The following is a 57,671-nucleotide window of genomic DNA, read 5'->3' as shown; positions in this document are numbered from 1 at the left end:
GCAGGTCAGCGGGCGGGCGGTAGGTCGGCCCCGGATCGGTGCCCCGTTCAGGGCCTCCCGCCTCGACGCCACGCAGGACCCGTACCGCGGCCGTCCGCCGCCCTCCCCTGCGGGATCCGCACGCCGGGGGAGGCGATGGCACGGGCCTGCCACGAGGCTGCAGCCAAGCCTTGCGGCGCAGGGTGGGCATGACAGAGGATCAGATCCACCCGCCATGATCGACTTCTGCTCGGTCACGGCGTCCAGACGATTCTCTTCCGACCGGGGGTACCGATGACCACGCACGCAGACAGCCGGCACGACGGCGGCGCCGAGGAGGCCGGGCGCCGGCCCGGCCGCCGGGCGCTGCTCGCCGGCATGACCGGGGCGGGAGCCCTCGCGGGCAGCATCGCCCTCGGTACCCGCACGGCCTCGGCGGCGCCCGCGGCGGTCACCGCCGGCCCGGCCGACTACGTGGTCGACGTCATCGCCAAGGGAGCCGACGCGACCGGCCGCACGCCCAGCGACGACGCGTTCCGCAGCGCAGCCCTGGAACTGCTCGGGGGCGCCCCCAAGACCGGCTACTCGCCCAAGAAGGTGCTGCTCGTCCCGCCGGGCACGTACCTGCTGACCCGGCCCGACTCGCTGCTGCCGATCACCCACGGCACCGACAACCCGGGCGTGATCGACGGCATCTCCATCAGCGGGTACGGCAAGCGGCTCTCGCGCATCGTCTACGCGCCGACCACCCCGAACACGGTCTTCTGGACCAACGACGACCGCTACAAGAACATCCGCTTCAGTGGTCTGACCTTCGAGGGCCGCGACGCCACCGCCACCTTCAACCTCGCGCTCTCCTCCAAGGGCAAGGGCGTTCAGGACACCTGGTACACCGACGTCGAGTGGCACGGCACCTGGAAGGCCGGCATCGTCCTGGACGGGCCGGCCGGCACCTCCAACCTCAACAGCGAGATGGGCTGGGACCACTGTCAGATCAGCGGCTCCTACGCCGACGCCTTCCTGGTGATGGGCGGCAAGCCGGCCGAGGGCCAGCAGGACCAGTTCCTCAACTACTGGTTCCGTGACTGCAAGGTCGAGTTCCAGTCCGGCATCTTCGTGCGCAACGAGCGCGGCGGGTCGATGAACTTCATCGGCGGCTCGTACATCCTCGTGGACGAGAACTCGACCGGCACCTTCTTCAAGCTCAACGCCAACAACCCGCGCAGCGACTCGGTGATGCGGCTGTACGCGCAGGGCATCCGCTTCGAGGTGCGCGGCAAGGACCACAAGGTGATCGACTCGGCCTGGTACAAGGGCACCATCACCTTCGTCTCCTGCGACGACACCGCGAACTCCTTCAAGCCCTTCGCCGACGAGGCCACCCCGCACGTCTACCGCTTCAACGCGGTCAACCCCTCGCGCGGGCCAATGATCCGCTACCAGGACTGCGCCCTGCTCGGCTCCCACCACGTGACGACGGGCACCGTCACCACGGCCGGCAAGGTGCTCTACGACGGCTGCCGCTTCGCCGACATGACCACCGCGGCCACCGCCCTGCGCTGGACCGGCCCCACCCCCTGGTACGAGTTCCGCGACTGCCTCGGCGAGGGCGTCCGCATCCCCGACGTCAAGGCCTCGTAACCGCTCGTCCCGGCCCCGCCGCCGCCGCCGCGCCCGGCTCCAGGACGTCCCGCTCGGTCGACGTCCTGGGGCCCTCCGTCGGCGCCGGTCACCGCCTCGTCCGGGCGGGCTGCCGCGAGTTCCGCCAACATGGGTGGCAGTGAGCGGGATCGCCGCGGGCGGGACGGTCGGCGGGTGCGTGGAGGTGGCGATGAGAGTCGTGTTCGTGCACGGGGCGTGCGTGCGGGACGGTTCGTGGTGGTGGCACCGCACCGCCGGGCTGCTGCAGGAGCGGGGGGTCGCGAGCGCGACCCCGGCGCTGCCGAGCTGCGGCGAGGCGGGCCCGCCCGGCGGCGTCGACGGTCCGGGGCTGCCCGAGGACGTCGCCGCGGTGCGGCAGGTACTGGAGGCGGGCGACGAGCCGACCGTCGTGGTCGCCCACAGCTACGGCGGCATCGTCACCGCGGAGGCCGCCGCGGGAATCGGCTCGGTGCGCCACCTGCTGCTGGTCTCCAGCTACCTGCCCGAGATCGGGCAGAGCTTGTCGGACTTCGGCGACGGCAGCCCCGCCCCGTTCCTCGACGTCGACCCCGGCGCCGGCACGTTCGGTGTCCGCCCGGAGCTGCTCGTGGACACGTTCCTCCAGGACTGCGACCCCGAGGTCCAGGCCCGGGCGGCGGACCACCTCGCCCGGCAGAGCCTTCAGGTGACCGGTCAGCCGGCCCGGGCGGCCGCATGGCGGCAGGTGCCCTCGACGTACCTCGTCTGCGCCCAGGACCGGGGCACCCCGCCGCGGCTTCAGCGCGAGTTCGCCCGCCGGGCCGGCAGCGTCGTCGAGCTCGACGCCGGCCATCACCCGTTCCTCTCCCGGCCGACGGCGGTCCGGAACCTGGTGCTGAGCCTGTGACGACGCGAAGGTGCGGGCGGCGATGCGTCCGGACAGGCTCTCCGACACGCCCTCCGCGAGGCTGACGACCGACACAGGCCGAACGGACGGATATGCATCAGTCGGCTACCGGACGAGCCCGCGATGAATTGACGCACTACTCACACGAACCTTCATGTCCCGAGTCGCCGCGCACGCCCTTTCGAGAGCCGGCCACCCGGGACAAGGCCGGCCCCGCGCGCGTCAGGCCTCCTCAATGGCACCCGCCGCACTCCCGGCGGTCAGGACCAGCCAGCCGAGGACGGGGACGCCCAGGGTGACGAGGAGCGACCACTGCGCCGACATGAGGAAGAGGGCGACGAAGAACGCGGAGAAGACGACGAAGACGGCGATGCTGAAGGGGAGCGCCTGCAGGCCGGAACGCCGCCAGGCCGCGCCCTGGGCGGTGAGGGCCGATCCCAGGCCGGCCAGCAGGGCCACCTTGAAGGCGGTCAGCCAGGGAGTGATCGTGTTCTGGGCGCGGTGCCCCTGGTAGGAGAGTTCGGACACGCGCCCCCGGAAGACCGACAGCTCCACGTCCGCGCCGATCTCCACGTCGTCGTAGAAGGCCTTGCCGACCGCGTAGCTGTGCTTGGGGGCCGTCTCGCGCGCCACGGTCAGCTCGTAGCTCGTGTCGTCGTCGCCGCGGTAGACGAACCGATCCGTCACCTTGCCGGTCTCGCGCAGGAGGCAGTCCGTGCCGGGTGTGGCCGCCGCCGTGCCGCACACCGGGGCGTGGTGGTAGGCGCCCACCGCGTCGTAGCCCTCGACGAACCAGGTGAAGCCGAGCACGGTGGTGGCCAGCCCGGCCACCAGGAGCAGGGCCTGGGTCAGCACGCGGGCAGCCGGTCCGGCGATCCGTCGGAATCCGCCGGGTGGCCTCGCGTCCTTGATCAGCGTGGTCATCGCAACCCCCCTCGATCACACCCCCCGGGCACCTCCCCGATGCCCGGCAACGATGCTTTCAGGGACATCGCCGTCAAGGGGAGGGGGCCGACGCTCTTGTGACGAACTTGTGGAAGTCCGATCGGCGGAGAGGAGACCGGCACAGATCTCGGTACGGTCTGCGCCGAAAATCCGACTGATACGTTGACCGCATGACAGTGGCATTGATCGACTCCGGTTTCGGCCTCCTCTCGACCGCCGGCTGGCTTCGGCATCTTGCTCCCGAAGTCGATCTGCTTCTGCTCCTGGATCCCGAGGGCGCACCTTGGGGTCCGAAGACGGCCTCCTTCGTCACGGACCGCCTGCTCGCTGCCGCCCACCTGGCCGTTCAGCGCGGCGCCAAGGCCATCGTGGTCCCCTGCAACACCGCCACCGTCACTGCGATCGACGTCCTGCGCGAGACCTTCGAGCCGCGCATTCCCGTGATCGGAACCGTCCCGGCCATCAAGCCGGCCGCGGCAACCGGTCAGAACCTCGCCGTGTGGGCGACCGAACGGACCACCGCAAGTGCGTACCAGGAGCGTCTGATCGCGGACTTCGCGAACGGTATGCCGGTCGCGCAGATCGCGTGCCCGGGCCTGGCCGAGGCGATCGACCACGGTGACACGGCTGCCGCAGCGGAGGCGATCGCCGATGCAGCCGAACGGACCCCCCGGAATTGCGACGCCGTGGTGCTCGGATGCACGCACTACCCCCTCGTGGCTCCGGAGATTCTGCAGAGCCTGCCCGCCGGAACCGCTTTGTACGACAGCGCGGAAGCGGTTGCCCGCCAGGTCCTGCGGCGAACGAACCGTGACGGGGAGACGGGGAGCCGCCTCGGCTCCATCGACGTGGTGCTGAGCGGCCGCCCCGGCCACCTCCCGGCTGGCGCGCACGCCTATCCGGTGGGCCGCGCCCTGGCCACCGGGGCGCGCGTACCGCGCGAAGCTCTCCTCTCCGCCACCACCCGGGCCCCGGCGACCGCTCCGGCGATCTGAGCGGAGCCCCTCCCCGGGCCTGACGTGTCGCCGAATGCGGTTGCCTTCACGCCGGTTGGAAGAACCCGAGCATCCTGCGGCCGGCGTCCGGCGACGACAGGATCCCCTGGACGTAGGCGGACTGCCGGCCGGCAGCACTGGTGCGTTCGAACATCTCGCGTTCGTATTCCCGGACGGCGGCGAGATGGTCCTGCGGGTGCGCGGCGAGCGCCAGACCGAGCAGGGCGCCGTCCAGCAGCGCCATGTTGGCGCCCTGCCCCACCGGCGGCATCAGGTGCGCGGCATCGCCGAGCAGCGTGACGCCCGGCGTCGACTGCCAGGTCAGGCCGACCGGGAGCGTGGTGATCGACCGCGGCACGATCGTGTCGCCGCCGGCTGCGATCAGTGCGGTGACCCGCGAGTCCCAGCCGTCGAACAGGTCGAGCAGCCGCTCCCGGGCCGCGGCCGGATCGTCGAACGGGATCCCGCTCGTGGCGAACCAGTCCTCGGCGGTGTTGTGGAAGCTGAGGTAGATGCGCACGCAGCCGTCGCCGTTGCGCTGCGCCGACAGGGACTGTCCGTTGCCGAGCACCCAGAAGTTGCCGCGCCCGACCATCGCCGCGAGGTCGGGGTGGGTGCGGTCGATGTCCGGAATGCCGAGCTCGACGACGTTCTGGCCGGTGTGCACCGGCCGGGCGTCGGTGAGCAGCGCGCGGACGCGGGAGTTCGCGCCGTCGGCGCCGACCAGCAGGTCATAGGTCCCACTGCTGCCGTCGGCGAAGTGCAGCAGGCCGTTGTCGGCGGATTCGAACGCGCTTCCCCAGCGCACCGTGCCTTGAGGAAGCGAGTCCAGCAGCAGGTTGCGCAGATCGGCGCGGTCGACCTCGGGCCGGTCGAGCGGGGCGTCGTCGGGCGTGTCCTCCTGCAGCAGCAGGGTGCCGTCCGGCTCCAGAAGGCGCAGGTCCTGGCCCGCACGACGGGCGATCGCGTGGAACTCGTCGATCAGGCCGGCCGTGCGCATCGCCTGCTGCCCGGTCCCGGAGTGCAGGTCGAGCATGCCGCCCTGGCTGCGTGCGCCGCGGGACGATTCACGTTCGTGGACGACGGCGTCGATGCCGTTCATGTGCAGCACGCGGGCGAGAGCCAGGCCGCCCAGTCCGGCTCCGACGATGGCGATGGTCATGAGTTCCCCCGATTCACCGTATCGATCGATACACTGTATTCCCCGATGGCACCGTATCACTGACGATGTATTGTCGGCGGCATGTTGGTGTGGGAGCGGCCGGAGCCGCTGGATCGACCGTCGCCGGCCCCGCTGAGCCGCGAGCGGATCGTACGGGAGTCGATCCGGCTGGCCGACGCGGACGGCCTGGAGGCGGTGTCACTGCGCAAGGTCGCCGCCGCGCTGAACGCCGGGCCGATGCGGCTGTACGGCTACATCGCCACCAAGGACGAGTTGCTCGACCTGATGGTCGATGCGGTCCACGCCGAGATCCGGCCGACCGGGGACGGCTGGCGAGAGGTGCTGCACTCTCTTGCCGAAGCCACCCGGCAGGCCGCTCACCGGCACGAATGGTTCGCCGACCTGATCGGCGGGCGACCGCAGCTCGGGCCGAACACGCTGGCGAGCGGGGAAGCCGTGGTGGCCGCGATGGGCGGCGTCGACCTGGACACCGCCGTGCCGGCGATCTCCGCGGTCAACGCGTACGTGATCGGCGCGGTACGCCGGGAGATCACCGAGCGGCGCGCCGAGCGGGCCACCGGGATGGACAAGAAGCAGTGGCAGGCCGCCTTCGGGCCCTACCTGGAGCGGACCTTCGCGACGGGCCGGTTCCCCGCGCTGGCCACGGTCGTCCGCGACGGCCCCCACCTGGACGCCGACCAGACCTTCCGGGCCGGCCTCGACTTCCTCCTCGACGGCATCGAAGCCCGCGTCTCACTCTGACGCGTGGTGCCGGCCCGGCCATGGGGAGGCCGGCGAGAGACGGCAGCCCTCTAGCGGCAAACTGTCGGCTGTGGTAGGCCGGACAGTGGACGAACAAGCGGGCCGCTGCCTCCTGTCCGAAGCCAGGTGACCACCATGGCAGCCATTGAGTTAGTGGCATCGAAGATCGCGGGGGCCGTGCTGAGCGCGGGGGTGAGGTCCGTTCTCGGAGCGACGGTCCCGGGCCCGGGTGCCGGCTTGGTCTCCAACCCTCGACGGCCACGTCTGCGCCTGACCAAGCCCAAGAAGATCGAAGCCGAAGATGTCAACTGGCTGGCGAAGTCGCTGGAAGGCCCTCTCACCGAGCTTGCTCAACGGGAATTCGTCAGTCTGTCGGACAACGAGAGGGAACGCGCCCAGGAAGCCGCGTGCGAGGCGTTCGTATCGACGAAGGTCGACATCTGGGAGGTCGACCTCGATCCGGAGTCGTACCGACAGCAGGTCCAGCAGTCCGCCGAACCCGTCCTACGCCAGGCTGACCTGTCGCACGTGGGAACCGACTACTACGAGCTCATCATCCGCCAGCTGAGCCTGCACATCGTCCAGTTCGTCACGACGTGGCCCACGTTCGCCGCGCGCATCGAACTGGAGCAGCTCAAACGCATTCGCGGCGTCGCCGAGGCCGTGGCACACGTCTACACACTGCTGGAGACCGGGACCGCAGTCGCCGATCTGGACTTCGAGGCCAGGTATCTCGGACTCGTGGCGGACCGACTGGACAGTCTGGAGATCTTCGGCGTGGACCTGGCGGATCCAAGCAAACGCACCTACGACCTGACGACCGCCTACATCACGCTCAGTCTGGCCGCGGCCGAGGCGGATCAGCCTGTCCAGCGTTCACGTTCCGCCGCAGCCGTCTCCGGGCTGCGCGCGGAGACAGCGATCTGCAACTTCAAACGCGTATTGATCCGAGGGGACGCCGGCTCCGGAAAGACGACGTTGATGCAATGGCTTTCGGTCAGTGCGGCCAGACACCATCTCGACGAGGAACTGTCCGAATGGAACACACTCGTGCCGTTCGTCCTTCCGCTCCGGAGGTTCGCCAATGGAACGCTCCCTCAGGCGAACGAGTTCTTTCCCGAAGTCGGAACCATCCTTGCCGGCGAGATGCCCCGGGGATGGGTCAACCGGATCCTCGATGCCGGCCGGGGGCTGGTGCTGATCGACGGCGTGGACGAGATTCCCGCGAAACAGCGAGTAGAGGTCCGGGAGTGGCTCCAGGATCTCGTCGACACCTATGACAAGTCGTTCTACCTGATCACCTCTCGCCCAGCTGCGGCAGAGAGCGACTGGCTGAGCGAGCTCGGCTTCAGCGCACTCGACATGCTCCCCATGAGCAAGGCCGACGTGGAGGCCTTCATCCGGCACTGGCACCAGGCTGCCAGCAGAGCGGAGCCAGACCAGACGGAGTCCGAAGCCCTGCACATGCTGGAGCGCGACTTGCTGGGGCGGATAAGAGCGGAAAGACAACTCGCACGCCTGGCCTCCAACCCGTTGATGTGCGCGCTGCTCTGCACGTTGAACCGAGACCGTAATGCCCGGCTGCCCCAGAATCGCATGGAGGTGTACAGCGCCGCACTGAACATGCTCCTGCTGCGCCGCGACCGTGAGCGCAGGCTCGACTATCCGGAGATTCCCCACCTGGGCGACTCGCAGAAGAAGTCGATCCTGGGAGACTTCGCGTACTGGCTGATGCGCAACGGCGCCTCGGATTCCTCCGAGGACGAGGCCGTCGAGCAGGTCAAGATCTCGCTGAAGTCGATGCCCAGAGTGCGAGCCGCCCCGCGCGAAGTGCACGAATACCTGCTGACGCGAAGCGGCTGCCTACGCAGGCCCGCGGCCCATCGTGTCGACTTCGTGCACCGGACCTTCCAGGAGTACCTGGCGGCCGGACGCATCGTCGAGCGGAACGATCTCGGCCTTCTGGTCGCCAATGCCCACCTCGACCAATGGCACCAAGTCGTGGTCATGGCGGCGGGCCACGCCAGGCCCGAGGAGAGGTCCAAACTCCTCGGTGACCTCCTCGACCGAGGGGACGCAAACCCATCGACTCGAAGCACGTTGCACCTCCTGGCTGCGGCATGCCTCGATACTGCGGGTGAGCTCGATCCGGATGTCTACGAGCGCGTCAGGGCGGCCACGAAGGAACTGCTGCCTCCCCGTCGCATGTCCGACGCGAAGGCTCTGGCTGCAGCGGGCGAAATGGTCATCCCCCTCCTACCGAGGTCCAAGATGACTGCAGCCGAGGCCGCCGCCACGATCCGGACGGCAACCACCGTGGGCGGCGACGCCGCACTACAGCTGATCGCCGCCTTCGCCCGCGACAGCCGCCTGACGGTTCAGCGCGAGCTGGCCCGTTCCTGGGATTCGTTCGACGCAGAGGAGTACGGCCGGACTGTCGTCGCCGCGAATCCGACGGCCTGGCGCGAGATCAGCGTGGGTTCTGAAGATCTGCTCCCTGCGCTGAGGTACGCCACGGAGCTCAGGAAATTGTCCGTCCTTTGCCTGATATCGAACTCCGGCTGGCTGTCACAAAACCCTGGGCTGGTCGACCTGGATATCTCATACGCTAACGGAGCATTCACCTTTGCGGCCCTGCAAGGATGCCCGGGACTACGCCAAGTTGCTATTCGCTATGAGCTCGACAAGGCCGATGTCGGAAGTCTCGCAGGAATGCGACTCAACCAACTCAGACTAGAGTGCCAATCATATTCTGGAGACTGGCCCGGATTCCCTCGGATGCCAGATCTGCAAACGCTCAAGATTCTCGGCTACACAAACGCCGACCTCATATCCGCCCCCTTCAACCTGCCGAATCTGAGAGATCTGGAGGTGACCGTCTCAGGGTCCATCGAGAACATTGCGGAAATCGCTCGAATGCCGCAGCTGACACGCCTAGGGCTTCAGGTGGTACCACCATTCCAATGGCTCGGGCTCGTCGCCCGCCATGATGCAAAGGGCAGCGGAATACGGGATATTGGAGCACTTGCAAACTCGCCAAACCTAAGACGTATCGACATCATCGACCCATTGGCCGAACGCTTCGATTTGAGACCGTTCCTGAGTCGACAAGAACTTGAGATGTCCATCCACCTGCCTGCCACGGCGGAGATCATCGGAGCCGACGACAAGCGGGTATCCCGCAGGCGCAGCGTCTCTCTCTGGGCCTCCATCGACGAATGCCGCATAGTGATCAACTCCGGGCTGTCCTGTAATTGATCTCCGACCGGGCTGCCCTGATTCTGCCGACGGCCGGCCAGGACGGCGGAGGGTAGCTCTCGTGGGGGATCGTGATCGTGCGTGTGGCTGACGCACTGTCGTTGGGGTTCGGCAACGGTGGGGTCATGCCGATCACACGTCTCGCCCTTCCGCTCGGCGACACCGAGCGTCCCGTCCCCGTTTGGGCCCTGAGGCTGGCCAAGGCTCTCCCGTTCATCGTGCTGCCGCACTGCCTGTGGCGGCTCCCGTTCGCCGTCGGCTTCACGATGGGCACGGTCGAGCCGCGCCGCCCGCAGCTGCCTTGGTGGGCGCCGGCCTACGTCGTCGGGCTCAGTGTGCTCACCGAGGCGCTGTGTCTGCTGACCACTGGGCTGGTGGCCGGCTGGGGAGAGCTGTTCCCGCGCTGGATCCCGTTGGTCGGCGGCCGTCGGGTGCCCCCTCCCGCCGCCCTGATCCCGGCGGTCCTGGGCGGCCTGGCCCTGGTGGCGATGTTCGGCCTCATGCCGCTCGCCTGGGCGGGCATCGTCCCCGAGGTGGGGTTCAGCAACGGATGGTGGATGGCCCTGGCCCGGGTGTGCATCAGCCCGGCGCTGCTGTGGGGTCCGATCGTCCTGGCTCTTGCCTGGGCCTACTACCGGCGCCGCCGGCCTGCCTGATGGGCCTGGAAGATCCTGCGAGACTGCCGCCGCAAGGGCGACGGCGTCCACCACGCCATGCTCGAAATCGCCCGCCTGCACGACCTCCTCCAGGCCGCGTTTACCAAGCGCCGGCAGCCGGCGAACTGTCTCTCGACCGCCCCGAAGATCAATTACGGGACAGGCCTTCGCCCGAGACGGTGTTCTCGGCCGGCACCCGCGGATTCCGGGGCACCCCGCGTCCGGCCGGTCTCGCCACTCACCCGCCCACGACGCGGAGGCGGGCGGCCGTCAGGTAGCCGCGGTGGGGTGGGAGTTCGAGCCAGAGGCCCGGAGGGAGATCGCGGCCCAGGGCGTCCTGGACGTCGGTGGCGGGGTGGCCGAACAGGTCGATGCCGTCGAGGACGACCGGGGTGGCGCCCAGCCCGCAGGAGGCTGGCCGGGTGCGGCTCAGCACGACGGTGCGTAGCAGCAGTTCGGTGGGCTCGGAGGCCTCGAAGTCGATCTCGTTCGAGCAGGCTGTCAGTTCGACGTCGCCGTGGCGGGCCCAGGTGGCGTCCAGCATCGGGACCGCTCGGGCGTCGTCCAGCGTGGCCAGGGCACGGCCGGTGGCCCGCTCGTCCAGGCCGAAGCGCAGCACGCCCGCGCGGCCGGGCAGGACGACCCCGGCGCCGGGGAGCAGTTCGAACACCGGCTGATCCTGTCGCGCGGGCCTCGGCGGACGCAAACCCGCCGCCGCGGAGGCCGGAGGCCGGCCGGCGCGTCGGTCGGCGCAGCAGCGCGTGCGGGGCGGCGCGTGGGCGGCGAGGCTGGCGGTGCGGGGGCCGCCGGGCGGCGCCGCCGCGCCGCGGCCCGTCCGGCGCCCGGCCTGACGCGGAAGCGAGACGATGGCCAGCACTCCCGACCTCGACCGGATCGCGGACGAGCTCTACACCCTCGCCCCCGGTGACTTCACAGCCGCCCGCAACGGCCATGCCGACCGGCTCAAGAAGGCCGCCCCCCAGCTCGCGAAGCAGGTCCGGGCGCTGCGCCGGCCGACCCTGGCGGCGTGGGCAGCCAACCTCCTCGTCCACCACCACGGCGGCCTGGTGGAGCAGTTGCTGGAGCTGGGGCAGGCGCTGCGGGACGCCCAGGAACACCTCGCCGGCGAGCAGCTGCGCGCCCTCACCGACCAGCGCCGGCGGCTGGTACGGGCGCTGACCGAGCAGGCCCGGCGAGACGCGGCGCAGGCCGGGCACCCACTGGGGGCCGACGCTGTCACCGACCTGGAGCGGACGCTGAGCGCCGCGCTCGTGGACCTGAACGCCGCACAGGCGCTGGCGCGGGGCCGGCTGACCGCTCCCCTGGAGCCGGTGCTCTGGCCCGGGGCCGCGCCCGGCGCGCCGGGGGGCGCGGGTACGGAGGGCCCCGCCCGAGGGACAGCTGCCGGGAGGAGGGCGGACAGGCCGGCGAAGCAGTCGGCGGCCGGGCAGAAGCGGCGGCGCGAGGAGGCCCGGGCGCGCGAGCGCGCGCTGGAGCGGGCCCGCCAGGACGTGGCCGGGACGGAGCGGGAAGCACGCGAGGCGGCCGGCCGCCGTGATGCGGCCGGACGCGCGCTGGGTGCCGCCGAAGCGGTCCGGCAACGGGCCCAGGGCGAGGTCGACCGGGCGCGGGCGGCGCTCACCGACGCGCAGCGACGCGACACGCGTGCAGGAGAAGACCTCGCCCGGGCCGAGGAACACGTCCGGACCACCCGGGCGGAGACCCGTACAGCCGACGACGAGGCGGCCCGAGCACGGGAGGCCGCCCTGCACGCGGCCGAGCGGCTGCGGGAGCTGGAGGCCGGCGAGCACGCGGGCGAGCGAGACTGAGCTGCGGCGGCCCGGACCCCTGACTCCGGATCCGCGGCATTCGCCAGCCGCCGCGCCGGTCGGTCCTTCTGATGAGGGAATCCCCGCCCCGGGGGCTGAGACGGCCGCCGCCCGGCCCAGGGGGTGTCTGCGAGCGGCTCCACCCGCGACAGCGCCGCCGCGCTGCAACAGGCGCACGGCGCGGCCGGCCGTGGCCGCCCGTCGACGGCCGGGAAGCAGTGGGCGGTGGCCGGGAATCGAAAACCGACCCTTCGGCCGAGGCTCGCCCGGAACCGCCCGGGTTGAACGGCCCGATCGAACAGGGGCAGGATGCAGCGCCATGGATGACCCCTGGAGCATCATCAACTCCCTTGCAGATAAGCTGAGTTCACTATCCAGCGCGCCTCGCGAGCAGGCGCTCCTGGGACAGGCCCTCAAGGCCGCCGAGGAGTCCGGAGAGCTCGCCGAGGCCGTCCTCGGGGCGCTCGGGATGAACCCGCGCAAGGGCTTCTCGCACACCTGGGAGGACGCCCGGGCGGAGGCGTGCGACCTCGCCGTCACCGCCCTGATCTTCGTCGCCCGCACCGGCGCCGACCCCCGGGCGCTCTTCGAGGAGCACCTGCAGCGCCTGGCCGAGCGGTCACTCACCGGGGAGGCCGCCGCTTGAACGCCACCGCCGCAACAGCCGACGGCACAGACCGCACAGACGGCACCGACGACTCCGCGATGATGGAGTGGCAGCCCCCGGGCAGCGACGCCGAGATCATCGACGGCAGCAAGACCACCCTGCGGGCCACCGCCCGCGCCCTCCCCAGGCTGCTCGTCCTGGCACTGCGTCTCGGGCGGCAGGCCGACCGGCGCGCCCTGGTCGTGCTCCTCGGCTGCGCGGTGGCGTCGGCCGCGGCCCAGGCGTTCGGCCTGTTGGCCACCACCGGCATGATCACCCAGCTGGTGGCCGGCAACGGCTCCGTCGCCGACCGCCTGACCCGCTCGATCCCGTCCGTGGCGTTCCTCGCCGCGATGGCCGGGACCGCCGCCCTGCTGCGCATCGCGAGCGAGTGGGCCGCCGAGCGGATCGGTCCGAAGATCGCGCGGGCCGCCGAACTGGAGCTGATCGACGCCGCCACCCGCGCCGAGGTCGTCGCCTACGACAACCCGAGGTTCCAGGCCGCCTGGGACGCGGGCGACCGCGGCGCCGGTGCCACCCGGGACCTGCTCTCGCAGACCCGCGACGTCATCGGCTACACCGCCAACCTGGCGGCGGCCGGCGTCGTGATCGCCACGATCCACCCCGTGCTGCTCCCGCTGCTCGTGGTCGCGGTGATCCCGCAGGCCCTCGCACGGACGGCGGCGGCCAACGCCTTCTACCGGGCGATGATGGCGACCTTCGGCGCGACCCGCGCGGCGAACGTCCTGCGCTGGTACCTGTGCGACCGCCGCTCGGCGGCCGAGATCCGCTCCAACACGCTCGCGCCGTTCCTGCTGAGGATCTACCGGCGGGCCGCCGCCAAGGTCACCGACGCCACGGACACCGCGGCGCAGCGCAGCGCGGTGCTCGGTCTCTACGGTGCGGTCGCGTCCGGCGCCGGGGCGTTCCTGGTCTGGGGTGGCCTGGCCTGGCTCCTCGCCAACGGCCACGTCACGTTCGCCTCGGCCGGTACGGCGGTCATCGCACTGCGCTCGGCCGCCGCCGATCTGCACGCGGCTGCGAACTACTCGGCGGCCGTCCACCGCACCGGGCTGTACGTCGGGGACTGGCAGAAGTTCACCGGGATGGCCCGCGCGCAGCGACTCGACCGGGGCGTCGCCGCTCCGCCGCCGGCCACGTCGGTGATCGAGGCGAAGGACGTCACCTTCGCGTACCCGAACTCGGACCGGGTCGCCCTGCGCGGGGTGGACTTCCGCGTCCGCCGGGGCGAGATCGTCGCGGTGGTCGGGGTCAACGGGGCGGCGAAGTCCACGCTGATGAAGCTGCTGTGCGGCCTCACCCTGCCCGACGGCGGGGACGTGACCTGGGACGGCGTCTCCACCCGCGTGATGGACCCGGACCTGCTGTGGCGGCAGACGGCGCTGGTGCAGCAGGACTTCTCGCATTGGCCGCTGACCGTGCGGCAGAACATCACCCTGGGACAGCCCTGCGAGGACGGTGACGAGGCCGTGCTGCAGGCCGCGGCCGCCACCGGCGCCGACGAGGTGATCGCCGAGCTGGACGGCGGCCTGGGCACCCTGCTGGCCAAGGAGTTCTGGGGCGGCGCCGAGATCAGCGAGGGCCAGTGGCAGCGGGTGGTCACCGCCGCCGCGTTCCACCGGGCGCGCAGCGGGACGCTGCTGATCCTGGACGAGCCGACCAGCGCGATGGACCCGCGCGCCGAGCACCGGATCTTCACCGGGCTCGCCGAGATCGCCAGGAACTGCGCCACCGTGCTGGTCACCCACAACCTGGAGAACACCCGGGTCGCGCACCGGATCGTGGTGCTCGACCACGGCCGGGTGATCCAGGAGGGCAGCTTCGACGAGCTGGCCGCAGCGCCGGGGATGTTCGCCGACCTCCGCGCACTGCAGCACGACCGGGGCCGGTCCGTCCCCGGGCAACGTTCCGCGGACGGCGGCTGACCGGGGGCCCGTCCGCGGGCCCTCCCGGAGCCGGCACCGGGAGGGCCTGCGGCCGGGCCGTGAAGCGGCCCGGCCGGTTCGCCGGTGGGCCGGTGCGCCGGTGGGCCGGTGCGCCGGTCCACCGGTCCCGGCGTCCTGCCGATCGGGCACCAGGGCCGGGGCGACGGGCGGTTCGTCGGGGTCGGCGTTCGCCGCCGGGCGGGGCAGGGGCCGATTATGCTGGGACGATGACGTCGAGAGCCGCGCAGGTGCCCGTCCTGAGGGCGGATGCCGCACGCAACCGCGCCCGGGTGCTGCAGGTCGCCCGCGAGCAGCTGGCCGCCGGCGACGACTCGCTCCAGCTGAACGCCATCGCCAAGCTCGCCGGTGTGGGCGTGGGAACCGTGTACCGGCACTTCCCCAACCGCCTCGCGCTGATGGAGGCGCTGTCGGCCGAGCGGTTCCGGGAGCTGGTGGCCGAGGCCCGGGCCGCGGCCGACGACGAGGACGCCCTGGCCGGCCTGCACCGACTGTTGCGGTACACCCTCGCCCGCGCACTGGAGGACACCGGTTTCGCCTCCGTGCTGGAGTCCGCCAGTGACACCGAACCGGAGACGGCGGCCCTGAAGGCCGAGCTGGACCGGGCCGTGGCGCAGCTGCTCGACCGCGCCCTCCTGACCGGCGCCGTCCGGCGCGACCTCGGGCCCGGCGACGTACGCCGGCTGCTCTGCGGCATCGAGCACGCGCTGCGCTCCGGCGACTGCGACGAAGCCCGCCGGGAGCTCTACCTCGACATCCTGCTGGAGGGGCTGCGCCCGCCGCGCTGACGGCAGGCGGCCGTTCGAGCACGGCGGCCGCCGGCCGGCCGCCGAGCCGCATCGCGGCGTACCGGACGAGCAGGAGGAGCAGCAGGGCCGCACCGGCCACCAGGGCCCACCGGACGACGGCCTGGTGGTGGTCGGAGATCCACCGGACCGGGTCCACGCCGGTCACGCCGCCAGCTCCCGTCGCAGGGCCCGCAGGGCGTAGTGCGTACGGGACTTGACGGTGCCGCGCGGGACCCCGATCTCCTGTGCGGCCTCGTCGCCGGACCGGTCGCCGAGGTGGACCAGGGCGATGACCTCCCGGTGCTCCTCCGACAGCCGGGTGAGCGCGGTGCGGACCGCCTGGCGGTTCACCACCTGGTCGGCCAGGTCGCCGTCCGTCGAACGGTCGAGCAGCTGAAGCGGTTGGACGCCCACCGGCACCGCGCGGTCCCGGCGGTACATGTCGACGGACAGGTTGCGGGCCACCGTGTAGAGCCAGGCCAGCAGCCGTTCGTCGTCTCCCGGGTCGGTGTCCGGCGGCCGCCGCCAGGCGCGCAGCAGGGTCTCCTGGACGATGTCCTCCGCCCGGTGGAAGTCCCCGTTGGTCAGCCGGCCTGCGTACCGCATCAGCAGTGCACGATGGCGCTCGGCGGTCGGTACGGACGAGGCGACGGGCCCGAACGAGGCGACGGGTACCGACGAGGCGGCGGGTACCGACGAGGCGGCGCCGGAAGTGTCCTGCTGACTCGTCACGTCTCCGTCGGCCCTCGTCACACGCTCGCCCATCGGTCCGCGAGCCGCCGGCTGAGCTGGAGGACGTCGGAGACGATCTTCGGGTCGGTCGCGCCGCGGAAGGCCGGGACGGGCCGGCCCTCCGGACCGATGAGCAGGCCGGTCCGCCCGTAGAGCGCGGGGTCGGTGGCCGCCGCGACGGAGGACCGCGCGGCCTCCGAGGCGGGGCCGGCGGTGGAACGCTCGAACCTCCGGCGCACCAGCGGCCACAGCAGACGCAGGGGCGGGGAGACGATCTTGGGCGAGGTCATGGTGCCGTTGGTCATGTCGGTCGCGGCGCCGCCCGGATCGGCCGCGAAGACGCTGACGCCGCTGTCGCGCAGCCGCTCGGCCAGGTCGAGGGTGTAGGCGAGGTTGGCGAGCTTGGCCCGGCCGTACCAGTGGAAGCCGTAGTAGCCGCCGGGCGGCTCGACGGCCTCGAAGGTCCGCTTGGCGAGGGCGCTGGCACCGGAGCTGACGTTCACGATCCGGCTCGGCCCGCCGGCCCGGAGCCGGTCCAGCAGGAGTTCGGTCAGCAGGTACGGCGACAGGTGGTTGACGGCGAAAGTCGCCTCGATCCCGTCCACGGTCCGCCGCTGCTCCGCGAACATCGCGCCGACGTTGTTGACCAGCACCTTCAGCGGCCCCTCCGCCGCCAGCCGGACGGCGAGCGCCCGCACCTCGCCGAGCGACGCCAGATCGGCCGCCACGAACCGGGGTTCGCCCCCGGTGGACACCGCCGCGATCCGCTCGACCGCACGTGCGCCACGCCACGCGTCACGGCCCACCACCGTCACGGCGAACCCGCGCGCCGCCAGGCCCAGCGCGGTCTCCAACCCGATGCCGCCGGTTCCCGCCGTCACCACTGCCCGCTGCTCCACAGCCTCGACCTCCCGCTACGTGCCGACCAAATCGGATACCTATCCGCCTTGGTGAGCACACTAGCACTACCGGATAGGAATCCGGTTAGTTGAGCGGGCCACGTAAGACACCCGTAAGAACCCTGGTGGCCTGCGACTTGAGACTCCGACAGCCCACCGGCGACTCCCCGGCAGGCACCGACCCGAGCACAGATCGGGCCGTCGGCGACGGCGCGCAAGCGGGCGGCGCAGCACCTTCGGCAGCAGCCGCGGCAGGCCACTCCACAACCGGGTGCGATGTGCACGCAACATTTCGGCCCACCCAGAGCATCTATCCAGTACCAGGGTCACGGGACGGGAGGGGCGCCGGGCGCGAAGGCACGCACACGCAGGTACGGAGCAGGCGTCGCCACGCACACGCCGACGGGAAAGGGAATTCCGCCGGCGGCGACTTCAATCGAGCACGCTCCATCGACGGGGGTTTTCCGGTCAGCCAACCATTCGGCCATTCATGAAGATTGAGTATGTATACGCTCGACCGAGCAAGGCCAAGCCTCTGAACCTGTTACAGGGTCGCTACATTGGCGGGCGTCAATTCGTTCGATGCGCCAGATGTGGGGGCTAGCATTCGAACATGGCCTCAATTCCTCCTCCGACAGCGCATTCCACCGACGACACCGATGAAACGGCCGCCCCTCCGGCCCGCACATCGCCGCTCCGGCTGGCCCGCCACGGTGCGACCTTCCTGGGCGTCAGCGTGGTCTCCGGTGCGCTGCTGGCAGGCATCGCCCTGCCGGCGGCCGGTGCACTCGGCCTGACCGCCATGGACACGGCGGAGGGTTTCGACAACATCCCGAACGACTTCAAGACGCCACCGCTCACCCAGGCCACCCAGATCTTCGACGCCAAGGGCGCGCTGATCGCCAAGGTCTACGAACGCGACCGCACCGTCCTCGCGGCCGACCAGATGTCGCCCTACATGCGCAAGGCACAGGTGGACATTGAGGACGCCCGCTTCTACGAGCACGGCGCCATCGACCTCAAGGGCATCCTGCGCGCCCTCGGCAAGAACGCGGAGAGCGGCACCGCCTCTCAGGGTGCCTCGACGCTGACCCAGCAGTACGTGAAGAACGTCAACGTCGAGAAGGCCGGCGACGACCCGGAGGCCGTCCGCGAGGCCCAGCGCAAGACCCTGGGCCGCAAGATCCAGGAGCTCAAGGTCGCGATCAAGCTGGAGGAGGAGCTGAGCAAGGAGCAGATCCTCACCAACTACCTGAACATCACCTTCTACGGCAACGGCGCGTACGGCGTGGAGGCGGCCTCCCAGCGGTACTTCAGCAAGAGCAACAAGGACCTGACCGTCGCCGAGGCCGCCACCCTCGCCGGCCTGGTGCAGAACCCCACGGCCTACGACCCGAAGCAGCATCCGCAGGCCGCGCAGACGCGCCGCAACGTGGTGATCGACAAGATGCTCGAAGCCGGGCACATCACCGCGGACCAGGCCAAGGAGGCCAAGGAGGCGCCGCTCGGCCTGCAGTACAAGGCGCCGCAGAACGGCTGCATCACCGCCAACGCCGGCATGGGCTTCTTCTGCGACTACGTGCGCCAGGTGGTCAAGCAGGACCCGGTCTTCGGCAAGACCGCCGCCGAGCGGAAGGCGTTCTGGGACCAGGGCGGCCTGAACATCCACACCACGCTCGACCCGGACAAGCAGTCCGCCGCGCAGAACGCGGTGACCGGCAACGTCCGGGTCACCGACCCGGTCTCGGCCGCCGCGACCATGATGGAGCCCGGCACCGGCAAGATCCTGGCGATGGCCCAGACCCGCCCGTACGGCGTGGAGCGGGAGAAGAACCAGACCATGGTCAACCTCAACGTCGACAAGGCGATGGGCGGCGGCAACGGCTTCCAGCCCGGCTCGACGTTCAAGCCGATCGTCGCGGCCGCGGCGCTGGAGGCGGGCCTGCCGGCGACCCAGGAGTACTCGTCGCCGAACCGGCTCGAATACCCGACGATGAAGACCTGCGAAGGAACCTGGAAGAACGACGCCCGGCCAAAGACCGTGGTGCCCAACGAATCCGCGAACGAGAAGGGCCCCTACCAGCTCAAGAAGGCAATGGCCCTCTCGGTCAACACCTACTTCGTGCAGATGGAGCAGGAGATCGGCCTCTGCGCCGTCAAGCAGATGGCCAACAAGCTCGGCATCAATGCCAAGGCCAGCGGCAAGCCCCTGGAGGAGGTCCCCGCGATGGCCCTCGGCGTCGAGGAGTTGAGCCCGCTGACCATGGCCGACGTCTACGCGACGTTCGCCGCGCGCGGCAAGTACTGCGCCCCGATCGCCATCAACAGGATCACCACGGTGGACGGCAAGGACGTCCCCGTCCCGGCCGGCCACTGCCAGCAGGCGTTCTCCGACTCCACCGCCCAGGCGATCAACACCATCCTGAACGGCGTGACCGCCGAGAACGGCACCGGCTCGGCGCTCAACCTGGAGGGCGACCGCCAGATCGCCGGCAAGACCGGCACCTCCGACCACAAGAAGGCCGCCTGGTTCAGCGGCTACACGCCGCAGCTCGCCACCGCCGTCTGGCTCGGCGGCCCCGACGGCGGCGTCGAGATGCGCAACATCACCATCAACGGGAAGCGCCGCACCGAGGTGTTCGGCGCCGACGGCCCCGGGCCGATCTGGCGCGACGCCATGAACCAGGCGCTGCGCGGCGCGCCCAAGCAGCCCCTGCCGATGGCCTTCATCCCCGACCCGGCGCCGCCGAAGCCGGAGCCGGGCAACCCCACCGAGACGGCCACGGCCCCGCCGGCCACCACCCCGCCCGGCCAGCAGCGCTGACGGCCGGCACCGTCGCCTGCGGGCGGATCGCGTACGACGCGGGGCACTGGATTTCCTGAACACGCGGGGCCGGTCCCCGGAAGCGGCCCGCAGTGGTGGCTGCCGGGGACCGGCGTCGGCGTGGTTCTCGGAACCCGCTTCGATCATTCGGCCGCGCTGCGCGGCCCCGTCCTCGGCACCGCGGTCACGAGCCCGGGGCTGCGTCGAGCTGCTGCTCCAGGGTCGCCAGCGTCCGGTAGCAGGACATCACCTGGGCGATGGAGGAATTCGGCTCCCGGCCCTCTCGGACGGCGGCGACGAACTCGCGGTCCTGCAGTTCGATGCCGTCCGTCGAGACGTCGACCCCCCGCACGTCGATCGGCTCGTCCCGGCCGGTGAACAGGTCGTCGTAGCGGGCGAGGTAGGTGCCGCTGTCCCCGATGTAGCGGAAGAACGTGCCGAGCGGCCCGTCGTTGTTGAACGAGAGCGACAGGGTGCAGATGGCCCCGTTCTCCGCGCGCAGCTGGATCGACATGTCCATCGCGATGCCGAGTTCGGGGTGGACCGGCCCCTGTATCGCGTTGGCCTGCACGATCGGCGAGCCCGTCTGGTGGGCGAACAGGTCGACGGTGTGCGCGGCGTGGTGCCACAGCAGGTGGTCGGTCCAGGAGCGCTGCTGCCCGAGGGCGTTGAGGTTGGTGCGGCGGAAGAAGTGGGTCTGCACGTCCATCTGCTGGATCCGGAACTGCCCCGCCCGGATCCGCTGCCGCACCCACTGGTGGCTGGGGTTGAAGCGCCGGGTGTGCCCCACCATCGCGACGAGCCCGGTGCGCTGCTGCACGCTCAGGCACGCCTCGGCGTCGGCCAGTGAGGTGGCCAACGGGATCTCGACCTGGACGTGCTTGCCCGCCTGCAGGCAGGCCATCGTCTGCGCGGCGTGCATCGGTGTGGGCGTGGCGAGGATGACGGCGTCGACATCGTCCGCCGCCAGCACCTCCTCCAGCGTTGCGACGCCTCGGCCCACGCCCTGCTCCTGGGCGAACTTCCGGGCGCTTTCGAGGGAGCTGCTCACGACAGCGGTCACCTCGACGCCCTTGATCCGCCTGAGCGCGGCCGCGTGTTTGGCGCCGAAGGCGCCGCCTCCGGCGAGGGCGATCCGGACGGTCCGGTCGTCGGTCATGTCACTCCTTCACGGCGGGCCGCTCGGCCCGCGGGTGGTTCTCCAGGATCAGGTGTCCGACGGCCGTGTTGGACGCCGGGACGTGGTAGAAGCGGTGCTTGACCTCGATCTCGCCGCTTCCGTCGATGTCGCTCATCGCGCCGCGGGCGATCAGCCACATGACCAGCTCGATGCCCTCCGAGCCCGCCTCCTCGACGTACTCCAGGTGCGGTACCTGCGACAGGCCGGCCGGGTCCTCGACCAGCCGGTCCAGGAACGCGTTGTCCCACTCGCGATTGATGAGGCCGGCCCGGGGTCCCTGCAGCTGGTGGCTCATGCCCCCGGTTCCCCACACCTGGACCTTCAGCGGCCTGTCGTAGGACTCGACGGCCCTGCGCAGCGCCCCGCCGAGCCGGAAGCACCTGGCGCCCGAAGGCACGGGGTACTGCACCACGTTGACGAGGAGCGGGATCACCTTGCACGGCCACGTCTCGACGTCCCCGAACATCAGTGACAGCGGCACGGTCAGGCCGTGGTCGACGCTCATCTCGTTGACGAGGGTGAGGTCGAAGTCGTCCCTGATGAGCGAGTGCGCGACGTGCGCGGCGAGGTCGGGGTGGCCCTCGATGCCCGGGACCGGCCGGGGACCGTAGCCCTCGTCGGCGGTGGGGTAGACCGCGCCGGTGCCGAGCACGAAGGTCGGGATCACCGACTGGTCGAAGGCGGTGGCGTGGTCGTTGTAGACCAGGATCACCACGTCGGGGAGGTTCTCCTGCACCCATCGCCTGGAGAACTCGTAGCCCCCGAAGACCGGCTGCCAGTAGGGCTCGTCGGTCTTTCGGTGGTCCATCGCCGCGCCGATCGCCGGCACGTGCGAGGTGAAGACGGCGCCGGTGACGGTGGCGTGGCGGGCCGGCGGCGTGCGGTCGGCGTGGGCCGCTTCGAGGACCGCGTGGTCGATCCGGTTGCCCTCGACGGATCGGCCGCCGCGGAGCATCAGGTCGCGGTACTCCTGCTCGGTCATGCCGGTCATCGATCCGGCCATCTGCTGGAAGGAGAGTCCCAGCGTGGCGCCCCACTTGGCGAGGAAGTAGATGTTGCCGCCCTCGCGCATCGCGGCGTTGAGGTCGCGGTCGAGCAGCGCCTGCTTCTGCTCCTCCCGCAGCGGCCACGCGTCCAGGTAGCGCCGCTCGTCGGCGAGGTACTGTTCGCGGTTCTCCGCCGTCATCAGCGACATGCAGAACTGGTTGAGGTGGTAGCCCCTGGCGGACTGCTCGGCGTCGAAGACGGTCGTCCCCGGGACCAGTCGGTAGGTCTTGTCCAGCGCCACGGCGGCACTCCGATCAGGTCGTGGGTCGGTCGGCGTCGGGCCAGTACAGACGCATCGGGTTGTCGACGAGGAGCTTGTGCCGCAGCTCCGGCGTCGGCGCGATGTGCGGGACGAAGTCGACGAGCAGGCCGTCGTCGGGCATGTGGCCGGTGAGGTTCGGGTGCGGCCAGTCGGTGCCCCACAGCACCCGGTCGGGGAACTCCGCGACCACGCGCCGGGCGAACGGGACGACGTCGCGGTAGGCCGTCCGCTCCCCGCCGAGGGCCGGCGGGCCGCTCACCGACAGCCGCTCCGGGCAGGTCACCTTGCACCAGATGTCGGGCCTGGCCCGCATGAAGTCCAGGAACGCCTCGAACTCCGGTCCGTGCGGATCCCCGGCGACATCGGGCCGGCCCATGTGGTCGACGACCAGCGGCACCGGGATCGAGAGGAGGAACTCGCGCAGACCGGCGAGGTCGGCCGCCTCGAAGTAGACGACGACGTGCCAACCGTACGGTCTGATCCGCTCGACGACCTCCCGGAGGTCCCGCTGCGGCGTCGCGTCGACGAGCCGCTTGACGAAGTTGAACCGCACGCCGCGCACGCCGGCCTCGTGCAGCTCCCGCACCTGTTCGTCCCCGGTTCCGGGGCGCAGCGTCGCGACACCGCGGGCCAGGCCCCCCGACGCTCGCAGGGCGTCGACCATGGCGCCGTTGTCGGCGCCGTGGCAGGTCGCCTGGACCACGACGGTGCGGGCGAAGCCCAGGTGGTCGCGCAGTTCGAAGAGCTGGTCCTTGGACGCATCACAGGGGGTGTACTTGCGCTCCGGGGCGAACGGGAACTCCGCGCCCGGCCCGAAGACGTGGCAGTGGGCGTCGACGGCGCCCGCGGGCAGCCGGAACTCCGGACGGCTGGGTCCGGCGTACCAGTCCAGCCAGCCGGGGGTCTTCTCGAAGGTCGTCATGCCTCAGTCCTCGTACCGCAGCCCGAGCGCGGCCAGCGGACCGCGCATGCCGTAGACGTCCAGGCCGAGTTCGCCCGCGCGGAACCTCTCGCGCTTGCCCGCCTCGGCCGCCTCGCGCCCGGCCGCCGCCTCGGCGACCTCGGCGGCCCGCTCACGCGGCACCACGACGACGCCGTCGCCGTCCGCGACGACGACGTCGCCGGGCCGGACCAGGGCGTTGGCGCAGACCACCGGCACGTTGACGGAGCCGAGGGTGGCCTTGACCGTGCCCCTGGCGTTGATCGCCCGTGCGAAGACCGGGAATTCCATCGCCGCCAGGTCGGCCGCGTCGCGCACTCCGCCGTCGATGACCAGGCCCCGGCATCCCCGGGCGCGGAGGGACGTGGCGAGCAGCTCGCCGAAGAACCCGTCCTCGCTCTCGGTCGTGCAGGCCGCGACCACGACATCGCCCTCCCGGACCTGTTCGGCGGCGACGTGCAGCATCCAGTTGTCGCCGGGTTGCAGCAGGACGGTCACCGCCGTGCCGCACAGCCTGGCCCCGGGGTAGACCGGGCGCAGGTAGGGGCGTGTCAGTCCGACCCGGCCCATGGCCTCGTGGATCGTCGCCACGCCGAACCGCGACAGCGCGGCGACCGCCCCGGGGGCGGCGCGGGTGATCGACGTGTGGACGACGCCGATTTCGGTGTGCTCCATGCGTTCCTTCTCCTGGGTTCAGCGGCCGGCCGCGGCGAGCCGGGCGGCCAGGCGGGGGTAGACGCGCAGGGCGTTGCCCGAGTAGACGGCGTCGCGCTCCTCGTCGGACAGGTTCGGCGTGGCGTCGACGTACCGCTTCGTGTCGTCGAAGTGGTGACCGGTGCGCGGGTCGGTGTCGCGGACCGCCCCGATCATCTCGCTGGCGAAGAGGACGGACCGGCTGGGGATCACCCGGGTCAGCAGGTCGACGCCGGGCTGGTGGTAGACGCAGGTGTCGAAGAGGACGTTGTCCAGCAGCGTCTCGGGATCCGGCTTTCCGAGCGCCATCGCCAGGCCGCGGAACCGCCCCCAGTGGTAGGGCACCGCGCCGCCGCCGTGCGGGATCACGAACCGCAGCGTCGGGAAGTCGGCGAACAGGTCGCCCTGGACCAGCTGCATGAACGCCGTGGTGTCGGCGTTGAGGTAGTGGGCACCGGTGGTGTGGAAGGCCGGGTTGCACGACGTGCTGACGTGGATCATGGCCGGGACGTCGTACTCGGCCATCGCCTCGTAGACCGGGTACCAGCTGCGGTCGGTCAGCGGCGGCGCGGTCCACCGGCCGCCCGACGAGTCGGGATTGAGGTTGATCGTCACCGCACCGAGCTCCTCCACCGCGCGGCGCAGCTCGGGCAGGCAGGTGGCGGGGGCCGCGCCGGGCGACTGCGGGAGCATCGCGCCCATCGCGAACCGGTCGGGGTAGAGCGTGCTCACCCGGTGGACGAGGTCGTTGCAGATCCGTGCCCAGACCGAGGAGACCTCGAAGTCGCCGATGTGGTGGGCCATGAAGCTGGCCCGCGGGGAGAAGATCGTCAGGTCGCTGCCGCGCTCGTCCATGAGCCGCAGCTGGTTGCCCTCGATCGCCCGGCGCAGGTCGTCGTCGGTGATGCTGAGGGTGTCGGGGTCGGGTGCGTCGCCGGCGGAGCCGGCCGCCGCCACCTGCCGGTCCCGCCATTGCGCCAACTGCGGCGGTGCGGTGGTGAAGTGACCGTGACAGTCGATGATCACGTGTGCTCTCCTGGAGGGTGTCCGGGTCAGTCGTGGGCGCCGGCGGGCCAGCCGGTGTACTGCTCGGCGAGGAAGGTGCGGCCGGCCCGGGTGCCCACCGCGTTGTCGAGTTCGCCGAGCCGGCGCCGCAGGTCGAACGGCGTGTCGCCGGGCGCGGTGTGCAGCAGCCGGGTCATCCAGTACGAGAAGTTCTGTGCCCGCCAGACCCGTTGGAGGGCGCGTGGCTGGTAGTCGGCGAGCGCGGCGGCACCCTCGCTGCCGAGCGCCCGCAGCAGGACACCTGCGAGTACCTTCGCGTCGTGCAGCGCCAGGTTCAGCCCGCGGGCGCCGGTCGGCGGCACGGTGTGCGCGGCGTCGCCCGCCAGCGTCATCGAGCCCCAGCGCATCGGCTCCTGCACGAACGAGCGGAACCGCAGCACCGTCTTCTCGATGATCGGTCCCTCCTTGAGCCGGAAGCCGTCCTCGCCGGCGACCCGGGCCTGGAGCGTCTCCCAGATGCGGTCGTCCGGCCAGGCGTCCACGGGCTCGTCGGGGGCGCACTGGAAGTACATCCGCTGCACCGTCTCGGTGCGCCGGCTGATCAGCGCGAACCCGTGCTCCGAGTGGGCGTAGACCAGTTCGGGTGCGCTCATCGGCGCCTCGGCCATGACGCCGAACCAGGCGTAGGGGTACTCCTTGCCGTAGCGCACCCGCCGGCCCTCGGGCACCAGATCGCGGCACATGCTGCGCGACCCGTCCGCACCGACCACGTACCGCGCCCTGGCTTCGTGGCGGGTCCCGTCGGACGCGGTCCAGCGGACCCGGGGAGCGTCGGTCGTGATGTCGAGGACCTCGGTGTCGCTGACGCCGAAGTGGACCGTGCCGCCGTCGCGTTCCCGGGCTTCGGCCAGGTCGATGAACACGTCGGTCTGCGGGTACAACCACACCGACGCGCCGACCAGCTTCTTGAAGTCGATGCGGTACGGCCGCCCGCCGAACCGAAGCTCGACGCCCTCGTGCTCGTGACCGTCCAGCAGGATCCGGTCGGAGACGCCGGTCTCGACCAGGCCCCGGGCCGCGTCGGCTTCGAGGATCCCGGCCCGGTGCGTCGTCTCGATCTCGTGCCGGGTGCGGGTGTCGAGCACGATCGTCTCGACCCCGGCGCGTCCGAGCAGATGCGCCAGCATCAGTCCGGCCGGGCCGGCACCGACGACAGCGACGGGGACCGGGGTCACGGTGTCGACGACGGCATCGGCCATGGCATCTCCTGAGCGGGGCGCGGGGTTGGGAACACCCGAAGGCTGGCATCCGGTTCCTCGGCCGGTCGCCACCCTTTCCGTCAGGCGGAAGTCTCCCCGGGTTTCAGGGCGTCGTCCGGGCCCGCCGGCCGAGCTCCTCGGAGATCCCCTGCACAGCCCTCAGCAGCGGCTCGCGCAGCCCGCGCGCCCGGCTCGCGCCCCGCGCCGCGATGACGATCCCCAGGGCGGCGCTCACCGGGCCGGCCCGGCCGATGCGCACCGGCGCGGCCACCGCGACCGAGCGCTCCGAGAGCTGCCGGTCGCTGACGAAGACCTGCTCGCGGCGGATCCGGTCCAGCTGCGCCCGCAGCGCCTTCGGTTCGGTGACGGTGTGCGGGGTCCACGCCCGGAGCGGTGATCCGAGCACCTCCTCCTGGATCTCCCGGGGTGCGTGTGCCAGCAGCACCCGGCCCATCCCGGTGGAGCCGATGGGGAACCGCGACCCGACCATCGTGACCACCTCGACCGACCCGTGCCCCGCGATCCGTTCCACGAAGACCAGCTCCGTGCCTTCGCGCACCGCGAGCTGCACGTTCTCATGGGTCGCCTCGTAGAGGTCCTGCATGAACGGCAGTGCGGCATCACGCAGGATCTGGGTCCGGGGACACCCCGAGGCGATCTCCCACAGGCGCAGTCCGATGTGCCAGGACCCGTCCTCCGCGCGCTCGAGCGCTCCCCATCCCGCCAGCTCCGTGACCACGCGGTGCGCGGTGCTCAGGGCCAGGCCCGTACGCTGGGCGATCTCCGACAGTGTCTGCGACGGGTGTTCACGGTCGAAGGCTGCGAGGACCTCCAGGACCTTTCCGGCTGCCGTGCTCCGGGGTGTGATCATCCGGCCAGTCTCGCAGACCGGCGTCCAGCCGCCGTGGCGCGCGTCGTACCGTCTGCCGGATCCAAGGAGGCAATGTGAACCAGGTGATCTCCGGGCTGTCCTCGATGGCGACACGGTCGGTCCTGACCGACCTCTCCGAACTCGTCCGGCGCACCCACGGCATCCCCGTGCGCTTCGAATCCGCCGGTGGGGTCGACGTCGCACGGCGGGTGCGCGCGGGCGCCGGGGCCGATCTGCTCGTCCTCGCCGAGGGAGCACTGGCCGAACTGGAGGCGGAGGGGCACCTCTTGAGGGGCACGGTGCGCCCGCTGTGGGTCTCCCAGGTCGTCGCCGCCGTACCGGACGGAACGCCGCTGCCGGCACTCGACTCGGAACGCGACCTGCGAGGCGCTCTCCTGTCCGCGAGGAGGATCGCGTACTCCACCGGCCCCAGCGGGACGGCCCTGCTCGGACTCATCACCCGGCTGGGGCTCACCGGCACGCTCTCGGACCGGCTCGTCCGGGCGCCGGCGGGGGTGCCCGCCGGCAGCCTGCTCGCGTCCGGCCGGGCCGACCTGGCCTTCCAGCAGCGCAGCGAGCTGATGGACCTACCGGGTGTCGCCGTGGTCGGCCCGCTGCCGGGCGACACCGCGATCAACTCGGTCTTCGGCGGGGGTGTCCTGGCTTCGTCCGTCCGACCGGGCCGCGCCCGCGAGGTCCTCGACCTCCTCGGTTCCGACACGGCGTCGGGGATCGCCCGCGCCGGGGGCATGCAGGCGCTCGGGTACCGGGGCCGACCCGGCGCCCGCCGGCCCGTATGACGCAGGCCCTGCCGGATCGGCGGCCCCGGACCGATCCGCAGGACTGTGCTCAGCCGAGTGCTTCGCGGGCGCGGTTGAGGTAGGTGCGGAAGGCGGTGCGCTCCCGGGCCGTGAAGCCGGTGAGCATCTCGTCCTCCAGGCGCTGGACCGCCGGGGCGTAGTGGGCCAGCAGGGTGCGGCCGTCGTCGGTGAGGCTGATGACGTGGCGGCGCCGGCTCGCCGGGTCCGGGGACCGGGTGATGAGGTTCCGCCGCTCCAACGCGCCGACCAGGTCGGACATGGACTGCGGCGTGACGAAGGAGTTGCGGGCGAGCTCGGCCGAGGACATGCCGTCCCGGCGTTCGAGCACGGTCAGCGCGGTGTACTGGAGGGCGGTGACGCCCGAGGGCTTGAGCAGTTCGTCGAGCCGGGCCCGGGTGGCCAGCTCGACCTGCTTCACCGAGTACAGCAACGACGGCGGAGCGACGCCGGTCACAAGCCCTCCTCCATCATCAGGAAACCTGTCAAAAATTCTAGCCCACCCCCCTTGCCTGCCGGTGGCACACCCTTCGATACTCAGGATTCCTGATGATTGAGGAGCCCTCCTTGAGCACGCTTTCCATCGACCGCCGCGACGGAGTGGCGGTCCTGACACTGTGCCGCCCCGCCAAGCGCAACGCCCTCGACGACGCTACCGTGCTGGGCATCGAGAAGTTCTTCCGGCAGCCGGGCACCGACGTACGAGCCGTCGTCCTGGACGCCGAAGGTGACCACTTCTCGGCCGGGCTCGACCTCGGCGAGCTGACCGAACGCTCCACCGAGGAGGCTCTGGAGCACTCACTCATGTGGCACCGGGTCTTCGACACCATCGAGGGCGGGCGCGTCCCCGTGGTGGCCGCGCTGAAAGGCGCGGTGATCGGCGGCGGCCTGGAGCTGGCGGCCTCCGCGCACATCCGCGTGGCCGAGCCGTCCACGTTCTACGCGCTGCCCGAGGGGCAGCGCGGACTCTTCGTCGGCGGCGGCGGCTCGGTGCGGATCCCCCGGCTGATCGGCGCGCACCGGATGGCGGACATGATGCTCACCGGTCGTGTCCTCGACGCCTTCGAGGGCCAGGCCGCCGGCCTGTCGCAGTACCTGACCGAGGAGGGCGGGGCGCGCGCCAGGGCGCTGGAACTCGCGGAGCGGATCGCGGCCAACGCGCCGCTGACCAACTTCGCCGTCCTGCGGGCGCTCCCCCGGATCGCCGAGGCCTCGCCCGCCGGCGGCCTCCTGCTCGAATCCCTCATGTCGGCCGTCGCGGCCGGCAGCCGCGACGCCCAGGAGCGGATGCGGGCGTTCCTGGACGGCCGGGCCGCGAAGGTCGCCACCGGACAGGACCCCCGCGGAAGGGACGCACGATGAGCGAAATCCTCAGCACTCCCGGACCCGCCGTCAGGGACGAGTCGGAGATCGGGCGCTACCTCCGCTGGCTGGAGTCGGAGCGGCAGCTGAGCTTCCCGGACTACGACAGCCTGTGGCGGTGGTCCGTCACCGACCTCGCCGGCTTCTGGTCGTCGGTCTGGGAGTTCTTCGACGTCCGCGCGCACACTCCGCCCACGGCCCCCCTGGGCCGCAGGTCCATGCCGGACACCGAGTGGTTCCCCGGCGCGACCCTCAACTACGCCGAACACGCGCTCGGCCGCGAGGAGGACCTCGACGCCGTGGCGCTGGTCGCCCGCTCCCAGACCAGAGAGCCGGTCGAGCTGACCTTCGGCGAGCTCCGCGACCAGGTCGCGAGGGCCCGCGCCGGGCTGCTGCGCCTCGGCGTCCGCAAGGGCGACCGGGTCGTCGCCTACCTGCCGAACATCCCGGAGGCGCTGGTGGCCTTCCTCGCCACCGCAAGCCTCGGCGCGGTCTGGGCGGCCTGCGCACCGGAGTTCGGCCCGCGCAGCGTGGTCGACCGGTTCGCGCAGCTCGAACCGAAGGTGCTGCTGACCGTCGCCGGCTACCGCTACGGGGAGCGGGACGTCGACCGCCGCACCGAGGTGGCGGAGATCGCCTCCCGGCTGCCCACCGTGGAGCGGGTCGTCCACGTCCCGTACGGACCGAACGCCCTCCCCGACGCGCTCGGCTGGACGGAGCTGCTGGCCGAGCCGGCCGAACCGGCCTTCGAGCCCGTGCCGTTCGACCATCCACTGTTCGTGCTCTTCTCCTCCGGCACCACCGGCATCCCCAAGGCGATCGTCCACCGGCACGGCGGGATCCTCCTGGAGCACCTGAAGAACAACGCGCTGAGCTGGGACCTGAAGCCGGGCGACCGGATGCTCTGGTTCAGCACGACCGCCTGGATGCTGTGGAACACCCTGGTCTCGGCGCTGCTGGTCCGCGCCTCGATCGTCATGATCGACGGCAACCCCGTCCACCCCGACCTGCGGGAGCAGTGGCGGATCGCGGAGGAGACCGGGACGACGCTGATGGGCGTGAGCCCCGGCTACCTCATGGCCTGCCGCAAGGCCGGGATCCGGCCCGCCGAGGAGTTCGACCTGTCGCGGCTGCGGCAGCTCGGCGCGGCGGGCAGCCCGCTCGCCGCCGACGGCTTCCGCTGGGTGGCCGAGCAGTTCGGGGAGCGGGTCCTCCTGAACGTCGGCTGCGGCGGCACCGACGTCTGCACCGGCATCCTCCAGGGCAGCCCGCTCCAGAGCGTGCGCGCCGGAGAGATCTCCGGCCCCTGCCTCGGCGTCGCCGCGTACGCCTACGACAGCGAGGGCGTGCGGGTCGTCGGCGAGCTGGGCGAGCTGGTGATCACCGAGCCGATGCCGTCGATGCCCGTCGGCTTCTGGGGCGACACCGACGGCTCCCGTTACCGGGCCGCGTACTTCGAGGCGTACCCGGGCGTGTGGCGGCACGGCGACTGGGTGCGGTTCACGCCCGAGGGCCACTGCGTCGTCGCCGGACGCTCCGACGCCACCCTCAACCGGGGCGGGGTCCGGCTCGGCACCGCCGAGTTCTACGCCGTCGTCGAGGATCTGCCCGGGATCGAGGACAGTCTCGTCGTCCACATCGAGGACCCCGAGGGCGGCAACGGGGAACTGCTGCTCTTCGTCGCCGGCCCCGTGGAGCTGGACGACGGCTTCCGCGCGAGGATCGCCCGCGCCCTGCGGTCGGCACTGTCGCCGCGGCACGTCCCGGACGTCATCGAGCGGGTGCCCGCCGTCCCGCGCAACCGCACCGGCAAGAAGCTGGAGGTGCCGGTCAAGCGGATCCTCCTCGGCGCGCGTCCCGAATCCGTCGCCAGCACCGACGTCCTCGCCGACCCCCGTTCTCTGGACCCCTTCGTCGCGTACGCCGTCGGACGGGCCTCCGGGCACCGGGGCGCGTCGTGAGAGTCGCCGTCGTCGGCACCGGGGTCATCGGGGCCTCCTGGACCACGCTCCTCCTCTCGTACGGGCACGAGGTCGTCGCGAGCGATCCCGCGCCCGGAGCGGAGGAGCGGCTCCGGGCGGCCGTCACCGCCGACCAGGGCAGGCTGTCGTTCACCGCGGACCTCGCCGAGGCCGTCGCGGACGCCGACTTCGTCCAGGAGAACGGCCCGGAGCGTCCCGAGCTGAAGGACGAGGTCTTCGCCGTCCTCGACGCCGCGGCCCCGCCGGGGACGATCCTGGCGAGCAGCTCCTCCGGGCTGCTGCCGTCGCGGATCCAGCGGGCCTGTGCGGCCCATCCCGAGCGGGTCCTCGTGGGGCATCCGTTCAACCCGCCCCACCTCATCCCGTTGGTCGAGGTCGTGCCGGGCGAGCGGACCGGTGAAGCCGCCGTCGAGGAGGCCGTGGACTTCTACCGCAGCCTGGGCCGCCGTCCGGTCCGGCTGCACAGGGAACTGCCCGGCCACGTCGCGAACCGCCTCCAGGCCGCGCTGTGGCGGGAGGCATACTCCCTCGTCGAGCGGGGCGCGGCAAGCGTCGCCGACATCGACGCGGCCGTCGCCCACGGCCCCGGCCTGCGCTGGGCACTGCTCGGACCCTTCCTCAACCAGCACCTCTCGGGCGGTGCAGGCGGCATCGCGCACGTCCTGGAGCACCTCGGCCCACCCATGGAGGGGTGGTGGGCCGACCTCGGCACGCCGCGCCTCACGCCCGAACTGACGCTCGCGATCGTCGAAGGCGTCAACGACGAGCTCGCCGGGACCGCGGAGGCCGACCTCCGCGCGGAACGCGACGCCCTCCTCTCCCTCCTCCTCGACGCCAAGAACCGGACCGACCACCTGTGAGCACCTCGATGAACCCCGAAGATCCGATCGCCATCGACTTCCACGTCCACGTGGAGCAGGACGCCCACGGCCGTCTCGCGCTCGACGCGGAGCTGATGGACGCCTCGGCCGCCTACTTCAAGTCCGGCCAGGACCGCACGCCGACCGTGGAGCGCCTGGCCGCGTACTACCGCGAGCGCCGCATGGCCGCCGTGATCTTCACGGTGGACGCCACCACGGGCCTGGGCCATCCCGCCCTGTCCAGCGAGGAGATCGCCGCGGCGGCCGCCGCCCACCGCGACGTCCTCGTCCCGTTCGGCTCGGTCGACCCGCACCGGCCGGACGCCGTCGCCCGGGCCCGTTCGCTCGTCCTCGACCACGGCGTCCGCGGCTTCAAGTTCCACCCGAGCCTCCAGGCGTTCGCGCCCAACGCCCGTGAGCACTACCGGCTCTACGAGGCGATACAGGAACTGGACGTCCCCGCCCTGTTCCACACCGGCCAGACCGGGATCGGCGCAGGCCTGCCCGGTGGGCGCGGCATCAAACTGCGCTGGTCCGACCCGATGCTCCTGGACGACGTCGCCGCCGACTTCCCCGGCCTGACGATCGTCCTGGCGCACCCGTCCGTGCCCTGGCAGGACGAGGCGATCTCCATCGCCACGCACAAGGCCAACGTGTACATCGACCTGTCCGGGTGGTCGCCGAAGTACTTCCCACCGCAGCTCGTGAAGGCGGCCGGCTCCTTCCTCCGGCACAAGGTGCTGTTCGGATCGGACTTCCCCGTCGTCACGCCCGACCGCTGGCTGGCGGACTTCGACGCCCTCGGCATCAGGCCGGAAGTCCGCCCGCTGATCCTCAAGGAGAACGCCCTTCGCGTCCTCGGCCTCTGACCGCGGCCCGCCCCACCCCACGGAGCGCACGGAGCACCGGGGCCCGCGCGCCCCGCGGGCGGGGCCCCGGATCGAAAGCCGCAGGTCACGGACGGGAAACGGGTGGGGGATCGTCACCCCCGGCAGCTACCATGCTCACCTGCCGAACACACGTTCAGCAGCATCTCCGTTCCCCGGCGCCACCTCCCCCGTGGCGCTCCCCCGATGAAGGAACCCGCATGGGCGCGTCCCAGCCTGCCGCCGGCAGGCCCTCCTCCGGCCCGGGCACATCCGGCATGAGCACCTCCGGCCCGGGCACATCCGGCATGAGCACCTCCGCCAGAGCCCTGACGGCCGTCGCCATGCTCGCCGGCTTCTACCTGCTCGCCCTCGGCATCGTCGCCGCACTGATCGCCGTCGACGTCAGCCTCTACCTGGCCTCCGGCCAGCTGCGCCCGGCGCTGGTGAAGATCTGGGTCGTCAGCGCCGTCATCGCCTACCCCGTCGTCCGGGTCGTCTTCCTCACCCGCCACCGCCGGGACGAGGGCGAGCTGCCCGGACTGCCGGTCACCCGCGAGGAGCAGCCCGCACTCTGGGCCGTCGTCGACCGCATCTCCGAGCGCACCGGCGTCCGCGGCCCGGCCGAGATCCGGCTGATCCCCGAGGTCAACGCCGGTGTTCGGGAGGAGACCCGGCTCCTCGGCCTGCTGCCCGGCAAGCGGCACCTGGTCATCGGCGTCCCCCTGCTGATCGGCCTCACCGAGGCCGAGGTGGAGTCCGTCCTGGCCCACGAGTTCGGGCACTACAGCAACCAGGACGTCCGCCTCGCCGGCGTCACCATGGCCGGTCGCACCGCCCTCCTGCGCACCGTCGGCGGCCTGCACGAGCGCGCCGACGCCCACAAGGCCAAGGAGGCCGCCAAGCTGCAGACCAAGGCGGACAAGCGGCTCGCCAAGGGCCGCAAGCCCTCCTCCGAGGAGGCCACCGGCGGTGTCGACCGGGTGCTCGCCAAGATCTTCACCCAGTACGGCAAGCTCTACTTCCGCGTCTCCGAGGCGGTCGGCCGCCGCCAGGAGTACGCCGCCGACCTGGTCGCCGCCCGGCTGGCCGGACGCGACGCCACCGCCTCCGCGCTGCGCCGCATCCCCGCGCTCGATGCCGCACAGGACTTCTACCTCGGCCACTACGCCACCCTCGGCTGGGAGGCCGGCCTCCTGCCGCCCGCCGGTCAGCTGTACGGCGGCCTCGCCCACCTGCTGGCCGACCCCGAGCGCCGCAAGGAGCTCGACGCCATGGCGCTCGAACTGCCGGCGACCGAGCCCGATCCGTACGACTCGCACCCGCCGATCGACCGCCGGGTCGCGGCCGTCGAGGCGCTGCCCGACGACGGCCGCGGGGCCGGCAGCACCGCCCCCGCCCTCGGCCTGCTGCGCGACGCCGAGCAGGTCCTCGCCGCGCTGGAGGTCGTCAGCCTCGTCCCCGAGGCGGCGCGCAAGGAGCGCGTCGACTGGCCGGAGCTGGTGCACCGCTCGCTGCTCGCCGACTGCCGCGAGTCCACCCGCCCGCTGGGCGAGGCCCTGACCGCCCTCGGCCTGCCGCCCACCATCGGGGGCGCGCTGGACGCGATCGACGCCGGCCGCACCCGGGAGCTCGTCGAGCGGCTGCCGCTCAGCGACGAGGCCCGCGCCGCGACCGGCCGCGCCGCCCGCGAACTGGCGCGCCCGGTCCTGCGCGGCGCCCTCTCCCGGCTCGCCGTACTCGCCCTCGTCGACGCCGGCCTGACCCGCTGGGAGCTCTCCTGGTCCGGGCCGGCCCACCTGCGGCTGCCCGACGGCCTGGGCGACCGGCTCACCGCCTCCCTCGACGCGGCCTGCGCCGACACTCCGGACACCGCCGCCGTCCGCGCCCTGCTCGCCGAGGCCGGGCTCCCCGTCACCACGGCCGCCGTCACCGCCCCCTGACCCGGCCCCCTCCGAGATCCACAAGGTTTCCCATGTCAGCCCCCGTCATTGCCATCCTCGTCGGCGCCGTCGTCGTCGGCGCGCTCAAGCTGCTCACCTGGGTCCTCAACCGCTACACGGCCAAGAAGCAGGCCGAACTCGACGCCTGGCACGAGCTCGTCGTCACCGAGCACGGCATGCTGCCCGAGGACCGGCAGAACACCGACCGGGCCTGCGCCTCCCCCGAGCTCGACGCCGTGCGCGCCGCCGCCACCGGCGGCGACTGGCGCGCCTGCGCCGACCGGCTCGCCGCGGCCGGCCCCGACCGGGACCGGCGCCACCGCATCGTCGAGGAACTCGCCGACGTCGCCGCCGAGGAGGACGACTGGCTCCGGGCCTGGCGGGCCGACCGGCCGGGCGACCCGGACGCCGCCCTCGTCCACGCCGAAGCACTGGTGAAGCTGGCCTGGCGCCTGCGCGGCGCCGCGTACGCCGAGGACACCAGCGCCGAGCAGGCCGACGGCTTCCACCGCATGCTCACCGAGGCCCGCACCGCCGCCCGCGAGGCGCAGGAGCTCGCCCCGGAGGACCCGCTGCCGTGGACCACCGAGCTCTGGATCGCCCTCGGCCTCAACTACCCGCCGGCGGAGTTCGACCGGGTCTGGGCAGGGCTCACCGTCCGCGACCCGCATCTCTACCCGGCGCACTACGCCGCCGTGCAGTACAAGTCCGCCAAGTGGCACGGCTCCGAGGAGGAGGCCAACGCCTTCGCCGACCGCGCCGCGACCGACGCCCCGGAAGGCAGCCTGCTCGCCGGCATGCGACTGATCGCGCTCTTCGAGCACGAGCCGGACGAGAACGAGAGCGAGTACTGGTCCACCCCGTACGCGCGAGCGGCCGTGGACGCGGCCCGCCGCGCCGTCGACGCGGCCCCGGCCGACCACCCCCGGGCCGCGGAGATCCGCCACCTGCTCGCCTGGTGCTACACCATGACCGACCGGCCGGCCGAGGCGCTGGCCCAGTTCAAGCTGGTCGACGGCTACGTCGACGCGCTGCCCTGGCGCTACACGGATGAGCCGGCGGCGGTCTACTGCCGCATCCGGGCCATCGCCGCCCGTTTCGCCGCGAAGGAGCAGCAGGCCGCCTGAGCCGCACCCCCCAGCTCCACCGCACGGCCGCTCCCACCCCCGGGAGCGGCCGTGCGTTCTTCGGAACAAGCGCCTTCGGTAGCGGCCGGCACACCGACGGTGGCTCCGCCGTCGATCCGCTCCGCCGCGCCGGACTGCCGCTCAGCCCCTGAGACACGGGTCTGGCCGGTAGGGGGCGTCGAGCAGCTCGATGAGCTGCGGGAGGATCAGCGCTCCCGGAAGGCGGGGGTGGTCCGTGAGGATGCCCGCTCCGCGCAGGCGGTCGAGGGCCGGCCTGGGGTCGTGCGGGATACGCTCCCGCAGCCAGGCGGCCGAGACCGCCGGCGCGGCGCGGAACTGGGTGAGGACGGCCACGGCGGCGGGGTCGTCGGCCGCCTGCGCGACGGCGGCGTCGAGCAGCCGGCCGTAGGCCGTGACGGTGGAGGCCGAACGGCGGAACCCGTCCCGGGCAGTGATGTTGGGTCCCCAGCGATCAGCATGCGGTGCAGCTCGGCGAGTGGGGTCGGGGTTGGTCAGGTGCGTGCCGACGGTGGTCGTCAGCTCGGCCAGCGCGTCGAGCGCCCGTCGGCGGTCGACGCGCGGGACGGCCACGGCGTCGAGCGACGGGGCGACGGGGCGACGGGGAGGACCCGTCGCACCGCCGTCGTGGTGGAACGGTCGGGCATCAGTCGCAGGTGGTGAACGCCACGGCACCGGTCGGCTTGGTGACGTTCACGTAGTCCGTGGTGTACACGCCGAGGGCCTGCGTCGTGATCGCGTAGGTCACGGTCTGGTACTCCACGTCCAGCGCCCAGGTCTTCCCCGGGTCGATCGTGATCTCCAAGCTGTAGGTGCGGGTGATCGAGGTGTTGATCTCGGCGCCGAGGCTTGATGAGGATTCGCGAAAACCAAAGAGCCCCATCAACGCGCCGCGGTCGGGGCAAGCCAGCGCCTCGACGAAGGCACACGAGGATGCAGATGCAGGGTCGTCACTATTGTAGTGGACGGCCTCTTGCCCGTTAATGCCGGTGCTGAGCGGCCTGGATCAGCAAAGAGTAGAGGCCAATGGGCATCTCATGCGCGAAAGGGCCGTCTGGGTCAGCCAGTGCGGCGCTTAGTCCAGGAACGCTGCGAAATGTGATCACGAGGTCCGCAAGCCAGTACGCCTCTCCCGTCCCCCTTCCGTCATTGGGAGGTCGAACGGTGATATGGCAGCCGTCTGGCCTGAACTGGATCGCTGTGTCTGATCTCGCCCCCGCACGAGGTGCACACTGCACGGATGTGGGGACCAGGCCCGGCGCGAGAATGACCTCGACGTCGTGGAGCACACTCAGGCTTCCCCACATCTCACGATAAAGGTAGGTTCCTCGCCCATCTGTAGGCAGCGGTTGGTATTCGCTCTGGCGCAGGGTTACCGGATGTCCCTCACGCAGTTCGTAGATCGCGACCCCTGCCACGAGGGCAACTCCCGGCTGGGGCTCCGGTTCGCCAGGGAACGGCAGGCATCCATAGATCACCGGCGGGATCGCAGGAGTGTCGGCTGAGTTTTGATCACGCGCGGTCGTAACGGTGAAGGTAGCTGTGCCGTCGGAGGTCACCCACACTCTTGCGGCGCGACGCAGTAAGCCGTGTGCGGCAAGGACCTTGACCGCCGCTTCATTACGAGGATGGCGGGCATATGAGAGTAGTTCCCAGTCGGCATCTTCATGGTCGCCCGGCCAGGACTGCAAGGCGTAGTAAGCCCGCAGTGCCTGCCGGTACCAGCGGCGTTCGGCAAAGCCCCGCCACAACGACGTCGTATTCTCGTAAGCCCACTCTGGTCCGCCTCCTAGTTGCTGAGCCAGTCTGGAGCGCCCACGCAGGATCGCGCCCAGGCGCTTGGAGCATTCGAGGAAGTCTTCGAGGTGGCGGGTGCGGCCATCGTCGTAGGCGTCTAGAGCGGCGGCCGCGGCGTGGAGATAGCTGCGAGCCGCGGCATCTGGAAGATGTGCGCGGTCGAGGGCCGCACCGTCTGCGAGGGACTGCCGCACGGCCCTGGCATGATCACCCGCGTCGTGGTACCACCGGGCGAGATCAGGCAGATGGCGGGCGGGTGCCGGGCTGGCGATATCGAGGCACGCGGCAATCTCATCGCGCAACCGGGCGGCGGCAGCATAGTCTCCGCGGGCGGCTCGATAACATGCACCCGCACCCAGCAGGTCACACCGGTACTGGAGGCGGGCATTTTCGGGTTCAATGGAGTCGGTCCGGGCCAAGGCTCGAGGAAGAAATCGGGGGGTCAGAACGACACCGCTTCGGCTGGCGTGACGCAACATGTTTGCTGCGGTGATCGAGGCGTTGCGCCAATCGCGGTGGCGCACCTGCTCCAGCAGGGCTTCCTGATACTGCGTCAGGGACTCGTCGCCGAGGCCGGCCTGCTGACGTAGCGTCTCGGCGAGGTTGGAGGTGGCATTGGCTCGGCGGTCCGATCCGCCCGGTGCAAGGTCACGCGCGGCTTCGAAGAATGGCGCTGCGCGTCCTGGCTCGCCCAGTTGGAGTAGCGCGACTCCGAACCGGTTAGCCAGTTCTGATTTGTTCACAGCCTGGCCGAGAAGATCGATGGTGGCTGCCCGGTCGCTTCCTTCCGCGGGCCCCTCCTGGCTGCTCCAGGCGACCGTGAATCGTTGGATGATGCCTGTGCGAATCCGGCTGATCAGGGCCTCATCGGTGATCGACCCATCAGGCGACTTGTCAGGTGGTGTGGTGACCAACAAGGCTGCGATTTGCAGCCACCAGCGAGCCTCGTGACGTGTTTCGGGACGGTCAAACTCAGCAAGCGTGCGTACAAAGGGGAGCACATCCTCCAGCACGAAGGACGCCGAGAGTCTGATCATCCCCATCTCGCCGAGTGAGCCTTCGGTCCTCTCGCTGCGCCCCATGTGTTCGTCGTGCCGTTGTTCCCAGTTCACCAGTTCATGCAGAGCCCGGTGGAGCGGATCGCTCATCTGCATGGCCAGCGCCGGTTGATGTTCGCGGGCAGATACATGGAGCAGAGTACGGCCGAATGCGACGTCGGCCCGGGCAAGCAGGAAGTCGATGTCCAGAACTGAGATCTCCGCTAACGGTGGCGGCAGATGCTTGGGCAGTTCGCCGGAGACGAGGAGCGCGGTAAAGCGCTCGCGCAAAGCCGCGGTTGCCGCTCTATGGAGGGTTGCAGCGGCTTGAGGTCGGCGGTCCTCCGCGATCGCTTCCAGTGCGCCGTACAGGGTTGGCAGCGCCTTGGAGAGCATGGTGAGCGTTTCATCCGAGTCGAGGGCTGGCCTTGCGTGGAAGGCCGTGCCGGGCAGACCGATGAACACATAGGCTGCCCGTGTAGCGAGATCGTCCGGGTGCCTAGTTCGGGAGGTTCTCACCGATCGGCTCAGCAGTGTGGCGATGTCGGGCTCTTCCGGGTCGTGCAGATGCTCGCCCATAGTGGCAGCAATCCGGGCGGCGACTTCGTCGGCGACCGGCCAAAGGGTGCCGATGACGGCACGTGCGCCGGCCGTGACGAACGCCTGGCCCGTGGTCGCCCAACTGCTACATGAGTTGTTGAAAACCACCGGATTCCCGCGTAGTCGCCACGTGCGGATCAGCGCTTCGGGGATGTTTTCGTTGGTGCTGTCCTGGAAGTAGTCGTCCTGGCCATGGGCGATCAAGAGTACGAGGTCGGTGTCCAGGTGTCGCAGCACCGATTCCAGCACCTCGCACAGCGCTCCGCGGTTGGCGAGGACCAGCGGGTAGGACAGACCGGCTGCGAGTCGGTCGGCGTAGACGTGGCCTTCGGTGTCCACCACCGTACCGAGGGCATCGAAGACGAGACCAAACGACACGGCCGGGGCGCGTTCCAGGGATCCGTTCAGCAGCCGGGGAATGAGCACGGAGCCAAGATGCCCGGGTAGATGTGCCAGTCCGTAGCGGTCCAGCCAGTGCTCGGTTCCTGAGGCGGTGTGCGGCAGCGGCGTCAGATGCAGAGGCAACCAGCGGGTGAAGACTGTCAGCGTGGCCGCGTTCGGCTTGCGAAGCTCCGGCGGGACAGCCGCCGCCGCATAGTTCTCCAGCAACGGCACCCCGGCAGCCCCCTCCGGAAATCCGCTCACTGGTTCCTGCGCAGCGACTTCGGCGATGAACGCGATAGGGCAGCAACGTACATCTACATAGCCCACTGCCTGGCAGACCAGGAGATCCTCCGTCGAGTTCTCGCATACCACGAGTTCCTCATACTGCTCGCCTGTGCGGGAAAACGTCTGGCTGATGTCGCTGGGCGGTGGCAGAACCTTGCCGACCAGATCCGCGAGCCGCCACGACCGCAAACTCGTGGCGTCGCTGGCAGTGAGCTGCAGTCTGTCATCGACTGCGGGATCAAGAGTGAGGTTCGCACCGAGTGTCACGGCAAGGTACAAGGCCGGACCATAAGCCTGCGGACAGTCCGGAGCGGTCAGCGTGGTACTGAGGCACGGTCGGCCCAACATTTCGGCCGCCTCGACCGAGGAACTGCGGACTCGGTCGGCACGGACGAAGTCAACTCCCAGTTGCTCAAGAGCGGGAACGAAATCTAGGCCAACACCGACCACGGTCGTCCCGGGCGGCCTGCCGACGAGCAGGAAAGAAGCGGTGCCCCAGTCGGCCCACTGTTCTGCGCTGACGACGAAGCAGGGGACAAATCCTCGGCCGCACGCCGCCCGGATGAGTAACGCGTCGCGCTCCCAACCCTTCGCCGCGACGATCACGATGTCCTGCAGGCGTTGAAGAGCCAGCACGCTCTCGATGAGCAACGTCACGCGCCCACTGGTATGCCCCGTCTCCACAGTGCAGGCCGAGCCGTCCCAAGACCAGGACAAGTCGCTCATGACTGTGACCCGCAAGCCGTGCTGCAGCTGGAACGTGTTCCCTTCTTGCCCCTCACTTGCCCAGCGCAAGCTGTAGCGGACGCGTTCGGGAAGCTCGATGGTAAGGAGTACCGCACTGTAGCCGGGGCGGTCTGACGCCACTACTTGGTAGACCAGGCCACGACCGAAACCCATTGGGTGTATTCGGTACCCCTGTCCTGTTACCGAAAGAGCCTGGCCTCCGACTGAAATCGACTGCATCCGATCAGGTCCGCCGATGGGCATCCTGAAGGAGAATCGGGCAGGTACACGCAATGGCTCAGCAAGGTCCACCATCGGTTCCTCGAAGAGTCCCACTACTGGCTTCCCACGGGCCCGGTCGCATACCCCGGCAATGAAGCCATTCTTGGTGATCAGGTAAATATGGTTGTACTCACCGAAGTGACCTATCGCCGTACTCATCGCGCTTTCACCACAGATAAGGGATCTCGGCAAGAACTGATCGACCGTTGATTACCGGTACCTGCCGGCCTTCGGTATGGGTCCGCACGGCACGAGCGACACTCTCGTACCAGGAGTGGAGTCCAATGGTGGTCAGGACCTGCCGAGGACCGGCCGGCTCCTGCATCACGTAGTGGGTGAAGATTCCGTGGCCGAGCTCCCGGTCTTCACGTGCCACCTGGTCGTCATCGCAGGCGCCGATCATGACCCGACCTTCCCCCAAGTCAAGGGCTTGAAGAGAAATTGGTCCGGTGTCCCGGAAATCCGACCGCTGCTGTCGAAGGTGAGGCCCTTCAAAAGTACGACCACCTGCTCGTCCACTGAAACAGGCATCGATGAGCGAGAGGATCAGTTTCGGTCCTATGATACGTTCAAACCATCGGGGCAGTTCGCGCTCCATATCAACGCCAGTTGCGTAGATGCTGTCGTACTCAGTGTCATGGAGCACGAGATAGCGTGAGGCGCGGTCGGGCCCGCAGCCGGTCTCAGGACTTCCGTGCCCCGCAAAATACAGGAGCACCACATCCTCGGGTTCGGTGGCGAGACGCGGGACCGTCTCACCGATGGCCACCATCACGTTGCGCTTTGTAGCGTCCTCGTCAAGCAGGACATGCATGCGGCGCTCGGCCGGATGCACCCGCTTAATGAGCTGTGCCATGGCCTCTGCGTCAGCGCGAGCGCAGTGCAAGTCTGCGATCGATGGATCGCGGTATCTATCGATGCCGACGATCACGGCATGAAGCACTTCACATCATCCTCCCCGAAGGACACAAGAAGCACCTCAGTAGGCTGCCTCAGCCGACCGTCGAGTGCTCCCTGCGATCATGCGAGTCAACTGCGGAAGATCTACACGCACGAGCCTGCACCTCACCCGAATGAGTGAACCGGCGTCAATGGGGCCGGGCCAGCTCGTTCTCTCGAAGTGCCCCACCTCTGTCTTATACCCGCCTGCCACCGGGTCTGTCCAATGAAACGGTATAACTCGGTTGGGTTGAGTCAGCGGCGGCCGGCGGAGAGTCGGCCGTCGAAGGCGATCTCGAAGGCGTTGAGTGCGGCCTTCCAGCGGGTCATCCAGCGTTTGCGTCCGGTCCCGGTCGGGTCGAGGGACAAGATCGCCATGTAGACGCACTTCAACGCTGCCTGCTCGTTCGGGAAGTGCCCGCGCGAGCTGATCGCGGTCACGCCTGACGGCGGCCTGAGCTTCACCCTGCTGCAAACCCGCTCCGGGAAGGGTCCGCGTCCAGGCACCGGGTTCGCACTCCAGCTGGCGGCGTTCGATCTCCTGGCGCTGGACGACATCGACACGCGCCCGTTCCCGTACAGGGCGCTCGGCTACCCACACAGAGGCAAGGCCGTGAAGGTCGTCGTGGAGGACACCCACTTCCGGGTCGTCCACGACGGCGAGGAACTGGCCGTCCACCCCCGCACCACCGACAAGCCCGTCACCCGAATCAAGGCATGGCCCAGCCGCCAGTCCCGCCACAAGCCGTCAAGCGACTCCTGAGAACGGAACGTCAAACATGTCCTGAGCCCTCACACATCAGCAACCGGTTCTTCCCCGGTCGCCAGCGCCGAGGCGATCGCCCGCGCGATCCCCCGGGCACGGCTGCTCGTCCTCGACGACGCTGCCACCGCGATCCCCGGTGCGGCGATCGACGAGGTCACCGAGGCGATGCTCGCGCTCGGGTAGCCGACAACCGGTCTTCGGACTCCGTCGCCTCGTGTCGTGCGGGGCGGCGAGCCCTTGGCATCGGTCGTCTAGGGGATCTGCCATTCCTGGAACCGGTTGGCCGGGGTGCAGGTGGTCATGGTGACCTGCTTGCCCGGGCCGTTGTCGGTCAGGCAGGTCGATCCCGAGTAGTCCTTGAGGTAGTAGGCGCCCGAGGTGCTCGCCCGGACCACCGACCAGTTCGTCATGACGCTGAAGCCCGGCGAGAGCATCACCTTCATGTTCTGGCCCGACCAGCCGTCGCCGTCGCCCTGGACGAGGAGCGGACCGCTCAGGTTGCACGGACGGATCTGGTACCAGCCACCGGGGTCCGGTGCCGAGCGGACCCAACCGTAGGCGGTCGTCCCGCCCATGACGGCCGCGGCGCCCGCCGACGGGCTGTCGGTGGCCAGGCCGAGCTTCTGACCGTCGGCCACGTTGACGACGGCGCCCCAGTTCGCGCCACCGCACCCGGGCGGCACGGTCGGGGCAGGCGGCTTGGACGTGGTCGGATCGGGCGCGGGCGCCGACGGTGCGGGCGGGTTGGGGACCGGAGCCGACGGGGCGGGCTGGTTGGGAGCCGGCGGGGCTGGCCGGTCGGGAACCGGAGTGGGCGGTGCCGGCTGGTTGCGCGTGGGTGCGGCCCCGCCACCGCCACTGCCCGCCTTCGGCGGGGTGCCGCCGGATCCACCGGCGGACCCTCCCGACGAGCCGGTGCCGCCCGCCGAACCGCCGCCGGGATTCGCCGCCGGCGCCGCGGGCTGACCACCGGCGTTCGGCTCCGGGGTGGCCTCGGACGGGGCCGGCGGCGGGGTGCCCGGCGTCGTCTCCCTGCCCGGCGACGTGGTCGGGGGCTGCTCGGTCGGCGGCGAACCGGGCGTCGGCGAGCCGGTGATCGCGGTGGCGGAGACGGAGACTGCGGGCTTCGCGTCGCGGGTCTCGCCCTGCGACTGGAACGGGCCCCGGTCGACCAGCAGGACCGTGGCGGCGCTGGTGGTGATGATCACCGGGACGACGACGGGCACCAGGAAGCGGCGCCACGGCCGCCTCCGGTCGGGCCCGGCGGTGTTCCGGGACGCCACCCGCGCGATCTCGACGGACGAGCCCGCGGCCCCGGCCGCGGCGACGGCGGGCGGCACGGCCCGCACCACCGCGGCAACCGGCACCGACCGGTCGCCGACCGCGGCCCGCGCGGCGGCCGCCATCACCGCGGCGTCGGCGAACCGATCCCCGGGTTGCTTGGCCAGGGCCCGCGCGACGAACTCCCGCACCGCCGGCGGGAACTCCTCCGGCAGCTCCGGCGCGGGCTGCTGGACGTGCTTGAGCGCGACTTCCACCACGCTCTCGCCGGTGAACGGCGGTGTGCCGGTGAGTAGTTCGTAGCAGACCACACCGATCGAGTAGAGGTCCGAGGCCGGCGTGACGCCGCCGCCCCCGGCCTGCTCGGGGGCCATGTACAGCGCCGTGCCGATCACCACGTTGGTCGCCGTGAGCGTGGTGCTCACGAGCGCCCGCGCGATGCCGAAGTCCGTCACCGTCACCCGGCCGTCGGCCCCGAGCATCAGGTTGGACGGCTTGACGTCCCGGTGCACGATCTCCTGCTCGTGGGCGGCCTGCAGTGCGTCGAGCGCCGTGGCGAGCATGCTCAGCACCCGCTCGGCCGGCATCGGGCCGCCCTCGGCGAGGACCTTGTCCAACGGCCGCCCGTCGACGAGCTCCATCACGATGTACGCGATCCGTTCCCCCGCCGCACCGCTCTCCGCGCCACCGTCCGCCTCGCCGCTCTCCGCCTCGCCGCCGCTCTCCCCGTAGTCGTGGACGTCCACGATGCCCGGGTGGCTGATCGCCGCGAGCAGTTGGGCCTCGCGCCGGAAGCGCCGGGCGAACGTCCCCTCCTCCAGCAGCCCCGCGTGCAGGACCTTGACCGCCACCTGCCGCCCCAGCACCCGGTCGTCGGCGCGCCAGACGGCGCCCATGCCCCCGCCGCCGATCCACTCGGTCAGCGCGTAGCGACCTCCGAGTACGGCCCCCCGACCTGTCATGCCCCACCCCTTCGCCATGCCCAGACCCCACGGGTTGTCATTAGCGTGTCATGTCCTGCCATTGGCGCTCCTCACCCCTCCCCACCTGCCACCCCGCCGGCATCGGTCGCATCGCACGGCTCGGGCCGCTCGGGCCGCTCGGGCCGCTCGGACGGCTCGGGCCGCAGCGAGCGCCAGATGCTCTCCGGCAGGATCCGCGCCACCTCGCCCAGGTCCAGCTCGTAGGTGTCGGACAGCCAGCGGCGGGCCGCCTCCGCGACCGGCCCCATCACCAGGACCTCGACCAGCGGGCCAGGAACGGGCAGGATCTCGCCCCGCTCCATCCGAGGCTGCATCCAGGCGCCGATCACCGCCAGCTTGGCCGCCTTGGCGGCCTTGATCTCCTCGGCCCGGGCAGCCAGATAGCCGGAGTAGGCGGAGGCGTGCAGGAAGAGCGCGGCGTCCCGGTTCTCCTCGGTGAAGCGCAGGTAGGCCTGGACCAGCGCCCGCACCCCGGTGCGTGCGGTGCGGCTGCGCTGCAGCGCGACGATCATCTCGTCGAACAGCCGCTCCATGCAACGGATGTAGAGCGCGGCGGCCAGACCGTCGAAGCTCCCGAAGTGGTGGTAGAGACTGCCCAGGCTGACCTTGCTCGCCGCGGTGACAGCACTGACGGTGAACCCCTGCTGCCCCTCCTCCGCGTACACGCGCAGCGCGCTGGTCAGGATCAACTCAACGGTGGCCTCGCCCCGTTGCTGCTTGGGGGACATCCTCGGACCTCCGCTCGACCACCGCCACGACCGCCAACCGGCCACCATCCGGCCCGCCGACTCGGCCAGAGTAGACCAGAACTGAAGAAGTTCTCTAGAACGAATCTCTACTTTTGACGCTGCCTCAGATAGGTGTCCGGTTCGATCCGGCCGAGGGGGCGTAGTCCAACTCGCTTTCAGGAGCTGCGACATGAGTCCGCGCTCACCCTGGCCAAAGGCCTCCGGGCAGCCGCAAGACCATCGGGCGCTGCATCAACCCGACGGCGTCGACAGCAGGCCGCGCGGCCGCCGCGAGGTGTGGACCGGCCTCCCCTGCAGGGTGAGCCGCTCCGCTCTCAGGGCGGACGTGTCGCCCCGGCGCTCTTCGCGATCACCGGTTCAGCAGGGTGCGCCCACGGGATCGGGCGGACGAACAGACCATTCACGCCGACCGGCGCCGGCTCCGCCGGGGCCGGGAAGACCGGCAAGTGCCGGACCGCGGACCTGACCATCACTGCCGCGGACCGCACCATCACCGGCGACGCCGAGAACACCGTCGTGGTCGAGCTGAAGAACCACAGCGGCAAGGCCTGCACGCTCTCCGGGTACGCGGGCGTCGACCTGAAGACCTCCGCGGGCACGCTGTCCGCGAAGCGCTCCGGCGAGCCGGTCGTCGAGGGCGTCGTGGCGAACGGCAAGTCGACGTACTTCGGCATCAGTTACCCGGCCAACACCTCGGGCGGCTCCGGCGTCCGGATCACCGGTCTGGCGGTGACCCCGCCGGACGAGACCCAGTCGGTCACCCTGCCCTGGCCGGGCGCCGGCCCGCTGCCCGTCACGAACGGCAGCGGCGCGCCGGTGAAGATCGGCCCGATGGGAAGCGCCGGCCAGGGCGAGTGACCACCGGCACCCCGCCCCGGCACCCGTGGGCGCAATCCGTGCCGCGTGCTGCCTCGCGTTGATCCGCAGCCACTCCGCCGGCGACTCCACCGGGCCCGTCCCCCCTGCCACCGTCCGGGGGGACGGGCCCGGTGCTTTCCTCCGCCCGCCCGGCTTCGTCACCGAAGCCGCCGGTCAGAGGCTTCTCAAAGTTTTCGGAAGAAGTTCTGAACCCACCTGCAACCTCCGCGGGCCCCGCACGTCTATGTGAGTGAGCGGCGGGAAACCCGCCGCAGCGGACCGCAGGCGACACCGGGAGCACCGCGCCGGGCCTCGGATCCGACCGACACCGTACTCACCGCGCGACGACACACGTCTGCCGGTGAAAACACCCTGGGGGGTATTCAGAATGTCCGTTGTGCGTACACGTTGTTTCCGCTCCACCGTCCTCACCGCCGCCACCCTCGGTGCGCTGCTCGCCACCGGCGCCGTGGTGGCCTCCCCCGCCGCCTACGCCGCCCAGGCTCCGGCGGCCGTCGCCGCCGCGGCCTCCCCGGCAGCGGAGCCGGCCGCCAAGGCCGCCGCCGAAGCCGACAAGCCGTCGCTGACCGTCAATGCGCCGGCGTCGGTCGGCCGCGGCGGCCAGCCGGTCGAGTTCACCGAGACCGTCACCAACCCGAACAGCACCGCGGCCACCTACAAGCTGCGGATCACCACCAGCGGCGCGGGCCCCGTCTCGATGAACGCCATCAAGGTCGACTACCGCGACGCGGACGGCACCTGGAAGCCCGTCACCGACACGGTCTCCGGTCTGACCGTCGCCGCCGGCGCCACCAGGACGATCCAGCTGCGCCTCACCACCGAGCTCGCGGCCTACTGGTCCAACAAGGACTCGACCGTCACGCTCGGCTCCGCCGTGCTCGACGAGGCCGGCGCCGTCCTCGCCGAGAGCACCAAGGAGGTCGCGGCCAAGGCCATCACCCTGCAGGTCAAGGACGCGCCGACCACCGCCGTCGCGGGGGGCGACCCGGTCGAGTTCGACGTCACCATCAGCAACCGCAGCGCCTCCGGCTACACCAACGTCGACAAGGTCGTCGAGGCCGACCAGCACAGCACCCTCCAGGTCCAGAAGGCCGACGGCGGCTGGCAGAGCATCACCGGCGTCCCCGGCACCAACCCGACGGTCGCCGACCGGGTCACCTACCACCTCTCGGACGACCGGAACATGGCGCCGGGCGAGACCTTCACCAAGCACGTCCGGCTCGCCTTCACCGCCGACGCCCCGCTCGGCACCAACTACATCCACCCGTGGGCCAAGCTCGACATCGGCAGCGGGTACTCCCCCTTCACCGTCGGCCCCCAGTACGTCCAGATCGAGATCACCTCCCAGGCTCCGACGCTGGCGGTCCAGGCGCCCGCCTCGATCGGCAACGGCGGCCGGCCGGTCGAGTTCACCCAGACCATCACCAACCCGGGCAACACCGAGGCGACGTACGTCCTCGAGTTCGACGTGAGCAACCCGGCCGCCCGCAGCGAAGGCCGCCTCGCCATGGACCTCCGCGAAGCCGACGGCGCCTGGGAGCCCGTGCTGACGACCTTCCGGCAGCAAAACGACGGGTTCCACTTCAAGGGCGGTCGCGCCAACGTGACCGTCCCGGCCGGCGCCACGAGGACGTTCCAGCTGCGCCTGTCCGCCCCGCTCAACAACGACTGGGCCGGTCTGAGCGGCACCGTCAAGCTCTCCTCGTCCGTTCTCGAACAGACGGGGCAGTACGTCATCGCCGAGAGCACCAAGGACATCGCCCTGAAGGCCCTCGACGTGAAGGTCAAGGACGCCCCCACCACCGCCGTCGCCGGGGGCGACCCGGTCGAGTTCGACGTCACCGTGACCAACTCCAGCTCCTCCCGCTACAACAACGCCCACCCCTCCGTCATGGCCGACCGGAACAGCGCGCTCCAGGTCCAGGAGGCGGACGGCAGCTGGCACGACGTCACCGGCATCCCCAGCCGCCAGTCCGGCGGCCCGGTCACCTACTACCTGACCGAGGACCAGAACCTGGCGGCCGACACCTCCGTCACCAAGCACGTCCGCATCGCCTTCACCTCCCTCGCCCCGGCCGGCACCACCTACGTCAACCCGGTGGTCATCCTCGGCGCGGACGAGCCGAACGGGGCCGCGTACGTCGGACCGCAGGGCTTCCCGGTCGACCTCACCGACGCCGCCACCGACGCCACCGGCGCCGTCGGAACCGGCACGGTCCGCACCGGCACCGGCACCGGGGCCCACACCGCCGTCAAGGCCGGTCTGATCACCGCCCACGACAGCGGCTCCGACAACACGTCCGGCTCCACCGGGACCGCGGGCTCCTCGGGCACCACCCGGACGGCCGGCGGCGAGCTCGCCCACACCGGCTCGGACGGCACCCTGAAGGCCGCGCTGGGCGCCACCTCGCTGCTCGCCGGCGGCATCGGCGCCGTGCTCTTCGCGCGCCGCCGCCGCACCGCCTGACGCCTGACGCCTGACGCCTGACGCCTGACCATGAGGCTGTAGCCGGCACCCGCTCGGACCCCGACCACCCTGTGTGAATCGTCGGTGGTCCGGGCGGGTGCCGGCACGCCGTCGGCGCGTACCAAGGAGCCAGGACGGCACTGGGGGACGCGCTGGTCCTCGCCCGGTCACCGGCCGCGTGACGGTGCAGCGGCGTGACGGTGCGGCGGCATGACGGTTCAGGCGACGAGCAGTCGAAGGCCGAGCACGGCCGCGTCGAGGGGCGACGAGGTCGCGGTTGTCCCGGGCGTCCTGTCCACTGAGCCGCTGGAGGCCGGCTCTGGAGGGTGACCGCGACTGCGCTGCTGGCGGAGAGACCGGGCCGGAAGCGCAGGGTGCGCGGATCGCGGGCACGTCGATGACCGGCTTTCCCCCGGCCACCCGGCCCGGCCCGGCACCGGTGCCGTCGGCAACGCCGGGCCAGAGGTTCCGACTTCTGACGGTCTGAGTAGCTGTTGCTCAATCGAGCTTGGTGATCGTGAGTTCGAGTCTGCTGCCTCGGTCGGATGATCCTCTGGTCGTGGGCACGGAAGGGAGGACTCCCGCACAGTTTCGGTGCCAGGACGCTACGGGGCTGGGCCCTACCGTCTGCGGTGTCACCGCAGGCGGATAGCCTCCGGCGGGAACGGGCGGCTGACGGGAGTGGACGTGGACATCGAGGAGATGCTGGACCGACTCGGCGTGGTGATCGGGCCGCCGCCCGCGGACGGCGTGACCCCGGTCCCGTGGGAACTCGCACCCGCGGCGATCGGCTTCCAGCTACCCGCGGACTACCGGGCGTTCGCCGACCGGTACGGGTCGGTCAGCATCAGTAATGAGCTACACATTTTCACACCAACGGAAGTCCCCAGTCCCCACGCCGCGGTGCCGTCCGGCTTCGAGGGGTTCCTGTACGACACGAAAGAGCCCTACGGATACTGCGCCATGCTGGCTGAGGCATACCGGGACGGGGACTACGACGAGTGCCCATATCCGCTGTTCCCGGCCGAGGGCGGCCTGCTGAAGTGGGGCAACAACTACAACTCCGACCACTTCTTCTGGCTGATGCGGGGCCCGGACCCAGACCGGTGGCCGATCGCTGCCAAGTTCGACTCGATGCGGGAGTGGGACCTGTTCGAGGGCGGCTTCCTGGAGTTCCTGCTGGCAGCGGTGACCGAACAGTATCCGTACCACGAGGACGTCGTTCCCGGCGGGACGAAGGAGGTCGGCGACGGCCGTGCCTATCGCCTTCGGGGTGACTGGTCGAAAAACCTTCGGGCATGAGCCCTCGAACACGGTCAACGGCCGACTCTGGGCGGCTCCGGCTCGGCGACCTGGCCAGCCGTTGTCGTGCCGATCGCGGTGAGCATGAGTTCGATTGCGGTAGCTCGGCCGGGTGGTCTTGTCGCGTGCCGAGCATGAAGGCAGGGCCTCTGGTGCAGCTCGGGGTTGTCGAGACCTTGAGCACGCCAGGAGGCCCTGTTGTCGCAGTTGTACGCCCTTGCACCAATCGGCTCCAACTCGGCTGCTCGGGAGTGTGATTGTCTCGCGCACCGGTTCGGGAACGCCGGGGGCCGGCCGCACAGACGACCGAAGTATCCGTCCGACATGAGTGACGTGGAGTGGGCGGTGGTGCGCGACGCGATGCCCGTCCCGGGATGGTTGGAGGGCAGGGGCGGGCAGCCGGAGGGCTACTGCCACCGGCAGATGGTCGACGCGGTGCGCTACCTGGTCGCGGGTGGCATCACCTGGCGGGCGATGCCCGCGGACTTCCCCGCCTGGGACCGCGTCTACGCGTTCTTCCGGCGCTGGCGGGACAAGGGCCTGGTCGGCGAGTTCCACGACCGGCTGCGGGATCGGGTCCGCGAGGCGGCGGGCCGCGATTCGGAGCCGACCGCGGGCATCATCGACGCGCAGTCGGTGAAGGGCGCCGCGTCGGTGCCGGCCGCCACGCGGGGATTCGATGGCGGGAAGAAGGTCAACGGCCGCAAGAGGCACATCGTGGTGGACACCCTCGGGCTGCTGCTGACGGTGCTGGTCACCGCGGCCTCCGTCACCGACCGCGAGGCCGGCGGGACGCTGCTGGAACGGCTGCGTCAGCGGCACTGGCGCATCACGCTGGTGTGGGCCGACGGCGGCTACACCGGGCGCCTGGTCGACTTCGCCCGCGACGTCCTGCGGATCGTGCTGAGCGTGATCAAACGCAACGACGACATCACCGGGTTCACCGTGTTGCCCAAGAGATGGCTGGTCGAGCGGACGTTCGCGTGGCTGATGCGCTCACGCCGCCTCGCCCGCGACTACGAGACGCGCACCGACACCTCGGAGGCGGTGATCCGATGGTCGATGAGCATGGTCATGAGCCGCCGCCTCGCCCGACAGGCGCGCTGAACAATCCGGGGCTCGTCTCGACCAGCCAGCCCCGCGCGGCCAGGCGTTTCGCCTTCGACCGCACCCCCTCCACCTTCGCCGGGACCGGCTCCAGGCCGAGTGCTACGGCGAGTTGCCGACAGTCCATCGCCTCCTCGCCCGACCCGCTGCCACAGGCCAGGACGTCCATGATCCGCCGGTAGTCCGGCGCCAGCACCGTCGGGACAAGCCCTTCCCGCCAGTGCGGTACCACTGAACCGGGCACCGCCGCCGTGGACTGCACCGGCCGCTCGCTGGCCACCACGACCGGCGGCACCTCCCCGTCTGCGCGAGGTTCCGCCAGGACCTCGGCCACCGCCTCACGGGCGATCACGAACCGTTCCCACACGGCCTCCGCCTCCCGCAGCTCGGCCTGAAGGGCCTCCACCCGCCGCCGAGCGGCGCGTTCACGCTCCTCCAGAAGCCCCATCACCGACGGCATCCCGGCACCTCCGCCGAAGAGACGACACGACACTCCGTCCCTGCCGCCGAAACGCCGCTCCTATGCCTGACCAGCGGAAACACACCCGCCACTCTCGGAAAGACAACGGCCTCTGAGAGAGCCGATCCCATACCAGTCCTCTGGGGGCTTGGAAAGAACGGCGCCATGGTGGCAACAGCGGAACGGAATATGACGATCTATCAGATGTTTGCCCCGACCGGGCCCGGGGGTGGCGCCGGGGTGTGCTCCGGCGCAATCCGGTGCGGGCATCTTGGTCGTGGCGGCGTCCGGGAGGGGAGCGTGAGGAGGGGGCGGCGGCGCGCGAGGGGGGAAGGAAGGCTGCCGGTTGCACTCTGGCGCTGCCGGACGATCTCTGACACCATCTCAGCCGACGTGAACAAATCGTGTGCCGAACGTTCACTTCACCTGCACAAGAATCCGCTGTTAAGCGTCGTCGAGAGATCTGAGGCCTGCCATGAAGACCTTACGGACCCACACCTCGCACCTGGTGACGGTCGTGCTGCTGCTCCTGGGCATGATGACCGCCGCGAGCGCGCAGGCGCAGGCGGCCCCGCAGCGGGTCACCGGCAGCACGACCATCTGCTCCTTCTCCCCGATCCCGGCCGGGTGGGTCATCACGAGCTCGTACAGCAGCTGGGGCTGTCCCGGCTCCGGTGTCTCGTATTCGATCACCGACACGGCCGGGCAGACCAATCTGACCATCTGCTCCTTCTCCCCCAAGCCGGCCGGGTGGGTAGTGACCAGCTCGTACAGCACCAGCAACTGCGCGGGCAGCGGCGTCGCCTACGGCTTCCACAACGTGGCCAACGACCTCAACGTCAGCGCGTGCTCCATGACCCCGATCCCGGCGGGGTGGGTGATCAGCAGCTCGTACAGCAGCAGCAACTGCGCGGGCACCGGCGTCGCCTACTCGCTCCACAACACGGTCAACGACACCAGCACCGGCGCCTGCTCCATGACCCCGATCCCCACCGGATGGGTCGTCACCAGCTCGTACAGCACCAGCAACTGCGCCGGCACCGGCATCGCCTACACCCTCTTCAAGATCACCACGCAGACCTCCGCCGTCGTCTGCTCCTTCTCCCCGCTGCCCGCCGGGTGGGTGGTCAGCAGCTACTACACCAGCAGCAACTGCTACGGCAGCGGCGTCGCCTACAACATCCGCAAGGCCTGACCTCCGGCCGCCCACGGGGCGTGAGGATGTGAGGGTGTGAGAGCAGGGCCTCCCGGCCGCCGCCGGGAGGCCCTGCCGCCGTCGCCGCGACCGGACCGGACGGCGAGCGGGCGGCGCTGTCACCTCGGCCTGGCGGACCGTCGACGGCCTGGAGCCGCCGGGCTTCAAGGAGGAACGCCGGTCCGCCCTGAACCGCACGTTCGACCAGCTGGCCGACGCCGTCGACCGCGAGGCCGGACCCACGCGACAGCCGCGGCCCGCGACGCGCGGTCGTCAGGCCGTCTCGGGGCCGAAGCGGCGCCGGTAGACACCTCACGGCGCGAAGCCGTCAAGTTGATGTCCGGGTAGTCCATGGGGCTACCTGGCTTACCGTCGCCGCTGGCCCAACAGCACCAACCCCCACCTGCTGATCAGTCGCAACACGGCGACCACCACGACAGCGGTTGGCACTTTCTGGCTCGACCGCCTCGTCAAACGGCTGCCCGCCGGCCTGGACCGGCTCCGACAGGACCGCATCCTCGAAGAGGCCGCCGCCACCGGAGCCGACCCCCCTGCACCTCGCCCACGTCTTCGCTCTCAGCGCCAGGGCCAGCCTCCGTTACACCAATGCAGCCTCCGAGTCTACCGGAGAACAAATCGGAAAGAAGCCCTGAGCAGCCACTTCGACGCCCCGCCGGCAGCACGGTTCATTGGCCCGTATCTGGCCATCGGCAGATACGGACCGGGGCCACCGCCCCAACAGGCCCGGCCTTGTTCAACATCCCACCCCGAGGGGGATGTCACCGAACGGATCAGCTACTCCCAGGGGTTGTTGCCCGACTCCCATCCCGCCGCCTCGTCCTTGTCATGCAGGAACCGTGGGTCCGCCATGCCCTGGAGCGAGGAGTCGCTGATCGGCCATGGCTGCCACTCGCCGCGCAGCAGCTTGAGCAGGAATTCGGCCATACCGCACGGATACACCGACCATTCGAGGTTAAGGCGCGAATACACCGCGACCGGCCATCGGTCCGGGTCCGGATCCGTCGTGATCCAGCACAGGGTGTCGGCTGCGGCTGTTCCTCCCCAGATGAGCAGGTCCTCCAGCCGGTGCCGGCCTCTGTCGGCGGGAGCCCACTGGTTCACCGCGTAGTCCGCGAGTGCTGCCTCCGAGAGCCTTGAGACCGTGACTACCTGCGGCTCGTTCGAAGTGACGGCGGGGATGTGGACGCCGACCATCTCCTCGATCGAACCGCTGCCGAAGGCTGTGACGAACGCCCGGTAGTCGGCTGGGAATGACGCTCCATAGACCCTCTCCGCCGCACTCCAGTCGACAGCGTCCCCACAGGTGGGCCCGATGCACGACAGCACTTCTCCGATACTCGCCATGGCGGCAATTACGGCGGGCTGATCGTCACTCACGCTACGGCTCCCATCAGGTCGAGGCGTCCTCGCACATGTTGTGCCATTGTCCGTCCTTCAGTCGCACAGAGTTCCGCCCCCCGGATGAGGACAGAACCCGAGGACTGCTCGCAACCTCACACAGGCCCTGGCGGCCATCTTGCTGAGCACGCTCATCGGCTCTGGCGCAGATCTTGGATGCTGTTGGCGATCTTCACTGGCGAGAGTGATATTGCCGCCATCGGCTGAATGCGCCAGTGCTCGTCTGCTGTCCTGGCCTGGAGGTCGGGCCTGTTCAGAGGGGTGGACTGCGGTGGCGATGGGTTCATGGTCCGGGCGGGAGATCCCGCCGCTGACTGCGCGGATGGCACAGGCGAGCAATCCTCGGGGCACTGCTGCGATGTGGGTGCGGGATCACTTGGAGGGGCTGTTCACGGACGAGGATTTCGCCGATTGGTATCCCGCAGACGGACGTCGCGGCCTGTCACCGGCGCGATTGGCGCTGGTGTCGGTGCTGCAGTACGCGCAGAACCTCACCGACCGTCAGGCCGCCGAGGCCGTCCGGTGTCGTCTGGACTGGAAATTACTGCCTGGGGCTGGAGTTGGACGATCCGGGCTTCGACTTCTCGGTGCTCAGCGAGTTCCGTGACCGGATGGCCGAGGGCGACCGGGCGGACCGGCTGCTGACGTTGATGGTGGAACGGCTGGCCGAGACGGGGCTGGTGAAGCGGCGCGGGAGACAGCGGACCGACTCCACCCATGTCCTGGCCGCGGTGCGGCGTCTGGACCGGATCGAACTGGTCGGCGAGACCCTGCGCGCGGCCCTGGAGGAGGTGGCCGCAGCAGACGAGGACTGGATATCCGCCCTGGTCACGGACGAGTGGGCCCGCCGTTACGGTCGACCGGTGCGCTACGACCGGCTGCCCAAGGAGACGAGCGAGCGCAAGCAGTACGCGTTCACGGTCGGTGAGGACGGAATGCGCCTGTTCCAGGCCCTCCTTGCCCCGGACGCACCGGCCCGGCTGCGGCGGCTGCCCAAGGTCGAGGTGATGCGCCAGGTCTGGGTCCAGCAGTACTGGTACGACGAACACGGTGATCTGTGCTGGCGCGGCCCGAAGCAGACTCGCGACCGGCTGAGCCGGCGCCACAGCCCTCGGCGTTCGACGACCGCGGCCGCCTCCGACGGGCGGCCCGATCCCGCCTCCGCCCGGGTTCCGTGGTCGTCGGTGGAGATCATCTCTCCCCACGATCCGCAGGCCCGCTTCAGCCACAAGCCCGGCAAGGCCGAGTGGGTCGGCTACAAGGACCACCAGACCGAGACCTGCGACAGCGGCTTGCCGAACGTGATCGTGCACGTGGCCACCACGCCGGCGCCCGAGCAGGACATCGACGCCCTGGAACGGATCCACTCCGACCTCGCCGCACGCGACCTGGCTCCGGCCGAGCACCTGGTCGACGGCGGATACACCAGCCCCGCCGCCATCCATCGGGCCAGGACCGAGTACGGAATTGACCTGCTTGGCCCCGTCCGGCTCCCACCTCGATCACGGGCGTTGCCGGGCTTCAACAAGGAGGACTTCCACCCCAACTGGGAAGAACGAACGCTTACTTGCCCAAACGGTGCCACCAGCCCGCCATGGAAACCGACCTTCGCCGACGGACAGCCTCGCCTGTCCGTGCTGTTTCCCCGTGCCGTCTGTCGGGCCTGCGACGACCGCCCGAAGTGCACGGGAAACGTCGACGGCAAAGGCCGCCACGTCCTGCTCCTGCCACAGCCCCTGCAGGAGATCCAAAACCGCGTCAGGACAGAGCAGAAGACCAAACCCTGGCAGGACCGATACGCCATGAGGGCCGGCTGCGAGGCCACCGTCTCCGAGACCGTCCACGCCCACGGCTTGCGCAACTGCCGCTACCGCGGCACCGCGAAGACCCACGTCCAGCACGTCCTTACCGCAGCCGGAACCAACATCATCCGCCTCAGTCAGCACCACGACGACGCCAGATCAACCGATCCTCAACGAGGCCAAACCACCCGCTTCCAGCACCTGTGCCAACAACTGAGCGACGGGACTCGAACTCGTCGCTCGCGAAGATCACCAACAGGATCACTTCTGTGGATCAGAACCGCTTGGGTCGGCCGCCGTCAGCTGGCGGGCGCTCTGGGTGGTGAAGGAGGGAGTCACCCCTCTCACCCATGGGAGCTGCGGGAGGACCGAGCCGACGAGCGGTAGCCCCCCGGTGTCTGACCGACCAGTTCGGTGAAGGCGTCGATGAAGCTGCCGGGGTTCGACCAGCCCAACCGGATCGCCGTGTCGGTGACCGAGGCACCGTCGCTGAGCTCGATCAGCGCCCGTTGGATGCGCAGCAGGGTGCGCCAGTGGCGGAAGCTCATCGACAGCTCGCTGCCGAACAGTCGGCTCAGGGTGCGTTCGCCGGTGCCGGTGCGGTGGCCCAGCTCGGCCAGCGTCGCCGGGCTTGCCGGGTCCGCATGGAGCAGGTCGGTGACCGCCTTGAGACGCCGGTCGCTCGGCTCCGGGAGGCGCAGCGGCTCCTGTGCGGCGCGGGCGAGCTCGGCGAGTACGACGTCGATCAGCAGCCGCGAACGGGGGCTCTCCAGCGGCTCGCCCTCGCTCATCAGCGTCAGATAAGCCTCGCGCAGCAACGCGCTCGCCACGAAGACCGACGGCTCGGCCGGCAGTTGTCCAGTCAGCGTCACAGGCAGCGACAGCACCCGGATGTCCGTCTCGCCGTACGCCTTGCTGCTGTGCACCGCGAAGGGCGGCACCCACATGATCCGACTGGCCGGCGCCACCCAGGTGCCCACCTGGGTCGCTGTGACCAGGGCCCCACGCGCGG

49 protein-coding genes and 2 pseudogenes (1 of these 51 only partly in view) are annotated in these 57,671 nt (G+C 70.5%); 27 read left to right on the top strand and 24 right to left on the bottom strand.

The features are described 5' to 3' along the window. Window positions 1-273: 273 nt before the first annotated feature. Together ACIPSC_RS31630 and ACIPSC_RS31625 are read left to right on the top strand one after the other, a co-directional pair. Window positions 274-1,620, top strand: coding sequence for a hypothetical protein (locus ACIPSC_RS31630; protein ID WP_400830788.1), 1,347 nt, complete (start codon window positions 274-276; stop codon window positions 1,618-1,620). Window positions 1,621-1,810: 190 nt separating this feature from the next. Continuing rightward, window positions 1,811-2,506, top strand: a complete 696-nt coding sequence (locus ACIPSC_RS31625; protein ID WP_400830786.1) for an alpha/beta hydrolase — start codon at window positions 1,811-1,813, stop codon at window positions 2,504-2,506. Window positions 2,507-2,728: 222 nt separating this feature from the next. Here the strand turns inward: ACIPSC_RS31625 and ACIPSC_RS31620 are convergent, their stop codons facing one another. After that, a complete protein-coding gene (locus ACIPSC_RS31620) occupies window positions 2,729-3,430 on the bottom strand; it encodes a hypothetical protein (protein ID WP_400830784.1) in 702 nt (233 codons plus the stop codon). Window positions 3,431-3,621: 191 nt separating this feature from the next. Between ACIPSC_RS31620 and ACIPSC_RS31615 the strand changes: the two genes are divergently transcribed. Further along, window positions 3,622-4,446, top strand: coding sequence for a glutamate racemase (locus ACIPSC_RS31615; RefSeq protein ID WP_400830782.1), 825 nt, complete (start codon window positions 3,622-3,624; stop codon window positions 4,444-4,446). Window positions 4,447-4,492: 46 nt separating this feature from the next. On the opposite strand, the gene ACIPSC_RS31610 is transcribed toward ACIPSC_RS31615, so the two are convergent. Continuing rightward, the gene (locus tag ACIPSC_RS31610; RefSeq protein WP_400830779.1) at window positions 4,493-5,608 is read right to left on the bottom strand and encodes an FAD-dependent oxidoreductase; all 1,116 of its coding nucleotides are present in this window, start codon (window positions 5,606-5,608) and stop codon (window positions 4,493-4,495) included. Window positions 5,609-5,689: 81 nt separating this feature from the next. Between ACIPSC_RS31610 and ACIPSC_RS31605 the strand changes: the two genes are divergently transcribed. From ACIPSC_RS31605 to ACIPSC_RS31590, 4 genes and pseudogenes are all read left to right on the top strand, one after another. After that, complete coding sequence (locus tag ACIPSC_RS31605) at window positions 5,690-6,370, top strand: TetR/AcrR family transcriptional regulator (RefSeq protein WP_400830776.1); 681 nt, start codon at window positions 5,690-5,692, stop codon at window positions 6,368-6,370. A gap of 135 nt (window positions 6,371-6,505) precedes the next feature. Further along, a complete protein-coding gene (locus ACIPSC_RS31600) occupies window positions 6,506-9,628 on the top strand; it encodes an NACHT domain-containing protein (RefSeq protein ID WP_400830774.1) in 3,123 nt (1,040 codons plus the stop codon). 125 nt (window positions 9,629-9,753) lie between these two features. After that, complete coding sequence (locus ACIPSC_RS31595; protein WP_400830770.1) at window positions 9,754-10,284, top strand: hypothetical protein; 531 nt, start codon at window positions 9,754-9,756, stop codon at window positions 10,282-10,284. A gap of 6 nt (window positions 10,285-10,290) precedes the next feature. Next, window positions 10,291-10,380 (top strand): annotated as a pseudogene (locus tag ACIPSC_RS31590) (IS5/IS1182 family transposase); the annotation flags it as partial. Between the two features lie 142 nt (window positions 10,381-10,522). Here ACIPSC_RS31590 and ACIPSC_RS31585 read toward each other — a convergent pair. After that, window positions 10,523-10,954, bottom strand: a complete 432-nt coding sequence (locus tag ACIPSC_RS31585; RefSeq protein WP_400830768.1) for a hypothetical protein — start codon at window positions 10,952-10,954, stop codon at window positions 10,523-10,525. Window positions 10,955-11,150: 196 nt separating this feature from the next. Here ACIPSC_RS31585 and ACIPSC_RS31580 point away from each other — a divergent pair, with 196 nt between their 5' ends. The 4 genes from ACIPSC_RS31580 to ACIPSC_RS31565 all read left to right on the top strand — a co-directional run bounded on the left by ACIPSC_RS31580 (window position 11,151) and on the right by ACIPSC_RS31565 (window position 15,511). Further along, complete coding sequence (locus ACIPSC_RS31580; RefSeq protein ID WP_400830766.1) at window positions 11,151-12,113, top strand: hypothetical protein; 963 nt, start codon at window positions 11,151-11,153, stop codon at window positions 12,111-12,113. A 319-nt stretch (window positions 12,114-12,432) separates the two neighbouring features. Next, window positions 12,433-12,759: a MazG-like family protein gene (locus tag ACIPSC_RS31575; RefSeq protein ID WP_400830763.1), complete on the top strand. Its 327-nt coding sequence runs from the start codon at window positions 12,433-12,435 to the stop codon at window positions 12,757-12,759. After that, a complete protein-coding gene (locus ACIPSC_RS31570) occupies window positions 12,756-14,705 on the top strand; it encodes an ATP-binding cassette domain-containing protein (protein WP_400830761.1) in 1,950 nt (649 codons plus the stop codon). Before ACIPSC_RS31575 ends, ACIPSC_RS31570 begins: the two co-directional genes overlap by 4 nt. 227 nt (window positions 14,706-14,932) lie before the next feature. Beyond that, window positions 14,933-15,511, top strand: coding sequence for a TetR/AcrR family transcriptional regulator (locus tag ACIPSC_RS31565; protein ID WP_400830758.1), 579 nt, complete (start codon window positions 14,933-14,935; stop codon window positions 15,509-15,511). 162 nt (window positions 15,512-15,673) lie between these two features. Here the strand turns inward: ACIPSC_RS31565 and ACIPSC_RS31560 are convergent, their stop codons facing one another. Further along, window positions 15,674-16,243, bottom strand: a complete 570-nt coding sequence (locus ACIPSC_RS31560) for a sigma-70 family RNA polymerase sigma factor (protein WP_400830755.1) — start codon at window positions 16,241-16,243, stop codon at window positions 15,674-15,676. 17 nt (window positions 16,244-16,260) lie between these two features. Beyond that, window positions 16,261-17,142, bottom strand: a complete 882-nt coding sequence (locus ACIPSC_RS31555; RefSeq protein WP_400830752.1) for an SDR family NAD(P)-dependent oxidoreductase — start codon at window positions 17,140-17,142, stop codon at window positions 16,261-16,263. 613 nt (window positions 17,143-17,755) lie between these two features. Between ACIPSC_RS31555 and ACIPSC_RS31550 the strand changes: the two genes are divergently transcribed. After that, on the top strand, window positions 17,756-19,966 hold the full coding sequence (locus tag ACIPSC_RS31550; RefSeq protein ID WP_400830750.1) for a transglycosylase domain-containing protein: 2,211 nt from the start codon (window positions 17,756-17,758) through the stop codon (window positions 19,964-19,966). Window positions 19,967-20,150: 184 nt separating this feature from the next. Here the strand turns inward: ACIPSC_RS31550 and ACIPSC_RS31545 are convergent, their stop codons facing one another. The 7 genes from ACIPSC_RS31545 to ACIPSC_RS31515 form a co-directional block, all read right to left on the bottom strand. Then, a complete protein-coding gene (locus ACIPSC_RS31545) occupies window positions 20,151-21,125 on the bottom strand; it encodes a Gfo/Idh/MocA family oxidoreductase (RefSeq protein ID WP_400830748.1) in 975 nt (324 codons plus the stop codon). A 1-nt stretch (window position 21,126) separates the two neighbouring features. Then, window positions 21,127-22,434, bottom strand: a complete 1,308-nt coding sequence (ligA, locus tag ACIPSC_RS31540) for a protocatechuate 4,5-dioxygenase subunit alpha (RefSeq protein ID WP_400830746.1) — start codon at window positions 22,432-22,434, stop codon at window positions 21,127-21,129. A 13-nt stretch (window positions 22,435-22,447) separates the two neighbouring features. After that, window positions 22,448-23,377, bottom strand: a complete 930-nt coding sequence (locus tag ACIPSC_RS31535; RefSeq protein WP_400830744.1) for an amidohydrolase family protein — start codon at window positions 23,375-23,377, stop codon at window positions 22,448-22,450. 3 nt (window positions 23,378-23,380) lie between these two features. After that, a complete protein-coding gene (ligK, locus tag ACIPSC_RS31530; protein WP_400830741.1) occupies window positions 23,381-24,070 on the bottom strand; it encodes a 4-carboxy-4-hydroxy-2-oxoadipate aldolase/oxaloacetate decarboxylase in 690 nt (229 codons plus the stop codon). Window positions 24,071-24,088: 18 nt separating this feature from the next. After that, window positions 24,089-25,114, bottom strand: a complete 1,026-nt coding sequence (locus tag ACIPSC_RS31525) for an amidohydrolase family protein (RefSeq protein WP_400830739.1) — start codon at window positions 25,112-25,114, stop codon at window positions 24,089-24,091. A gap of 26 nt (window positions 25,115-25,140) precedes the next feature. Next, entirely contained in the window at window positions 25,141-26,352 is a 1,212-nt protein-coding gene (locus tag ACIPSC_RS31520) for a 4-hydroxybenzoate 3-monooxygenase (protein ID WP_400830736.1), read from the bottom strand. Window positions 26,353-26,455: 103 nt separating this feature from the next. Beyond that, window positions 26,456-27,223 (bottom strand): IclR family transcriptional regulator, encoded by a 768-nt coding sequence (locus ACIPSC_RS31515; RefSeq protein WP_400830731.1) that lies wholly within the window; start codon window positions 27,221-27,223, stop codon window positions 26,456-26,458. 74 nt (window positions 27,224-27,297) lie between these two features. Here ACIPSC_RS31515 and ACIPSC_RS31510 point away from each other — a divergent pair, with 74 nt between their 5' ends. Further along, on the top strand, window positions 27,298-28,023 hold the full coding sequence (locus ACIPSC_RS31510; RefSeq protein ID WP_400830727.1) for a substrate-binding domain-containing protein: 726 nt from the start codon (window positions 27,298-27,300) through the stop codon (window positions 28,021-28,023). Window positions 28,024-28,072: 49 nt separating this feature from the next. Here ACIPSC_RS31510 and ACIPSC_RS31505 read toward each other — a convergent pair whose 3' ends face one another. Then, window positions 28,073-28,498, bottom strand: coding sequence for a MarR family winged helix-turn-helix transcriptional regulator (locus tag ACIPSC_RS31505; RefSeq protein ID WP_400830724.1), 426 nt, complete (start codon window positions 28,496-28,498; stop codon window positions 28,073-28,075). A gap of 110 nt (window positions 28,499-28,608) precedes the next feature. Here ACIPSC_RS31505 and ACIPSC_RS31500 point away from each other — a divergent pair, with 110 nt between their 5' ends. The 6 genes from ACIPSC_RS31500 (at window position 28,609) to ACIPSC_RS31475 (ending at window position 36,181) form a co-directional block, all read left to right on the top strand. Then, window positions 28,609-29,403, top strand: coding sequence for a crotonase/enoyl-CoA hydratase family protein (locus ACIPSC_RS31500; RefSeq protein WP_400830720.1), 795 nt, complete (start codon window positions 28,609-28,611; stop codon window positions 29,401-29,403). Beyond that, complete coding sequence (locus ACIPSC_RS31495; protein WP_400830718.1) at window positions 29,400-31,364, top strand: acetoacetate--CoA ligase; 1,965 nt, start codon at window positions 29,400-29,402, stop codon at window positions 31,362-31,364. Before ACIPSC_RS31500 ends, ACIPSC_RS31495 begins: the two co-directional genes overlap by 4 nt. Next, window positions 31,361-32,245: a 3-hydroxyacyl-CoA dehydrogenase NAD-binding domain-containing protein gene (locus tag ACIPSC_RS31490; protein WP_400830715.1), complete on the top strand. Its 885-nt coding sequence runs from the start codon at window positions 31,361-31,363 to the stop codon at window positions 32,243-32,245. The genes ACIPSC_RS31495 and ACIPSC_RS31490 overlap by 4 nt, the downstream gene beginning before the upstream one ends. A gap of 8 nt (window positions 32,246-32,253) precedes the next feature. Beyond that, entirely contained in the window at window positions 32,254-33,114 is an 861-nt protein-coding gene (locus ACIPSC_RS31485) for an amidohydrolase family protein (RefSeq protein WP_400830712.1), read from the top strand. Window positions 33,115-33,419: 305 nt separating this feature from the next. Then, window positions 33,420-35,054 (top strand): M48 family metalloprotease, encoded by a 1,635-nt coding sequence (locus ACIPSC_RS31480; protein ID WP_400830710.1) that lies wholly within the window; start codon window positions 33,420-33,422, stop codon window positions 35,052-35,054. A gap of 32 nt (window positions 35,055-35,086) precedes the next feature. Then, the gene (locus tag ACIPSC_RS31475) at window positions 35,087-36,181 is read left to right on the top strand and encodes a hypothetical protein (RefSeq protein WP_400830707.1); all 1,095 of its coding nucleotides are present in this window, start codon (window positions 35,087-35,089) and stop codon (window positions 36,179-36,181) included. A 141-nt stretch (window positions 36,182-36,322) separates the two neighbouring features. On the opposite strand, the gene ACIPSC_RS31470 is transcribed toward ACIPSC_RS31475, so the two are convergent. From ACIPSC_RS31470 to ACIPSC_RS31450, 5 genes and pseudogenes are all read right to left on the bottom strand, one after another. Further along, window positions 36,323-36,772, bottom strand: coding sequence for a hypothetical protein (locus ACIPSC_RS31470; protein WP_400830704.1), 450 nt, complete (start codon window positions 36,770-36,772; stop codon window positions 36,323-36,325). A 73-nt stretch (window positions 36,773-36,845) separates the two neighbouring features. Beyond that, on the bottom strand, window positions 36,846-37,082 hold the full coding sequence (locus tag ACIPSC_RS31465) for a DUF6426 family protein (RefSeq protein WP_400830700.1): 237 nt from the start codon (window positions 37,080-37,082) through the stop codon (window positions 36,846-36,848). Between the two features lie 97 nt (window positions 37,083-37,179). Continuing rightward, the gene (locus ACIPSC_RS31460) at window positions 37,180-40,959 is read right to left on the bottom strand and encodes a CHAT domain-containing protein (protein WP_400830697.1); all 3,780 of its coding nucleotides are present in this window, start codon (window positions 40,957-40,959) and stop codon (window positions 37,180-37,182) included. A 517-nt stretch (window positions 40,960-41,476) separates the two neighbouring features. Further along, complete coding sequence (locus tag ACIPSC_RS31455; RefSeq protein ID WP_400830695.1) at window positions 41,477-42,253, bottom strand: caspase domain-containing protein; 777 nt, start codon at window positions 42,251-42,253, stop codon at window positions 41,477-41,479. A 251-nt stretch (window positions 42,254-42,504) separates the two neighbouring features. Then, window positions 42,505-42,684: pseudogene (locus ACIPSC_RS31450) on the bottom strand (IS256 family transposase); the annotation flags it as partial. Between the two features lie 178 nt (window positions 42,685-42,862). On the opposite strand from ACIPSC_RS31450, the gene ACIPSC_RS31445 reads away from it, so the two are divergent. Next, window positions 42,863-43,012: a hypothetical protein gene (locus ACIPSC_RS31445; RefSeq protein ID WP_400830691.1), complete on the top strand. Its 150-nt coding sequence runs from the start codon at window positions 42,863-42,865 to the stop codon at window positions 43,010-43,012. Window positions 43,013-43,041: 29 nt separating this feature from the next. Here ACIPSC_RS31445 and ACIPSC_RS31440 read toward each other — a convergent pair whose 3' ends face one another. The 3 genes from ACIPSC_RS31440 to ACIPSC_RS31430 all read right to left on the bottom strand — a co-directional run bounded on the left by ACIPSC_RS31440 (window position 43,042) and on the right by ACIPSC_RS31430 (window position 46,007). Next, window positions 43,042-43,173, bottom strand: a complete 132-nt coding sequence (locus ACIPSC_RS31440; RefSeq protein ID WP_400830688.1) for a hypothetical protein — start codon at window positions 43,171-43,173, stop codon at window positions 43,042-43,044. A 93-nt stretch (window positions 43,174-43,266) separates the two neighbouring features. Beyond that, a complete protein-coding gene (locus ACIPSC_RS31435; RefSeq protein WP_400830686.1) occupies window positions 43,267-45,258 on the bottom strand; it encodes a serine/threonine-protein kinase in 1,992 nt (663 codons plus the stop codon). Between the two features lie 71 nt (window positions 45,259-45,329). Next, entirely contained in the window at window positions 45,330-46,007 is a 678-nt protein-coding gene (locus tag ACIPSC_RS31430; protein WP_400830684.1) for a TetR/AcrR family transcriptional regulator, read from the bottom strand. Between the two features lie 297 nt (window positions 46,008-46,304). On the opposite strand from ACIPSC_RS31430, the gene ACIPSC_RS31425 reads away from it, so the two are divergent. From ACIPSC_RS31425 to ACIPSC_RS31410, 4 genes are all read left to right on the top strand, one after another. Next, a complete protein-coding gene (locus ACIPSC_RS31425) occupies window positions 46,305-46,886 on the top strand; it encodes a DUF4232 domain-containing protein (protein ID WP_400830681.1) in 582 nt (193 codons plus the stop codon). Window positions 46,887-47,283: 397 nt separating this feature from the next. Then, window positions 47,284-49,374 carry an LPXTG cell wall anchor domain-containing protein gene (locus ACIPSC_RS31420; protein WP_400830678.1) on the top strand — a complete coding sequence of 697 codons (2,091 nt, stop codon included), beginning with the start codon at window positions 47,284-47,286 and terminating at the stop codon, window positions 49,372-49,374. A gap of 687 nt (window positions 49,375-50,061) precedes the next feature. Further along, a complete protein-coding gene (locus ACIPSC_RS31415) occupies window positions 50,062-50,676 on the top strand; it encodes a hypothetical protein (RefSeq protein ID WP_400830676.1) in 615 nt (204 codons plus the stop codon). A gap of 324 nt (window positions 50,677-51,000) precedes the next feature. Beyond that, window positions 51,001-51,783 carry an IS5 family transposase gene (locus tag ACIPSC_RS31410; protein WP_400830674.1) on the top strand — a complete coding sequence of 261 codons (783 nt, stop codon included), beginning with the start codon at window positions 51,001-51,003 and terminating at the stop codon, window positions 51,781-51,783. Here the strand turns inward: ACIPSC_RS31410 and ACIPSC_RS31405 are convergent. Next, window positions 51,749-52,243, bottom strand: coding sequence for a hypothetical protein (locus tag ACIPSC_RS31405; protein WP_400830672.1), 495 nt, complete (start codon window positions 52,241-52,243; stop codon window positions 51,749-51,751). The two genes, ACIPSC_RS31410 and ACIPSC_RS31405, sit on opposite strands and share 35 nt — an antisense overlap. A gap of 475 nt (window positions 52,244-52,718) precedes the next feature. Here ACIPSC_RS31405 and ACIPSC_RS31400 point away from each other — a divergent pair, with 475 nt between their 5' ends. After that, the gene (locus tag ACIPSC_RS31400; protein WP_400830670.1) at window positions 52,719-53,438 is read left to right on the top strand and encodes a hypothetical protein; all 720 of its coding nucleotides are present in this window, start codon (window positions 52,719-52,721) and stop codon (window positions 53,436-53,438) included. A 795-nt stretch (window positions 53,439-54,233) separates the two neighbouring features. Here the strand turns inward: ACIPSC_RS31400 and ACIPSC_RS31395 are convergent. After that, on the bottom strand, window positions 54,234-54,836 hold the full coding sequence (locus tag ACIPSC_RS31395; RefSeq protein WP_400830668.1) for a hypothetical protein: 603 nt from the start codon (window positions 54,834-54,836) through the stop codon (window positions 54,234-54,236). A gap of 298 nt (window positions 54,837-55,134) precedes the next feature. Here ACIPSC_RS31395 and ACIPSC_RS31390 point away from each other — a divergent pair, with 298 nt between their 5' ends. Together ACIPSC_RS31390 and ACIPSC_RS31385 are read left to right on the top strand one after the other, a co-directional pair. Then, window positions 55,135-55,464, top strand: a complete 330-nt coding sequence (locus ACIPSC_RS31390; protein ID WP_350526837.1) for a transposase — start codon at window positions 55,135-55,137, stop codon at window positions 55,462-55,464. Then, complete coding sequence (locus ACIPSC_RS31385) at window positions 55,418-57,046, top strand: transposase (protein WP_400830663.1); 1,629 nt, start codon at window positions 55,418-55,420, stop codon at window positions 57,044-57,046. Before ACIPSC_RS31390 ends, ACIPSC_RS31385 begins: the two co-directional genes overlap by 47 nt. On the opposite strand, the gene ACIPSC_RS31380 is transcribed toward ACIPSC_RS31385, so the two are convergent. Then, a protein-coding gene (locus ACIPSC_RS31380) for an AraC family transcriptional regulator (RefSeq protein WP_400830660.1) crosses the window boundary here: on the bottom strand, window positions 57,004-57,671 show its 3' portion. The gene runs 118 nt beyond the window's last position; 668 of the gene's 786 nt are visible here — the last part of the coding sequence; its start codon lies beyond the right edge, outside the window — the gene reads right to left on this strand; the stop codon is at window positions 57,004-57,006. The genes ACIPSC_RS31385 and ACIPSC_RS31380 overlap by 43 nt on opposite strands.

The sequence above is a fragment of the Kitasatospora sp. NPDC090091 genome (genome assembly GCF_044747365.1).
Taxonomy (GTDB): domain Bacteria; phylum Actinomycetota; class Actinomycetes; order Streptomycetales; family Streptomycetaceae; genus Kitasatospora.
The sequence above is the reverse complement of the archived record's forward strand: the minus strand, read 5'-3'. Positions and strand labels throughout refer to the sequence as shown.

Coding starts and splice junctions, on each gene's coding strand:
- ACIPSC_RS31535 (WP_400830744.1), bottom strand. CDS start 23,377: ATGACGACCTTCGAGAAGACCCCCGGCTGGCTGGACTGGTACGCCGGA.
- ACIPSC_RS31400 (WP_400830670.1), top strand. CDS start 52,719: ATGAAGACCTTACGGACCCACACCTCGCACCTGGTGACGGTCGTGCTG.
- ACIPSC_RS31610 (WP_400830779.1), bottom strand. CDS start 5,608: ATGACCATCGCCATCGTCGGAGCCGGACTGGGCGGCCTGGCTCTCGCC.
- ACIPSC_RS31565 (WP_400830758.1), top strand. CDS start 14,933: ATGACGTCGAGAGCCGCGCAGGTGCCCGTCCTGAGGGCGGATGCCGCA.
- ACIPSC_RS31475 (WP_400830707.1), top strand. CDS start 35,087: ATGTCAGCCCCCGTCATTGCCATCCTCGTCGGCGCCGTCGTCGTCGGC.
- ACIPSC_RS31600 (WP_400830774.1), top strand. CDS start 6,506: ATGGCAGCCATTGAGTTAGTGGCATCGAAGATCGCGGGGGCCGTGCTG.
- ACIPSC_RS31550 (WP_400830750.1), top strand. CDS start 17,756: ATGGCCTCAATTCCTCCTCCGACAGCGCATTCCACCGACGACACCGAT.
- ACIPSC_RS31465 (WP_400830700.1), bottom strand. CDS start 37,082: ATGGGGCTCTTTGGTTTTCGCGAATCCTCATCAAGCCTCGGCGCCGAG.
- ACIPSC_RS31485 (WP_400830712.1), top strand. CDS start 32,254: ATGAACCCCGAAGATCCGATCGCCATCGACTTCCACGTCCACGTGGAG.
- ACIPSC_RS31390 (WP_350526837.1), top strand. CDS start 55,135: ATGGGTTCATGGTCCGGGCGGGAGATCCCGCCGCTGACTGCGCGGATG.
- ACIPSC_RS31620 (WP_400830784.1), bottom strand. CDS start 3,430: ATGACCACGCTGATCAAGGACGCGAGGCCACCCGGCGGATTCCGACGG.
- ACIPSC_RS31430 (WP_400830684.1), bottom strand. CDS start 46,007: ATGTCCCCCAAGCAGCAACGGGGCGAGGCCACCGTTGAGTTGATCCTG.
- ACIPSC_RS31515 (WP_400830731.1), bottom strand. CDS start 27,223: ATGATCACACCCCGGAGCACGGCAGCCGGAAAGGTCCTGGAGGTCCTC.
- ACIPSC_RS31480 (WP_400830710.1), top strand. CDS start 33,420: ATGAGCACCTCCGCCAGAGCCCTGACGGCCGTCGCCATGCTCGCCGGC.
- ligK (WP_400830741.1), bottom strand. CDS start 24,070: ATGGAGCACACCGAAATCGGCGTCGTCCACACGTCGATCACCCGCGCC.
- ACIPSC_RS31545 (WP_400830748.1), bottom strand. CDS start 21,125: ATGACCGACGACCGGACCGTCCGGATCGCCCTCGCCGGAGGCGGCGCC.
- ACIPSC_RS31615 (WP_400830782.1), top strand. CDS start 3,622: ATGACAGTGGCATTGATCGACTCCGGTTTCGGCCTCCTCTCGACCGCC.
- ACIPSC_RS31605 (WP_400830776.1), top strand. CDS start 5,690: ATGTTGGTGTGGGAGCGGCCGGAGCCGCTGGATCGACCGTCGCCGGCC.
- ACIPSC_RS31520 (WP_400830736.1), bottom strand. CDS start 26,352: ATGGCCGATGCCGTCGTCGACACCGTGACCCCGGTCCCCGTCGCTGTC.
- ACIPSC_RS31630 (WP_400830788.1), top strand. CDS start 274: ATGACCACGCACGCAGACAGCCGGCACGACGGCGGCGCCGAGGAGGCC.
- ACIPSC_RS31580 (WP_400830766.1), top strand. CDS start 11,151: ATGGCCAGCACTCCCGACCTCGACCGGATCGCGGACGAGCTCTACACC.
- ACIPSC_RS31625 (WP_400830786.1), top strand. CDS start 1,811: ATGAGAGTCGTGTTCGTGCACGGGGCGTGCGTGCGGGACGGTTCGTGG.
- ACIPSC_RS31495 (WP_400830718.1), top strand. CDS start 29,400: ATGAGCGAAATCCTCAGCACTCCCGGACCCGCCGTCAGGGACGAGTCG.
- ACIPSC_RS31595 (WP_400830770.1), top strand. CDS start 9,754: ATGCCGATCACACGTCTCGCCCTTCCGCTCGGCGACACCGAGCGTCCC.
- ACIPSC_RS31435 (WP_400830686.1), bottom strand. CDS start 45,258: ATGACAGGTCGGGGGGCCGTACTCGGAGGTCGCTACGCGCTGACCGAG.
- ACIPSC_RS31410 (WP_400830674.1), top strand. CDS start 51,001: ATGAGTGACGTGGAGTGGGCGGTGGTGCGCGACGCGATGCCCGTCCCG.
- ACIPSC_RS31575 (WP_400830763.1), top strand. CDS start 12,433: ATGGATGACCCCTGGAGCATCATCAACTCCCTTGCAGATAAGCTGAGT.
- ACIPSC_RS31405 (WP_400830672.1), bottom strand. CDS start 52,243: ATGCCGTCGGTGATGGGGCTTCTGGAGGAGCGTGAACGCGCCGCTCGG.